The sequence below is a fragment of the Caballeronia jiangsuensis genome (assembly GCF_046030135.1).
Taxonomy (GTDB): domain Bacteria; phylum Pseudomonadota; class Gammaproteobacteria; order Burkholderiales; family Burkholderiaceae; genus Caballeronia; species Caballeronia jiangsuensis.
Genome location: NZ_JAQQDB010000038.1, coordinates 1 through 57,671 on the forward strand (window position 1 = coordinate 1; position 57,671 = coordinate 57,671).

General features: G+C 59.4%; 51 protein-coding genes and 4 pseudogenes (1 of these 55 running past the window's edge). 30 read left to right on the top strand and 25 right to left on the bottom strand.

Annotated elements, in window-relative coordinates; translation table 11 throughout:
- Positions 1-92: 92 nt before the first annotated feature.
- Complete coding sequence (locus PQR08_RS30000; protein ID WP_250487901.1) at positions 93-305, bottom strand: hypothetical protein; 213 nt, start codon at positions 303-305, stop codon at positions 93-95.
- 160 nt (positions 306-465) lie between these two features.
- Positions 466-870 carry a hypothetical protein gene (locus PQR08_RS30005; protein ID WP_250487900.1) on the bottom strand — a complete coding sequence of 135 codons (405 nt, stop codon included), beginning with the start codon at positions 868-870 and terminating at the stop codon, positions 466-468.
- Positions 871-1,517: 647 nt separating this feature from the next.
- Here PQR08_RS30005 and PQR08_RS30010 point away from each other — a divergent pair.
- Positions 1,518-2,010, top strand: a pseudogene (locus tag PQR08_RS30010) (IS6 family transposase); the annotation flags it as partial.
- A gap of 87 nt (positions 2,011-2,097) precedes the next feature.
- Here the strand turns inward: PQR08_RS30010 and PQR08_RS30015 are convergent.
- The 6 genes and pseudogenes from PQR08_RS30015 to PQR08_RS30040 form a co-directional block, all read right to left on the bottom strand.
- Positions 2,098-3,438 carry a sigma-54-dependent transcriptional regulator gene (locus PQR08_RS30015; RefSeq protein WP_250487899.1) on the bottom strand — a complete coding sequence of 447 codons (1,341 nt, stop codon included), beginning with the start codon at positions 3,436-3,438 and terminating at the stop codon, positions 2,098-2,100.
- Entirely contained in the window at positions 3,438-5,306 is a 1,869-nt protein-coding gene (locus PQR08_RS30020) for a sensor histidine kinase (RefSeq protein WP_250487898.1), read from the bottom strand. The genes PQR08_RS30015 and PQR08_RS30020 overlap by 1 nt, the downstream gene beginning before the upstream one ends.
- A gap of 195 nt (positions 5,307-5,501) precedes the next feature.
- Positions 5,502-5,664, bottom strand: a pseudogene (locus tag PQR08_RS30025) (IS6 family transposase); the annotation flags it as partial.
- A 367-nt stretch (positions 5,665-6,031) separates the two neighbouring features.
- Positions 6,032-6,847, bottom strand: coding sequence for an ABC transporter substrate-binding protein (locus tag PQR08_RS30030; RefSeq protein ID WP_238218480.1), 816 nt, complete (start codon positions 6,845-6,847; stop codon positions 6,032-6,034).
- 80 nt (positions 6,848-6,927) lie between these two features.
- Complete coding sequence (locus tag PQR08_RS30035) at positions 6,928-7,743, bottom strand: substrate-binding domain-containing protein (protein WP_238218481.1); 816 nt, start codon at positions 7,741-7,743, stop codon at positions 6,928-6,930.
- A gap of 401 nt (positions 7,744-8,144) precedes the next feature.
- The gene (locus PQR08_RS30040; protein WP_250487902.1) at positions 8,145-9,470 is read right to left on the bottom strand and encodes an MFS family transporter; all 1,326 of its coding nucleotides are present in this window, start codon (positions 9,468-9,470) and stop codon (positions 8,145-8,147) included.
- A gap of 545 nt (positions 9,471-10,015) precedes the next feature.
- Between PQR08_RS30040 and PQR08_RS30045 the strand changes: the two are divergent.
- Positions 10,016-10,144 (top strand): annotated as a pseudogene (locus PQR08_RS30045) (IS701 family transposase); the annotation flags it as partial.
- Positions 10,145-10,549: 405 nt separating this feature from the next.
- On the opposite strand, the gene PQR08_RS30050 reads toward PQR08_RS30045, so the two are convergent.
- Complete coding sequence (locus PQR08_RS30050; RefSeq protein WP_404979017.1) at positions 10,550-10,726, bottom strand: hypothetical protein; 177 nt, start codon at positions 10,724-10,726, stop codon at positions 10,550-10,552.
- A 270-nt stretch (positions 10,727-10,996) separates the two neighbouring features.
- Between PQR08_RS30050 and PQR08_RS30055 the strand changes: the two genes are divergently transcribed.
- The 7 genes from PQR08_RS30055 to PQR08_RS30085 all read left to right on the top strand — a co-directional run bounded on the left by PQR08_RS30055 (position 10,997) and on the right by PQR08_RS30085 (position 19,951).
- Positions 10,997-12,163, top strand: a complete 1,167-nt coding sequence (locus PQR08_RS30055; protein WP_408163352.1) for an IS30 family transposase — start codon at positions 10,997-10,999, stop codon at positions 12,161-12,163.
- Between the two features lie 687 nt (positions 12,164-12,850).
- Entirely contained in the window at positions 12,851-13,699 is an 849-nt protein-coding gene (locus PQR08_RS30060) for a DMT family transporter (RefSeq protein ID WP_250484774.1), read from the top strand.
- Positions 13,700-13,974: 275 nt separating this feature from the next.
- Positions 13,975-15,288: a preATP grasp domain-containing protein gene (locus tag PQR08_RS30065; RefSeq protein ID WP_250484775.1), complete on the top strand. Its 1,314-nt coding sequence runs from the start codon at positions 13,975-13,977 to the stop codon at positions 15,286-15,288.
- A 55-nt stretch (positions 15,289-15,343) separates the two neighbouring features.
- On the top strand, positions 15,344-16,531 hold the full coding sequence (locus PQR08_RS30070; protein ID WP_250484776.1) for a radical SAM protein: 1,188 nt from the start codon (positions 15,344-15,346) through the stop codon (positions 16,529-16,531).
- A gap of 90 nt (positions 16,532-16,621) precedes the next feature.
- Complete coding sequence (gene blsG / locus PQR08_RS30075) at positions 16,622-17,716, top strand: arginine 2,3-aminomutase (protein WP_284509049.1); 1,095 nt, start codon at positions 16,622-16,624, stop codon at positions 17,714-17,716.
- A gap of 123 nt (positions 17,717-17,839) precedes the next feature.
- Positions 17,840-18,709, top strand: a complete 870-nt coding sequence (locus PQR08_RS30080) for a TauD/TfdA family dioxygenase (protein ID WP_250484778.1) — start codon at positions 17,840-17,842, stop codon at positions 18,707-18,709.
- A gap of 42 nt (positions 18,710-18,751) precedes the next feature.
- Positions 18,752-19,951 carry an aminotransferase class I/II-fold pyridoxal phosphate-dependent enzyme gene (locus PQR08_RS30085; RefSeq protein ID WP_250484779.1) on the top strand — a complete coding sequence of 400 codons (1,200 nt, stop codon included), beginning with the start codon at positions 18,752-18,754 and terminating at the stop codon, positions 19,949-19,951.
- Between the two features lie 234 nt (positions 19,952-20,185).
- On the opposite strand, the gene PQR08_RS30090 is transcribed toward PQR08_RS30085, so the two are convergent.
- Entirely contained in the window at positions 20,186-20,905 is a 720-nt protein-coding gene (locus PQR08_RS30090; protein ID WP_250484780.1) for an IS6 family transposase, read from the bottom strand.
- 268 nt (positions 20,906-21,173) lie between these two features.
- Here PQR08_RS30090 and PQR08_RS30095 point away from each other — a divergent pair, with 268 nt between their 5' ends.
- Positions 21,174-21,572, top strand: coding sequence for a hypothetical protein (locus tag PQR08_RS30095; protein WP_250484781.1), 399 nt, complete (start codon positions 21,174-21,176; stop codon positions 21,570-21,572).
- Here the strand turns inward: PQR08_RS30095 and PQR08_RS30100 are convergent.
- On the bottom strand, positions 21,526-22,071 hold the full coding sequence (locus PQR08_RS30100; RefSeq protein WP_250484782.1) for a bacteriophage T4 gp5 trimerization domain-containing protein: 546 nt from the start codon (positions 22,069-22,071) through the stop codon (positions 21,526-21,528). The two genes, PQR08_RS30095 and PQR08_RS30100, sit on opposite strands and share 47 nt — an antisense overlap.
- 239 nt (positions 22,072-22,310) lie before the next feature.
- Between PQR08_RS30100 and PQR08_RS30105 the strand changes: the two genes are divergently transcribed.
- The 8 genes from PQR08_RS30105 (at position 22,311) to PQR08_RS30140 (ending at position 28,775) form a co-directional block, all read left to right on the top strand.
- On the top strand, positions 22,311-22,871 hold the full coding sequence (locus PQR08_RS30105) for a DUF6484 domain-containing protein (protein ID WP_238217827.1): 561 nt from the start codon (positions 22,311-22,313) through the stop codon (positions 22,869-22,871).
- A gap of 15 nt (positions 22,872-22,886) precedes the next feature.
- Positions 22,887-23,903 carry a DUF2169 family type VI secretion system accessory protein gene (locus PQR08_RS30110; protein ID WP_250484784.1) on the top strand — a complete coding sequence of 339 codons (1,017 nt, stop codon included), beginning with the start codon at positions 22,887-22,889 and terminating at the stop codon, positions 23,901-23,903.
- A gap of 13 nt (positions 23,904-23,916) precedes the next feature.
- A complete protein-coding gene (locus PQR08_RS30115) occupies positions 23,917-24,993 on the top strand; it encodes a hypothetical protein (protein ID WP_250484785.1) in 1,077 nt (358 codons plus the stop codon).
- Between the two features lie 14 nt (positions 24,994-25,007).
- The gene (locus PQR08_RS30120; RefSeq protein WP_238217833.1) at positions 25,008-25,397 is read left to right on the top strand and encodes a PAAR-like domain-containing protein; all 390 of its coding nucleotides are present in this window, start codon (positions 25,008-25,010) and stop codon (positions 25,395-25,397) included.
- On the top strand, positions 25,390-25,893 hold the full coding sequence (locus PQR08_RS30125; protein ID WP_238217836.1) for a hypothetical protein: 504 nt from the start codon (positions 25,390-25,392) through the stop codon (positions 25,891-25,893). Before PQR08_RS30120 ends, PQR08_RS30125 begins: the two co-directional genes overlap by 8 nt.
- A gap of 64 nt (positions 25,894-25,957) precedes the next feature.
- Positions 25,958-26,428 carry a hypothetical protein gene (locus tag PQR08_RS30130; RefSeq protein ID WP_250484786.1) on the top strand — a complete coding sequence of 157 codons (471 nt, stop codon included), beginning with the start codon at positions 25,958-25,960 and terminating at the stop codon, positions 26,426-26,428.
- 18 nt (positions 26,429-26,446) lie between these two features.
- Positions 26,447-27,460: a hypothetical protein gene (locus tag PQR08_RS30135; protein ID WP_238217840.1), complete on the top strand. Its 1,014-nt coding sequence runs from the start codon at positions 26,447-26,449 to the stop codon at positions 27,458-27,460.
- 37 nt (positions 27,461-27,497) lie between these two features.
- Positions 27,498-28,775 (top strand): TIGR02270 family protein, encoded by a 1,278-nt coding sequence (locus PQR08_RS30140; RefSeq protein WP_250484787.1) that lies wholly within the window; start codon positions 27,498-27,500, stop codon positions 28,773-28,775.
- On the opposite strand, the gene PQR08_RS30145 is transcribed toward PQR08_RS30140, so the two are convergent.
- On the bottom strand, positions 28,682-29,485 hold the full coding sequence (locus PQR08_RS30145; RefSeq protein WP_250484788.1) for an MFS transporter: 804 nt from the start codon (positions 29,483-29,485) through the stop codon (positions 28,682-28,684). The genes PQR08_RS30140 and PQR08_RS30145 overlap by 94 nt on opposite strands.
- Positions 29,486-29,504: 19 nt before the next feature.
- Between PQR08_RS30145 and PQR08_RS30150 the strand changes: the two genes are divergently transcribed.
- The 4 genes from PQR08_RS30150 to PQR08_RS30165 all read left to right on the top strand — a co-directional run bounded on the left by PQR08_RS30150 (position 29,505) and on the right by PQR08_RS30165 (position 31,629).
- Entirely contained in the window at positions 29,505-30,023 is a 519-nt protein-coding gene (locus PQR08_RS30150; RefSeq protein ID WP_250484789.1) for a Mov34/MPN/PAD-1 family protein, read from the top strand.
- A 528-nt stretch (positions 30,024-30,551) separates the two neighbouring features.
- Positions 30,552-30,908: a hypothetical protein gene (locus tag PQR08_RS30155; RefSeq protein ID WP_250484790.1), complete on the top strand. Its 357-nt coding sequence runs from the start codon at positions 30,552-30,554 to the stop codon at positions 30,906-30,908.
- Entirely contained in the window at positions 30,905-31,258 is a 354-nt protein-coding gene (locus PQR08_RS30160; RefSeq protein ID WP_250484791.1) for a hypothetical protein, read from the top strand. The genes PQR08_RS30155 and PQR08_RS30160 overlap by 4 nt, the downstream gene beginning before the upstream one ends.
- Positions 31,259-31,323: 65 nt before the next feature.
- Positions 31,324-31,629, top strand: a complete 306-nt coding sequence (locus tag PQR08_RS30165) for a PAAR-like domain-containing protein (RefSeq protein ID WP_250484824.1) — start codon at positions 31,324-31,326, stop codon at positions 31,627-31,629.
- Here PQR08_RS30165 and PQR08_RS30170 read toward each other — a convergent pair.
- The 7 genes from PQR08_RS30170 to PQR08_RS30200 all read right to left on the bottom strand — a co-directional run bounded on the left by PQR08_RS30170 (position 31,576) and on the right by PQR08_RS30200 (position 40,525).
- Positions 31,576-33,180 (bottom strand): esterase/lipase family protein, encoded by a 1,605-nt coding sequence (locus PQR08_RS30170; protein WP_250484792.1) that lies wholly within the window; start codon positions 33,178-33,180, stop codon positions 31,576-31,578. The genes PQR08_RS30165 and PQR08_RS30170 overlap by 54 nt on opposite strands.
- Positions 33,181-33,343: 163 nt before the next feature.
- Positions 33,344-36,691, bottom strand: a complete 3,348-nt coding sequence (locus tag PQR08_RS30175) for an SIR2 family protein (protein WP_250484793.1) — start codon at positions 36,689-36,691, stop codon at positions 33,344-33,346.
- Between the two features lie 23 nt (positions 36,692-36,714).
- Complete coding sequence (locus PQR08_RS30180; RefSeq protein ID WP_250484794.1) at positions 36,715-37,227, bottom strand: aspartyl/asparaginyl beta-hydroxylase domain-containing protein; 513 nt, start codon at positions 37,225-37,227, stop codon at positions 36,715-36,717.
- 10 nt (positions 37,228-37,237) lie between these two features.
- Positions 37,238-38,182 (bottom strand): glycosyltransferase family 9 protein, encoded by a 945-nt coding sequence (locus PQR08_RS30185; protein ID WP_250484795.1) that lies wholly within the window; start codon positions 38,180-38,182, stop codon positions 37,238-37,240.
- A complete protein-coding gene (locus tag PQR08_RS30190) occupies positions 38,179-39,060 on the bottom strand; it encodes a hypothetical protein (protein ID WP_238217856.1) in 882 nt (293 codons plus the stop codon). The genes PQR08_RS30185 and PQR08_RS30190 overlap by 4 nt, the downstream gene beginning before the upstream one ends.
- 12 nt (positions 39,061-39,072) lie before the next feature.
- Entirely contained in the window at positions 39,073-40,248 is a 1,176-nt protein-coding gene (gene grrM, locus PQR08_RS30195; protein ID WP_313761186.1) for a cyclophane-forming radical SAM/SPASM peptide maturase GrrM/OscB, read from the bottom strand.
- A 112-nt stretch (positions 40,249-40,360) separates the two neighbouring features.
- A complete protein-coding gene (locus PQR08_RS30200) occupies positions 40,361-40,525 on the bottom strand; it encodes a hypothetical protein (RefSeq protein WP_238217857.1) in 165 nt (54 codons plus the stop codon).
- A gap of 107 nt (positions 40,526-40,632) precedes the next feature.
- On the opposite strand from PQR08_RS30200, the gene PQR08_RS30205 reads away from it, so the two are divergent.
- The 6 genes and pseudogenes from PQR08_RS30205 to PQR08_RS30230 all read left to right on the top strand — a co-directional run.
- Complete coding sequence (locus tag PQR08_RS30205; RefSeq protein ID WP_238217858.1) at positions 40,633-41,529, top strand: hypothetical protein; 897 nt, start codon at positions 40,633-40,635, stop codon at positions 41,527-41,529.
- A 394-nt stretch (positions 41,530-41,923) separates the two neighbouring features.
- Entirely contained in the window at positions 41,924-42,262 is a 339-nt protein-coding gene (locus PQR08_RS30210) for a trypco2 family protein (protein ID WP_238217859.1), read from the top strand.
- Between the two features lie 6 nt (positions 42,263-42,268).
- On the top strand, positions 42,269-43,918 hold the full coding sequence (locus PQR08_RS30215) for a S1 family peptidase (protein WP_250484796.1): 1,650 nt from the start codon (positions 42,269-42,271) through the stop codon (positions 43,916-43,918).
- On the top strand, positions 43,911-45,005 hold the full coding sequence (locus PQR08_RS30220; RefSeq protein WP_238217861.1) for an AAA family ATPase: 1,095 nt from the start codon (positions 43,911-43,913) through the stop codon (positions 45,003-45,005). Before PQR08_RS30215 ends, PQR08_RS30220 begins: the two co-directional genes overlap by 8 nt.
- A gap of 337 nt (positions 45,006-45,342) precedes the next feature.
- Positions 45,343-49,257 carry a hypothetical protein gene (locus PQR08_RS30225; RefSeq protein ID WP_408163363.1) on the top strand — a complete coding sequence of 1,305 codons (3,915 nt, stop codon included), beginning with the start codon at positions 45,343-45,345 and terminating at the stop codon, positions 49,255-49,257.
- A 377-nt stretch (positions 49,258-49,634) separates the two neighbouring features.
- Positions 49,635-49,835, top strand: a pseudogene (locus PQR08_RS30230) (ABC transporter substrate-binding protein); the annotation flags it as partial.
- A gap of 2 nt (positions 49,836-49,837) precedes the next feature.
- Here the strand turns inward: PQR08_RS30230 and PQR08_RS30235 are convergent.
- Positions 49,838-50,935 carry a hypothetical protein gene (locus tag PQR08_RS30235; protein ID WP_250484798.1) on the bottom strand — a complete coding sequence of 366 codons (1,098 nt, stop codon included), beginning with the start codon at positions 50,933-50,935 and terminating at the stop codon, positions 49,838-49,840.
- A 125-nt stretch (positions 50,936-51,060) separates the two neighbouring features.
- Complete coding sequence (locus PQR08_RS30240; RefSeq protein WP_404978978.1) at positions 51,061-51,390, bottom strand: NAD(P)H-dependent oxidoreductase; 330 nt, start codon at positions 51,388-51,390, stop codon at positions 51,061-51,063.
- An 861-nt stretch (positions 51,391-52,251) separates the two neighbouring features.
- Between PQR08_RS30240 and PQR08_RS30245 the strand changes: the two genes are divergently transcribed.
- On the top strand, positions 52,252-52,494 hold the full coding sequence (locus PQR08_RS30245; protein ID WP_250484799.1) for a type 2 periplasmic-binding domain-containing protein: 243 nt from the start codon (positions 52,252-52,254) through the stop codon (positions 52,492-52,494).
- Between the two features lie 13 nt (positions 52,495-52,507).
- Here the strand turns inward: PQR08_RS30245 and PQR08_RS30250 are convergent, their stop codons facing one another.
- A complete protein-coding gene (locus PQR08_RS30250; RefSeq protein WP_250484800.1) occupies positions 52,508-54,274 on the bottom strand; it encodes an alpha/beta hydrolase in 1,767 nt (588 codons plus the stop codon).
- A gap of 294 nt (positions 54,275-54,568) precedes the next feature.
- Here PQR08_RS30250 and PQR08_RS30255 point away from each other — a divergent pair, with 294 nt between their 5' ends.
- Positions 54,569-55,510, top strand: a complete 942-nt coding sequence (locus tag PQR08_RS30255; protein WP_250484801.1) for a dienelactone hydrolase family protein — start codon at positions 54,569-54,571, stop codon at positions 55,508-55,510.
- A gap of 6 nt (positions 55,511-55,516) precedes the next feature.
- Here the strand turns inward: PQR08_RS30255 and PQR08_RS30260 are convergent, their stop codons facing one another.
- From PQR08_RS30260 to PQR08_RS30270, 3 genes are all read right to left on the bottom strand, one after another.
- Positions 55,517-56,386 (bottom strand): hypothetical protein, encoded by an 870-nt coding sequence (locus PQR08_RS30260; RefSeq protein ID WP_250484802.1) that lies wholly within the window; start codon positions 56,384-56,386, stop codon positions 55,517-55,519.
- Positions 56,387-56,431: 45 nt separating this feature from the next.
- Complete coding sequence (locus PQR08_RS30265; RefSeq protein ID WP_250484803.1) at positions 56,432-57,136, bottom strand: M15 family metallopeptidase domain-containing protein; 705 nt, start codon at positions 57,134-57,136, stop codon at positions 56,432-56,434.
- Positions 57,137-57,407: 271 nt separating this feature from the next.
- Positions 57,408-57,671, bottom strand: partial view of a hypothetical protein gene (locus PQR08_RS30270; protein ID WP_250484804.1) — the end only. The gene runs 264 nt beyond the window's last position; 264 of the gene's 528 nt are visible here — the last part of the coding sequence; its start codon lies off the right edge, out of view; its stop codon occupies positions 57,408-57,410.

Here is a 57,671-nt window from a genome sequence, read left to right on the forward strand (position 1 = left end):
GGAATGTCAGCGCTTTTTAGTAATGTCGGGTTCGAGCTCATTAGAAATGTCCGGTTTTGCCCCTTGAAGGCGCACGCTGAGCGCAAGCGTCTTCAAGGGCCTCCACCATGGGCATACCGCGCGTCGCCGTCAGGGCCAAGAATGACGGTGCATCCGCCGTAGATCGTGAAGCGCGGCCCGCGTCCACCGGGTTCGACTTCGCAAGTCTGGATCACTTCGCTGACGAGATCGAAGATCACTTGTCCGTTCGGGCCGATGCGTCGCGCGGTGCGAATCGACTCGACCTGCACAGGCGCCGCGTGCATGCGGCGCCCGCTCACTTCGCTCGTGCAGGGTGGTTATTCACCCACGCCAGTTCCGGCTCGAGCTGCGACGCCTCAAGCTTACTTACATGATTCGCGTTGTACTGGTCGCTGCCTCGCGGATATTCCGCCCAACATTTCACCGCATAACACGCCGCTTTCGTCAGCTTGTCTGCTTCGGCTTTGTCGCCATTTGGCCTTGTCCGCATCGCCTTCTTTTCTTCCGGATGCAACTGCCGGTTGTACAAATCCGCTCCGAGCGCCCCATTGCCCCGCTCATCGCGCCGCCAGCATCGCCAACCGCTCCGCCTGCCAGCGCACCCGCCGCACCCGCCGCACCCGCCGCGATGTTCCCTGCCAGTGCGTTTCCACCGGCGGCGACGAGCGCATCCGATGCAAGGTCGCCCGCAACCGTCGCCGCGACTGCCCCGCCGATGTTACCGCTGCCCATCGCCGCCGCGGCCGCAGCAATTTCTGCATGCATGCCGAGGCGACCCGCGCCGTCCTTGCCCCACGTCTCGTCGTCCTTGGCCGCCAAGTCATCGGCAACGGTACCGGCTATCTGCATCCCCACCCTGCACTGTGGCCTGCTGGATCGCCATCTGCTCACGCATCTTGTCCGCATCGAACCGGTCCTCCACTGAGCCGTTTGCGTGCGCCGCATCCCGGCTCAAGCCCGCCGTGCTGTCGTGATCCGTGCTTGCGTCCGCCCGTACCGTGATCGTGCCTGGACTCACCGCCGCGAAGGTCGTGCCCGATGCACGCTAACTCGTGCCCGATGCACCCGCGCCGGTCGGCCCCATCCCCGGGATCGATTGCGCGCCCTTGCCCGAGTTCGCGCTTTCGCTCGCGTTGATCGTCTGCGCCGAACTATCCGCATGATTCTTGCAGGTCCGTGTGGTAGAAGGTCTGCGTCGACAGGCTGTTCTTCTCTTCGCTTGCCTTGCTCACGATCGCGCCGCCGTCCAGTTGCGTATGCCGCCCACCTGCACGTCGAAGCCGCCGCCAGCCGCGGATCGTGCGCTTCGTGCGCCGCCGCCGTGCCGCGATTCACGCTCGCGGCCGTATCGCCCACCACGCCGCCCAGCGCCATCGTTACGCCATACTGGCTGGCACGCTGTGTCTCGGCGACTTGTTGCGCATCGGTGCCCGCATCGATATTGATGTTGCTTCCCAGAACGGTCAGATGGTCACCCGCAGACAGGTCGGAGCCCTTCATTTCGGCGCCGCGAGCGGCCAGTTGGTAAGCGCTGGTGAATGGACGAGACGTACATTCGCGTCAAGGGCGAATGGCTTTATCTCTACCGGGCCGTCGACAAGACAACACCGTCGACTTTCTGCTACGCGCTCATCAGGACAAGACTGCGGCCGGGTTTACTTTGCGAGATCGATCGCCAGGAATGACGTGCCTGAGACCGTGACCATCGACAAAAGCGGCGCCAATCTCGCCGCACTCGAACCCATCAACGATGATCGTGAAACGCCCATCAGGATCCGTCAGTCCAAATACCTCAATAACCTAATCGAACAGGACCATCGGGCGATCAAGCGACGAACGCGGCCCATGCCGGGCTTCAAGACCTTTCGCTGTGCGCGGATCCTTCTGGGCGGCATTGCGGTTATGCACATGATCGCGAAAGGGCTAATGAAGTGCGCTCACGCAACCCATCCGTCCGCCGCTGATCAATTCTACAACCTCGCAATATAAGCACTACTTTGCATAGCGATCTCCTTCGCCTCTCGATCCCTACTGCGACAAAGCCCCAGCGACCGTCGTACCACATCATTGTCACCATTATTCCTTCGCTGGTTCGATTCGATGTTTGCGCAACTTGTCGTACAACGTCCTCCGCGACAACTGCAAGGCCTCCGCTGTCTTCACTACAACCCCCTGATTCTGTCTGAGTGCGGCTTCGATAAGTTGGCGCTCGAACCCATCGACCTGAGCTTGCAAACTCGCCGCGCTCGCTGCGGGATCAGCCTTCTCAACCACGCCGATTGCTTCCTCGGCGTCCTCCGCAATGTCAAGTACAAGGCGATCTGCGAAATTGCGTAGCTCCCGCACGTTACCGCGCCACTCGGCTTCCATCCATTTTCGCAACTGTCCCGGGGTCCACACCGGTTGATCAAGACCGAAGCGCGCGCTAGCCATTCGCGTGAAGTGCTGCAACAGCAGCGGGATGTCCTCCTTTCGGTCACGCAGCGCCGGCAAGTCGATCGTGACGACATTGAGCCGGTAGTAAAGGTCGCTTCTGAACTTGCCTTCGTCGCTCAATTTGCGCAGGGACTCCTTGGTGGCCGCGACGACGCGGAATGTTACGGGCACGGGTTCGTTGCTGCCGAGGCGCTCGACTTTCCTCTCTTGCAAAACGCGGAGAAACTTGACTTGCATGGCCAGCGGCATGGCCTCTATCTCATCCAGAAATAGCGTGCCCTGGTGGGCGTGCTCGATCTTTCCGATGCGACGTTTCTGAGCGCCAGTGAACGAGCCGGCCTCGTGTCCGAAGACTTCGCTGTCGAATACTGTTTCGGGGATTGCGCCGCAATTAATGGCGACAAAAGGTCCCTTTCGTTGACTGGAGGCGTGAAGATCTCGGGCGACGACTTCCTTCCCAGTGCCGGTCTCGCCGTTGATGAGGACGTCAACGTCGACGTCCGCCAATGCCGCCACCCGTCGCCGCGCACGCTCGATTGCCGCCGAATGTCCCAGGAGCAGGCTCCCTTCTTCTTGTCGCAATGCGTCGCGCAACCGGCGATTTTCCATAACCAGATGCCGCTTTTCGAGGGCCCGACGAACCACCTCAATAAGCCGGTCGGCGGAGAACGGCTTCTCGATGAAATCGTATGCGCCCTCCCGTATTGCCTGGACAACGAGGGCAACGTCCGCGAAACCGGTGACCAATACTATTGGCAGTTCGACGTCATGCTGGCGCACCGCCGCCAGCATCGAGAACCCGTCCTGACCAGGCAGGCGTACGTCCGACACGATGGTCCCGATTTCCGGATCACTGATGCGATGGACCGCTTCTTCGACCGACGTGCAGACGTCCAGCGGAATCTGCTCAAGTCGGAAGGCCTGCGCCACTGCTCGGCTGACGGAGGGGTCATCCTCAACCAAAAGCACTTTCAACTCCATCAGGTGGTCTCCTCGTCGCGATCACTCGGCGCCAACGGCAAAGTCAATGTGAACACCGCTCCTCCTTCGCTATGGTTTTGCGCGCGCAGCTCGCCACGCATCCCCTGGACGATTGAAGCCGAAATCGCTAACCCCAAGCCGAGTCCTGCCCCGGGCGTTTTGGTCGAGAAAAACGGCTCGAAGAGTCGTTGAAGTGCGGGCGCGGTTATTCCAGTGCCTGTGTCCCGGACGCGTAGGATCACGTGCTGAGGCTCCAGCGAAAAGCACACGCTAACGCGTCTGAGCGGTGAGCTCTTCGTGGCGTCAATGGCGTTCCTCAACAGATTGATCAGCACCTGCTCGAGACGGACGTCGTTTCCTAGCACCCAGATAGGACGAACCGGCGGCACGACGTCGAACTCGATGCCTGCGCTTTCTCCCTCACGCCGCACGAGGGTGACCGCGTCCGAAACAACACGGTCGACAAGCACTGGATCGAATGTCTCCGCACTTTTCTGGGCAAACCCCTTAAGCTGGCTAACGATGGAACCGGCCTTGCGGCACAGGCTGCCGATCTCGATCATGTTATCCGTGGCTTCGCCCACCTCTTGGGCACTCAACAGCTTCTGTGCGTTCTCCGACAGGATGCGCATCGCAGTTAGTGGCTGCGCGATTTCATGCGCGATGCCCGCCGACATCTGCCCGAGAACTGCAAGTTTTCCAGCTTGGATGGCCTGATCTTGGGTCGCGCGCAGCACGCGCTCTGCCTCGCTCAATTCGCTCAGTTTGCGTTCCATGCTGGCATTAGCGTCTACGAGCACCTGCGTGCGATCGGCGATGCGCATTTCGAGCTCGTCGTTGATGCGCTGCAGCTCGACCCTTGCAGCTTGTCGCTCCTGCATCCGTCTGCGCCGTAGCCAAAGTGTGTAGGTCAGCAGGGTGACGAGTGCCGAGGCCGAGCCAGTAGCAATGGCAACGTTACGGGCCCCGGCAAACGTCGCCTCTGTCTTGCTGAACGTAAGGAGCTTCCAGGACAACGGGCCCACGTCGCTGGTCTGCATCAACAAAGGTGACGTCCCGTTGTCGCCGGCAATATATACCAGGTCTTTGGGCGGGGCCGACGCAGATGCACTGCTCCCGAGCGGCTTTGAAGCACGCATGGGCAGTCTCGCGAGGGCGGCATCGCCGTACTGACGCGTCTGAAGTAGTGCCTTCTGAACATCGGGCGCAAGAGGGCGGAGCGTGCGATAGCGCCACATGCTATTGCTACTGAGGAACACGACGCCGTCGGCGTCGGCCAGCGCGACCTCGTCGGCGCCATCGCTCCACGCTTTCTCTAAGTCGCCCAAGTTGATTTTGACGACGACGACGCCGATTGGTACTGCCGCAGCCTTGCTCGTTGTCGACTGGCCGGCGTCGTGCGCGTAAAGCGGATAGGACAAAAAGTAGCCCGGCTCCGCCGTGGTCGTGCCCACGCCGTAGAAGCGCCCGGCCCTGCCTTGCATGGCGTCGATAAAATAAGGCCTGAAGGAATAGTCATGCCCGACGAAGCTTCCCGGCTCGGTGGAATTGCTCGAGGCGAGCGCCCGGCCTCGGTGGTCAAGAAGGTACACCACTAAAGGCTCTGTCTTTTCCTGGACTCGTTTTAGGTAGGCGTTGACCGACTGTGTTCGCGCACCGTCGCCTGGATGCTCGAGCAGGTCGACCAAACTTCCTTGCTGACTTAATACATATGGCATCGACTCGTACTTCTCGAGTGTCTGACCGGTCACGGCTGTCAAGAAGTCCAACCGCTGACGGCTTGTTCGAGTTAATTGCCCGAGACCGGTCTCGAGAACCTGCTTGTAGGTCACAAGTGCAATCGCCGCGATCAGGGCGATGACAATCAAGCTAATTAAAGTCCGACGGCGCGAAGCGCGCTGCCCGTCCTCCCTCAGGCCTGATTCCCCGGGTGATCTAGCAAACTTTGAATGGATCTGGTGCAAATAGGTAAACCTGCTGAGATGTTTCGTATAGGAAAGAAACGTTATCGAGCCACGAGCGACCCGCAGGTGTAGCAAACCGGTTCCAGCGTTTCACGAACTCGGGCGTATAACGCCTCACCCAGCGCAGGATCGTCGTGTGAGCCAGCGACAAACCCCGTTCGGCCATCATCTCGACCACATCGCGCAGGCTGAGCTTGTAGCGCAGGTACACGCGAACACACAGAACGATGATCTCCCCATCAAAGTGGCGTCCACCGAACAACTCCTACAGACTCTTCAGCTTGCTCATCGCCGGTCATAAGTTCGTTGTGCTCCCACAACTCTAACCGATTCCCCGACCCTACTTGCACCAGAGCCGAATACTGTCACGTCCGTTCGATAAGGTTTCCTTCCTATACGAAACATCTCAGCCGGTTTAAGTATGTGCACTAGACCCATCAATGCGACGCCAGCCCGACGTTACTACAGCCCCTGGATTCGAGCGCGCTCACTGGCTGCACGCATCGGAAGGGCCCCGCCGATGGACAGCCGAATAAAATTGGCCGTCTCCCCACCGCGCTGCCAGAAACCTGTCCATTGCGGTACGAGGATGAGTCGAACGATGAAGCATCCGCGCAGAAGGCTAGCTCCTAGTATTTGACTGGCGCGGCCACCGTTGCATCACGCTGGTTGCTGCGTTCGAGCGCGTGAGCCACGAAACCGGAAGCCTTGACGTCCTCCACAAACTCTTTTAGGAACTGCAACGCGCTCACGGAGCCTTTCGGCGTTCCAATTGCCTGCTCGATCACCATGAACCGACCGTCCATAACCCTAACATCCGTCCGACCGGAAGCGAAGGCGATCAGTTGCTGGCGAACGCCGGCCGCGACCTCGAGCTTTTGGTCGCGGAAGACGTCGATCACAGTTGGCGAAGTCGGAGCACGAACGAGTTGCGCATTTTTGATCGTCCGGGTGAGGTAGAGATCGTACGCGCTCCCTCTCCCTACGGCGATCCGTACGCCCTCGCGGTCAACATCGCTGATCGCTCGCAAGCGCGAGTCCGCCGGGACAAGGTAAGTACCTTCAATCACGACATATGGCGCGGTGAACGCGATGTCGTTCGCGCGTCCGGGATCGATTGCCAAGAATGCGATGTCCCAAACGCCAGCCTTTGCGGCATCTGCGACCTTACCGGCTGCCTCGAACGGTATGAACTCAACAGGCACTCCCAGGCGGCGTGCCAGCTCTCGGGAGAGATCAACTGAGATGCCCTGCGGCTCGCCAGACGTGATGTCCTTTTGGGCCAAGACCGGGTTACCAAAGTTGATGGCTGCTCGCAGCTTGCCTTCCGGCGCAATCTCGCGAACCAACTGAGGGGATATGGCCTGTGCCCATGAAGAGCTGGCTAAAACGAGAAGCGCCCAGATTTGTAGAATTCTCAATATCATCATCAAGCGGCTGTTCATTTTGCTGTTGTCCCCATTAAGCGGTACAAGCCTCACCAGGCTCGCTGAGTGGGATCGCCTAGAAAGACGCATGGTGCAAGTCACTGAGGGCGAGTCGAAGCTTCCCCTTTGCGCTCTTGGTTATTTCCTACTGGTTCCATGCCTGCCCTCCGGATCGCCGCTGCAGCCTTGCTGGAAGAGAGAAAGGCAATCAAACGTTTCGCGTCATCGACCTGAGTTGAATCGTTGACAATCGCACCGGTGAATTCCTGGACCAGTTGATATTCGCTCGGAAGGGCGCCCACGAAGTCGACACCAGGCAGATGTACAAGTTCGCTTACTGGTCCGAGGGCCAAGTCGGACTCGCCGGCTGCCAACATTTTGGTGGACTCGACGCCTCGAGCCACCACCTTCACATGCACCTCGTCGGCGACGCCGAGCTTGGGGAGCACGGTGTTTTTGATGTACATGCCACTGGTGCTACCCGGCATCGTGATCAAACGCGCCCCTAAAAGGCTCTTCCTAAGTGCGGCCTCGTCAGATACGTCGATCATCGAGCTGCCAGCACGGACCGCTGCACCAAGGGGAGTCGTCGCCAAACCAACTTCGGTTTCCTTGAGGATCCGGCCCGTCGCACTCAGCTCGCCCAGTCCTTCCTTCGAAAGGATCACCACGTCAGCGTGTGCGCCTAGTTCAAGCTGCGCCTTGATCGTGCTTGGGCCCGTACCCTGAGACGCACCGGTCATTGTTACAACCTTGATGCCTGTTGTTCGCTCGAACTCCGGTAGCACCTCTTGGTACGGGAGGCCGAAGCCTCCCGACATCAAAACGGTGATTTCCGCACGCGCTAGACTCGAAAACGCAACAGTTGCAGCCACAAGAGCGATTACAAGGCGCTTAGGTAGACGATTCGTCATTGTCTTCCTCCACAAGTCGTATTTTTTGATGAAACAGTTCGCAACACTTCAACTCTGAAACTTCCACGCAGGGGCGGGCTCGCGAAAATGCCGTTGACAGAAATCCGCAAGGCCAACTCCTCGGGTTGGCCCCTATCCGTTTAAGCGAAGATGTCTCGCGCGAAGACCGTTGCAGCCGCTTCGTTGTCGGCCCAATCGCGTCGCTCAAGCTGAGGTCGCTCTCGTCGCGAGCTCTATAGCAGGCTGAGCACACATACACAAGAACCCCTGCCGTTCAGTCATGGTCACTGGTGGTAAGCGTGATAACTTGCGGAGCCTCCGTCAAGCCGCTCAGTGGAGCGACCGGATTCACTCCAACGCGCGGGCTAGAACTTCAACGATGCCCGGTGCTAAGGCGTTTTCTACGCGTTCCAAGTACCATCAAGATAGCTCTTCTTTCTGGAATCGGGCAGCATCAAAGAAGCCACGAATCCTACCCCGACCAAGCTAGCGACGTACCACGGGAACCATGCCTCGTGGCCCGCCGCCTTGAGTGACAACGCCACGTACTCGGCCGTGCCGCCGAAGAGAGCATTCCCAACGGCGTAAGTGAAGCCAACGCCCAAGCAGCGCACCGTACTCGGGAACACCTCGGCTTTGACCACGCCGCTGATCGACGTGTAAAACGAAGCAATAACAAGCGCCCCAAGCGCGAGGGCGAAAGCCGAGAAAGGACTGGACGCTTGACCAAGCGCGGAGAGCAACGGCACTGAAGCCAAGGTGCCAAGACCACTAAATAGCAGCATGTTGTTGCGGCGACCAATGCGATCCGACAGCGCGCCGAATATCGGCTGCAGAAGCATGAAGACGACGAGCACGCCCGTCATGACCATGCTTACCGTCTTAGGTGCCATATGGGCCGTATTCACGAGGTATTTCTGCATGTAAGTCGTGAACGTGTAGAAGTACAAGGAGCCGCCCATCGTTAGTCCCATCACGACCAATACAGAGCGCTTGTGCTTCAACAAAGCGGAAAGCGATCCCGCCTCCTTGCTATGCATCGCCTCTTCCGAGCCCGTTTCGACCAGCGACCGGCGCAGATACATTGCCACTACGGCTGTCGCGGCGCCGATGATGAATGGGATGCGCCAGCCCCAGTCCTTAATATCGTCCGCCGAGAGCAACGCCTGCAAAAGTACGAGCACCAGCAATGCCAGCAGTTGTCCGCCAATCAGGGTCACGTACTGGAACGACGAATAGAAGCCTCGCTTGCCCTTGCCAGCGACTTCGCTCATGTAAGTGGCCGCTGTGCCGTATTCACCCCCAACCGACAAGCCTTGGACCAACCGGGCCACAAGAAGGAGTGCGGGGGCCCACGCGCCAATGCTAGCGTAGGTAGGAAGCAAAGCGATCATGAGCGACCCACTGCACATCATCAGCACTGAAATAAGCATCGAGTTCTTGCGTCCATGTCGGTCAGCAATCCGGCCGAACAACCACCCGCCGAGGGGCCGCATGAAGAAGCCTACCGCGAAAATTCCCGCTGCGGCCATTAGTTGGCTGGTGCGATCGCCAGTTGGAAAAAACGCGGCCGCAAAGTAGATCGAGGTGAACGCATAGGCATAAAAGTCGTACCACTCAACCAAGTTTCCCGATGATGCACCGACTATCGCCTTTATACGCTGGGCCCGGCTGCGTTGACTTGTATCCAAATCGTGTTTATTAGTTAGTGATGCTATCGAATTCATGGTGTCTCCAGTAAGACTCGTATCGAATGGACCGGACAGCAATGCGCCTTGGGTCAATGCAACGATCAAAAATGTGCAATGCGGCGATGACAATGCAGGAGCGGTGCCAGTTGCGATCAAAGTAAGGGAAAACCACGAAATTTTTGGAGTGTTTCCCACTTAATACCTTCTGGGCCGCGCCTCAATCCCGCATTTCTCGCAGTCGCTCGTTAAATCCACGGGAGGGAGCCTGTTTCGGGTTCGCGAAGGGTGCGGAAATCCGCTCGTCGGGAATTAAAGTGTGCGGAACTCCGCTCATGCTGACTCGATGTGTGCGAAATTCCGCACGAGCCTCGATTCAGAGAAGGCGTGGGCCTCGAGACAAGGCGGAACGAAGTCCGGCTCTTCGAAGACAGCGCATCAATGCACTTGCGCCCCGTAAGGCCGTTGTCCGCTGGAGATAGAGAGGTTGACCACCCGTGGCGCTCAATCTCGAGCACTAATATTACTGTGTCGTAAAATACATGGCATTATAGGAGCTTCTTCATCGTTTGCATGAGGAGGCTATGGACTGGGATACATCGTTCGACGAGTACCTGGAACACCGATGCGAAACGATTGGACACAGTGATCGCCGCGCCGGTCTGGTGGGCTATTGTCAGGGGTTGATGCTGCCGATTGCCCGTAAAAGTGTGTCATCGGCGGTTCCTAGATGAAAAGCCCTTGCCCGAAAACATTGCATGAGAAGTCAGATCTCATCCGCTACTACTCCAAGCACTTCCACGAAATCGTGACGGCGCACGCGAAAGATTAAGGCGTTCCCGGCTCCGCGAATGCTGCTTCAGTGACGCCTAAGCGCAGAGATCTCGTGAGTCAGTTGGTCGATGCCATAACGCGGTAGTGCAATTTCCGTCCAACTCATCAACCTTGCGCCGTTACTCCTTCAAGCCTTGGTCCCTTCCCGTGGACTCAGAAAAACAGCTTCCTTACGAGGGAACGTAACTGCTCTGGCGGAGGTCGTCGACGTCGGCATACGGTGCTAATAACTCACGATCCGGAGATCGAACTCATGCCTTACTTGACCATGAAAAAACCGGCATCTAAAGCGTCCATTCTCGACAATGCAACACCGTACGATAACGGTCAAGATCTTCGAACGTTTTACCAGATGCTTCCCAATAGGTATTTACAGATGTTACCCCAGTAAAGCCATTTATCAACATCCCATTGCACATGTCATTCCACCTATCTCTATCCGGAATAAAAGACCAGCAGATCCTCGGGAGTAGGTTGCGGCAAAATTAAAATGCTGCATGTAGGTTGTCGAAAGCTTCCGCGGCTTGGCAATTGAGCGAATTCGATCAAGTCGATGAATGGATGAAACATGAAGGGTGATGAAATCGTGACTCTAGGCAGCTATAGAGGGCAAGCGTGATTTCCTACCACCACCGACGCACGCGCCAAACCTGCATGAAATTAAGCCAGCGGCGGATTCAACCCGTCAACGCAACACCTCTGTTCCAATAAGGATCAGAGGAAAAAGGCGAATGAAACGACAGAGAAAGCCGTGGTTGAACAGCAAGGACAGTCAACAGATTTGGCGGCGATGGAGCGAAGGTGAGTCGCTAAGCGAGATCGCGCGCGGACTGCAGCGCGAAGTCAGCTCGATCCATCGGGTGGTCAGTGAACATGGCGGGATTGTTCCTCGGGCGCGCAGTCGCAGTACTCGCGTGCTGGCGCTGCGCGAGCGTGACGAGATCTCTCGCGGTCTGAGCGCGGGCGAGTCGATACGACAGATTGCGCAGCGCTTGCAAAGGGCTGCCTCGACGATCAGTCGCGAGGTGCAGCGCAATGGCGGGGTGCTCAAGTATCGGGCGCACGAGGCCGATGCAACCGCCTGGAAGCGTGCACTGCGGCCCAAACAATGCGCGTTGGCGGGAAATGCTCGTTTGCGGCGATTGGTCGCCAGCAAGCTGCGCTTAGAATGGTCGCCTGCGCAAATCGCCGGCTGGCTCAAGCGCGCCTTCCGAGTCAACGAGGACATGCACCTGTCGCACGAAACAATTTATCGAAGCTTGTTCATCCAAGCTCGCGGCGTGCTGAAAAAAGAGTTGGTGGCCCATCTGCGAAGCCATCAGACGATGCGGCGTTCGAAAAACGCGTCATCGAGCGGGCAAGGCCGAGGCGGTATTGTCGGGGCAGTCTCGATCAGCGAGCGGCCCGCGCAGGCAGAGGACCGCGCCGTGCCGGGGCATTGGGAGGGCGACTTGCTGGCGGGCTCGAACAATACCTACATTGCCACACTGGTGGAGAGGCATTCGCGTTATACGATGCTGATAAAGCTATCGGGCAAGGACACTGAGAGCGTGGTCTCGGCGCTGATCAAACAGGTGAACAAGCTGCCACGGGAGTTGCGCCGATCAATCACCTGGGATCGCGGCACGGAGATGGCAAGTCACAGGGCCTTTTCGATCGCCACCGATGTCCAGGTATATTTCTGCGATCCTCGCAGCCTTTGGCAAAGAGGGAGCAATGAGAACACGAACGGACTGCTGCGTCAGTACTTTCCGAAGGGAGTCCCGGTTGACGGCTACTCGCAAGCCGAATTGAACAGGATTACTAAACGTTTAAACGATAGGCCGCGCAAGACATTGCAATTTATGACCCCCGCTGAGAATCTAGCGGAAACATTGGGTGTTGCGTTGACCGGTTGAATCCGCCCCTGCTTCCATTCACTGCCTGCCCGATTGATGGACGCTTGCCATTGATCACCGCAGGGGGCCAATCCGTTTGCGGCATTGGCCATCCTGTAACACTCCTGACTGTCTTCAGCCTTCCTGATGTCGATGTTCGGCAGCGTGTCAGTGATCTCGCTGATGTGATTGCGTATGTTTGTGTGCCCGACCTTGAGCTCGCAGATGTGCTCCGAACGCACTCATAGTATCGGCCCGTTGTACGTCTCGCGGCGCGGCAACAGAACACTTGTGCGTCTTGCGTTTGCCGATCTGCAGGCTGTAAGTCGTTGTGGTGGTCTCGCCGACGAGAGCAGTGTTCACACTTTCCGTCACCATCGTGCTGATATTTGCACTGCAAGAAATCTTTTCCTACAGTCTCACTTGGATTTCGCTTTTTTCCCGATGTTCTTGACGTTTAGTTTAACTTCTGCCAACATTTTCATTACCAAGATGCCTTTTTGACAGCGTGGGCCGACTCGGCCCCTTCCTGACTGCAGGATGACGTAGCGGCGAGGCATCACGCCTGGCGCCGGCGCGTCGATTGCCCCAGCACACCGTTCCTAGACGTTCCATCATGTAAGACTGACTGAGATGAAACAATCAAGACGGAGAGAATAGTTGTCCTCAATAATATCAATGCACGACAAGCATCGGAACATCATAGTCATGATCGCGTCCATGTTCTGTTTCGCGCTCGTTGACGTGATAGCGAAGTACCTGATCGGCGACTACCCACCCAATGAAATCTCATTTTTTCGTCTCATGATTGGTCTGGTTCCTGCGTTCGGTTACCTGCGAGCTGGAAAATGCGAAATTTCGCGTTCGATGTTCGCGACGAAGCGCACGGGGGGGCACGTGGTTTGCGCTGTGCTTGCATTGGCCTCTATGGCGCTATTCTTTGGCGGTCTGCCCTACATCCAACTTGCGAAAGCAGTCGCGCTCAACTATACAGAAGCGATTTTCGTAATACTTTTGGCGGCGCCCCTATTACGCGAACGACTACGCGCAAAGGAGCTCGGGGTAGCTTTAGTCGCATTCACGGGTGTCTTGCTTATTCTTCAGCCGACCACGTCGGGATTTTCGTGGTACGGCCCGACACTAATCTTGGCGAGCGCTTTACTCGGAGCCGGGTGGGTGATCCAAATCAAGAGGTTAAGCCAGACAGATGATTCCGCTCTGATCGTGTTCTATTTCACATTATACGGGGCTGTGATCAGCGGAGCGTCACTGACGTGGGGCTGGAAGACTCCCGATATCGTCGACCTCAGTCTACTCTGTTCGATTGGTGTTCTGGGAAGCATCGGACAGATATTGATGGCAACCGCTTTAAAAAGCGGCGGAGCTGCTGAGCTTGCGCCCTTCAATTACACCACAGTCTTATGGGCTACTTTGTTTGGCTATCTGCTTTGGGACGAAAATGTCGGAAGCATCGCCGCGGTCGGGATAGCTCTTGTCATTCTGGGCTCGCTATATTTGGCGCTTGAGAACAAACCGAATATCCCAGACCCTCGGTAAACGACCAACGTATCGCACAGGCTGGCGCTTTCGCAGGGTCGTAACACGAACGATTGCACGGCGCCTGCTGCACGGCGTTCGCAAGACCGCCCAGTTGAAGTCCAATACGTTGGCGACAAACCCATAGCCTTAGAAGCTCTGAGAAATGATTCATAAATTAAGGATAACTAATCTACTAAACTGAATTTCCCTTCTCCGACCTTTTGTGCCCGACGCCATACATTGAGCAATCCATCCAGAAGACCATACGCACCCCAATTAGCAAGACTGAGGACATGCCAAAGATTCTTATAGCGAACGTCGATAATGAGGGAATGATAGGTGATCAACGCAACCTGACCCCGGCCTATTGTTTTTTTACCGCAATGCTTGCAAGCCGGCATGTGTGGTTCGCTGAGCCAGGTGACATTGTGATTTTGCCTAAAACACTCTCCCCAAGGATGCTTAAGTACGTCTCGGCCGTTCTCGGTTTTCCCGCCGACACGATAACCTTTTTAGTCCCGCCTTCCGACCAAAATGTGCCGCCGCCGCTTGGTATCCGTCAGTTGCTATCCGCTAGCCTCCTCGATAGCTTGCGGGAAACGATGAATTCGAGCGCGGATTGGGAGCTGTTTCCCTATATCTATGACCGTAGCATCTCGTGCCTCGCGAGTGAACTCGGTCTATCACACAAGGCCAGTGACTTCCTTGCCGATGGTGGTGCCGAGTTACTGAACGACAAAATGGTCTTTCGTCCGCTCGCGGGCGGAGTTGGAGTGAAACTTGCGCCCGGTCGCGTCAACTCAAGCACGTTTGAGCTTAGAGATTCGCTGAAGAACCTTATGTTTCATACAGGTGCCGTCATCGTGAAACAAGACCGCAACTCGGGTGCCGATGGCAATATTGTAGTAACGACGAGACATGACATGAAGACCGCTCAAGGGGCGTCGGCTGTCTTCCCTGTTTCGGCAGAAGGAATTGATGCCGTCGCTGACCAGATCTGGGAACGCCTGGCTTATCACGAAAAAACGAATCTGGTCGTCGAGGCATACTACGAAGTCGAGCGTGTCCTTTACGCTGAGTTCGAACTTCCCAAAGACCGTTCGAGAGTCGCCTTCTCGAACTGGGGCGAAGTGCGTCTTGACCCCGGATACAAAGGTCTGATCCTCCCTCCCGAAATCGGCTCGAATAAGGGCGCAGAGTTCATCTCGGGGGCTGCCGAACTGGCGCGCGCCGCACTCGCCCTTGGCTTCCATGGGCTTATCGACATCGACGGCATCGTGACGACGGACGGAACCGTCATCTTCAACGAAGTGAACGGCCGCGCTGGTGGCTGTTCCCATGTTTGCCATCTCGCCCGTAGGTTGGCCGGTGGCCGGGCGAACGACCGCGTGACGGCGACAAACAATCGAGTTCGAGCTTCCGACCTTCAAGTAGTTTTCGATGTGCTGTCGGGAAGTGACCTCGCGTTCGACGAGACCACCGGTACAGGGGTAGTGATCGCTTCCGAGGATCTCGAACACTGCGGCGTGCTCGAAACACTTTCGATCGGCGAGTCGAAACAGCACGCGCTCGAACTTGAACGAAAGTTCATTGACTTAATTCAATAGCGCACGCTGCCTTCCTCGTAATTCCAACTTATATCGCATGATGCGAGGGCTAACCATGGCTGGAGCAAAAGAAGGGGATTTCGCTGAACTAGTATCGCCATTTCTAAAAAGGAAATTGGCAGATATCGAATTGAAGTACGGGCGCGGGAGCGCGGAATGGAACGTCATCGCCCTCCAATATCTAAGAAGCCCACTGGAAAACAATGTCGCAAGTAGCGACCGACGCCGTCACTATGAATCTGAGTTGCAGATTTACCACCAAGGCGAACCTCTGCACGGGGTCGAGCGCCTCTACAAACGAACCCTCTTGATCGAACCAACGACTGCGTGTGCGTCACACTGTCGATGGTGTTTGCGAGGCCAGTATCCCATCAAGACTCTGACGAAAGACGATGTGAAGGTGATCGCCAGGTACGTTGGCGAGTCGCCTGACTGCGTCGACGTCGACGAAGTGCTGATTACGGGCGGTGATCCCTTCATGCACCCGAGACTCCTGCGCACGACAGTCGAGGCGTTGGGGACGTATGCGCCCAACGTGAAGACGATACGGATCGGCACTCGGATGCCGTTTCAATCGCCTGAGCGGATCAATGACGAACTGCTATCTATATTGGTAGCTGCAACGCAACGGATTGAGGTTGCGATAAACGTCAATCATCCTCTCGAGTTTTGGGACGAATCTACCGCTTCGTTGAGGCGCCTGCTCGCTGTCGGGGCTCGAATCTACAACCAAAATCCTCTTCTGAAAGGGGTGAACGATCATAGCTCTACTCTCATTGAGCTGTATGACTCCCTTAGGAACTTGGAAATCGAGTCGCACTATCTTTTCCACGCGATACCAATGGCCGGCATGAGCCACCATAGGACGTCGATTGCGAAGGGCTTGCATCTTGCTCAGCGATTGTGCTCGTCAGGAACCTTTTCCGGCAGGTCAAAGCCACGCTTCGCGCTCTTGACAGATATCGGCAAAGTCGTTCTGTATGAAGGCTCGATATTGAAACGCCGGCCGTCTGACAACTCAGTCCTCGTACAAACCGGATACCGGCCTGAGGACCGTACGCGCTGGAATCCTTCATGGTCTTTGCCAAACAGTGTTGAAGTCGATGACCACGGCTTTATGACTGTTTGGTATCGAGACGGCAACGACGATACGTTTGACTTGACCGATTACTGGGGGCAACCGCCGGCGCGCGAACCCTCAACGTTCGGAGACGCGAACGTTCTGCCGCTCGCAGTCGCCTGAGGCGCGAGCAATCGCACTCTCTTTCTACTAATCCAAAGCACAGGTACCTTTCTAGGACTCGACATGGACGCCCGAACGAATCGGCAGGATATGCAGAGCAGCACGGAGTGGCTTGACTGGAAGTTCCACATGAAGAACCTCATTCGCACGCAGGCCGACTTGGAACCATGGATTCAAGTTTCGGAACGCGAAAAGAAGGGTATTGAGCTGACGAAGGGATTGTACGAGTGGATGGTCACGCCTTACTACGCCTCCTTGATGGATCCAGCAGATGAGAACTGTCCGATCCGCCTACAAAGCATCCCGCATCCCAGCGAAACGGCGTCGCCGCCGAATGCAGCCGTTGATCCGGTCGGTGACATGAAATACTCCAAAACAAGGCGGGTTGTTCACAAATACCCGAATCGTATCGTACTTCTTGTTTCTGACACTTGCCCGGTTTACTGTCGCCATTGCACGCGAAAGTTTCACACGACTGCAACGGAGGGTACATACTACAACGAAAGCTTCGACTTGTCCTATGAGCCTGACTTCGCATATATCCGTGAACACAATGAGATCAACGACGTACTCCTCACCGGAGGCGATCCGCTCACACTCACCGATTCGAAGCTGGAGTCAATCATCTCGCAGTTGAAGGCAATTGAGCATGTGAAGGTGATCCGGATCGGGTCTCGATACCCAGTTTTTCTCCCGCAGCGTATCACGCAAGGTCTTTGTGACCTACTCGCGAAGTTTCACCCGATCTGGTTCAGCACGCATTTCAATCATCCTCGCGAGATCACGCCAGAAGCCGCTAGCGCGGTTGACCGACTCATTCGAAGCGGTATTCCGGTGCAAAATCAAACGGTATTGTTGAAGGGTGTCAATGACGATGTTGAAACTATGCGAGCGCTCAACCGCCAGCTGCTAGAGATCCGTGTCCGCCCATACTATCTCTATCACGCCGACAACGTCACCGGCGTCTCGCACTTCCGGACATCTGTCTCTGTGGGGCTCGACATTTTAGAGAAACTGACTGGGTACGAAACGGGATTCAGTTTACCCCAATACGTCATTACAACGGACCTCGGAAAGATCCCGGTTAATAACACCTACTATGCAGAGTCTAACGGCAATCAACTGATCCGCAACTTTCGCGGCGATCGCGCTGACATCACGCGGTACCTTGCGTTGGAGGAGTGACCGCTATGTTGCACACATGGGTTCCGCGTTCCGATCGCACGCACTATGCGTTGAATTGGCCATCGCGCGTACGCAGGGACGCACGTCTCTCTTTCACGCTCACAGCCGACAGCTAAACTTTTTATGCAAACCGCTCACAGCCTTGAAGAATCTTCGAATATCGTTACGACGATCGACTGTAACGGACGCTCTGATGCACAGATCAAGTTAAGCATTCAGCGCGCCACGGAGAACCGTGCTCCCCTAATGAAGCTCATCGGACTCGATCTGGATCGCATTGAACGTCCTACGCCTTCGCATTGGATCGACAATTGCGCAACACCGAATGACGCGCGTTTTGAACAACTTTCTAATATGCTGGGCAACGTTTTCGGCTATTCGGATCTACAGAATGGTCGTCTTGTTCAAGAAGTCTTTCCGATTCGAGGAGATGCAAGAAAACAAGTCGGCAGCGGCGCCATTAAACTGGAACTGCACACGGAGGATCCTATCCTCGAATATCGAGCCGACTACCTCGGGTTCATGTGCGTATCGAACCGAGATCGCATTCCCACGACCGTAGCGGTGCCAGACTTCGCACTCCTATCCGAGACAACCCGTCTAACCCTTTGCGATACGAAGTTCACAATTTTCTCGGACCGTCCAACTCCGACGCCCTTCAAGCCAGCAAAGCTGGTGACAAGTGTGTTGCTCAGGGCTCCAGGCGGCCGACTTCGTATGATTTATGACCCAGTTTATATCGACTACGCTGCTATGGATGCCGGGCAATCGGCCGCCTTCCGCGAATTGCAAGAACTTATAGACAGCGCGATGACCGAGTTTCTATTGAAGGAAGGGGACGTGGGATTTGTGGACAACTATCAGGTTGCTCACGGCCGCCCCCAATACGTGCCGCGCTACGATGGTACTGACCGATGGTTAAAGCGAACTCAGATATCGTCGAACCTCGTACGCTTCAGCGCGATCGCAGTTGGCGAGAATGTTCTGCCCTGACAACAACGAGTCGAGGGATGGCCGCATTTCCAAGGCGGAACAATGCCGGACCCTACACCTGATCAAATGGAAATTAAACTCAATCGTTTCCTAGCTCCTCGCGTCAGCGGGTTGGAGGCATCCGCTTCGGTCGCTGCAGCCAATCAACTCCTGACTGCGGTTCCCGGAAAGTTTCTACAGACGTCAATGCACGACGGCGAACCTGATATTGGTCCACCCGATCATGTCGTGAGGGCCACTATCGGTGCGTTGCAACGGGGCAAAACAAAGTACGACCACCTCAACGGGCTAATTCAACTTAGAGAGGCAATCTGCGACAAGCTCTTTACTGATCACTCGCTTGATGCTTCCCCGGACGAATTGCTAGTGTCAAACGGCTCAAGTCAATCCATTTACCAGTTTATCCAATGCTTCGTCTCGCCGGGTGATCAGGTTTTGGTCCCGAATCCCGCATGGCCTTCCTACGTTCAATTCGTGAGACTCGCTGGAGGCGAACCGGTCGGTTATTCCATGATCGACGGCTTCAGTGTAGCTGAAATCGAGGCGGCGATAACGCCGTCGACGCGGCTCCTGATCATCAACAGTCCGCACAATCCAACAGGATCCGTTATCGCGAAAGACGACCTCACCCGATTGGGCGAGTTGGCGGAGCTTCACGACTTCCTGGTGCTTTGCGATGACGCATACGAGGTGTTCGTAAACAGCCCATCCGATCGCGCGAGTCTTGCGAGTGCAGCGCCGTGTGCGAAAGATCGGATTGTTACTGCACGGTCCTTTTCGAAAACCTACGGAATGACAGGCTATCGCATCGGCTACCTCCACGGGTCGCGTGATATCGTCGATCGGTGCGCTGCTATGCAAACCCACCTTTCCGACAATGTATGCACTTTTGCTCAATATGGCGCGCTCGCTGCGCTCGAACTTGGAGCGGCAGAAGAGGAGACGCGGCGGTCGATATTTCTTGCGAGACTTGCCACCGCCTATTCTTTGATCGAAGGCACTCTTCCTTGCCTTCGACCGCGCGGCGCCTTCTATCTGTTTCCTTCCATTGAGTCCGCCTTAGCAAGGATGAGCCTAAGTGAAAGCGAGTTTGTATCGCTGTTGGCCCGAGATACTGGCGTTACTGTCCAGCCAGGCCGGCACTTTGGCATGGAAGGTTTCATTCGCATCTCGGTCGCAGCCACTGACGTCGAAGAGACGCGTCGTGGCGTTGGTAAGATCCTAGACTTTATCGGGCGTTAGGCAGTTATGGGCGGTCCTGGATTTTCTAGTCCCCTATGGTGATCGCCGCCGGACGCGGCGAACCGTTGAACATGACTATTCGAGTTCGTCGGACAGCGGCGTCTAGTGGGCTTGCAGTTCCCGGGGTGCCAGAACCTCTGGGAACGGCAGGTACGCGGCGCGTTCTGGGGTGGGACTGCCGAATCTGGTGCAAATAGGTAAACCGTCTGAGATGTTTCGTATAGGAAGGATACCTTATCGAGCGGACATGACAGTATTCCGTATGGCGGACGCGGCGGCGCCGTTGCGGCCGAGCTTCGAGAGATCGAATCGATCCTTGCGAATGCGATGCGCCAACCCGACGCCTGAAATCGTTGTTGCGGCAATCCTGAACCGTTTGAAGCCGAGCATCACGTTCGTTCTCGATTTGATGGGGCGATGGTCCTGTTCGATCAGGTTGTTCGGATATTTCGAGGACCGGACCATCGTGTCTTCAGGCAGCAGACCATCGGCCTTCATCTCGCGAAACGCACGGTGCGAGGCAGCAAAAACATCGAGCGTGATGGTCTCCGGCGACTGGCCTTGGTGCCTGATGGCCTTTCTGAAAAAAGCTTTGGCCGCGGCCACATCGCGCTTTGCCCTGAGCATGAAGTCCACCTTCTGGCCAGCCCGATCCACCGCCCGGTACAGGTAGACCCACCTGTCACGAATCTTCAGGTAGGTCTCGTCGACACGCCACGAGCGACCCGCAACTGTAGCAAAGGGGTTCCAGCGTTTGACGAACTCGGGCATATAACGCCTCTCCCAGCGCTGGATCGTCGTGTGAGCTAGCGACAAACCTCGTTCGGCCATCATCTCGACCAGATCGCGCAGGCTGAGCTTGTAGCGCAGGAACCAGCGAACACACAGAACGATGATCTCCCGATCAAAATGGCGTCCGCCGAACAATTCCTCCAGACTCTTCAGCTTGCTCATCGCGGGTCATAAGTTCGTTGTGCTACTACAACTCGAACCGTTTCCCCGACCCTATTTGCACGAGAGCCTGACAGATTTCCCGCTATCAAGCCAGTGACAGCCGATACGGTGTATTGAGCTACGTCCGGCTTGACAGCTTGAGCTATGGCATCAGCCACAAATCCTGCAACCGTAGCAGCATAGTCTGCTGCCGAGAGTCGCGCAGAATACGGTGAAGGGATCGTTGCAGCAGCAGCCGTCGCCGCACCGAATCGCCCCGCATTCGTAGATGTCGTCGACGCCGCATCTGCAACCGTATTGCGCATGTTCGCGGCGTGGCTTTTCCCATGGGCATCGCAATGGTTCTGCCGCTCGCGCCGCGAACGCGCGTTTCGTCGCGTTCCGTCTGGGCCGCGCGCTGCCGACGGGCGTGATCGCCGGGCTCGTGTTTTGTCCGTGGATCGAACTGGTGAAGTATCGCGCGTATCTGCCTCACGGGGTCGACACCGCGCTGCATGCAGCGTTCTCCGCCCTGATTCGCGTGGCCGATCACGCGGGCAGCAGCGGCTTTGCGCTCGTCATGCCGTTCGCGCTCGCGGCGGCCGTGGCGGCGATGATCGCCGCGTCGCGTCCCGGCGCGTTCAACACGCTCTACGGCTGTGCGCGGGGTCGGTTACGGGCGCCGTGATGAGTCTGGGCGCGCTCGTGACCATCGATCTCGACGCGAAATCGACATGGGCGTCGAGCCCGACGTCGGTGCTGCTGTATCTGTGCGTGGCGTCACTGGCGTCGCTTCCGGGTGCGATCTGACGCGTGCCGTCCTTCTTCATGGTGATGCTCGCGTCGCCGGTCGTCAGCGTGATCGACTCGTCGGCGCTCATCGTGAGGTGCTTTCCGACCGTCAACGTATCGTCTTCGGTGATGGATGTCGTGCGGGCCTTCCCAGCGGCGCTCGTCTGCGCGCCGTCGATGGACTCACTCGCGTCCCCGGCGACCGACACGGTCTGGCCGCCGCTCACACTCAGCGACTGATCGCCGCCCACGGTCGTCGACTGGTTCCCGCCGACACTGACGGTCTGATCGGATTTCACCGTCACCGTCTGACTCGACCCGACGCTCACCGTCTGGCTCGCGCCGACGGGTTCGGTGTGATACGCGCCGATGGTCACGGCCCGATACGCGCCCACGGTCACCGCCTGGAACGCGCCGATGGTCAGGACACGCGCTGGACGTGGAGTGCATCGATCTTCGGATAGAAATCCGTCGTAGCCATGTGATCCCCCGTGCCGGTCGGCGTTCGCATGCAATGCATGGGTTAAACGAACGGCGCCAGCGGCTTTTGAATTTCAAAATCGCGCGCCGAGCCACGTCTTATCTACGAAGCGCCATGCCCTACCGCCCTCATCCATCGACCACGAGGTTACTCATGGGCCACAGAGAACCCTCCGTCCAGACAAGCGACATCCATGATGCCGAAGATCTGCTCGCGCAGCCCTCGCCGCGACAGGCCGATGCCTTCGCGCTGCTGCTGCGCCATCGCCCATCGGCAGGGCGTGCGAGCGCGCTGCCGGGGATCGTGGTGGGCACGCTTGCCGCCATCGCGGACGCGGGACGCACGCCGCTCGTGCTGTTTCCGGGGCCGCACGGCAACACGGCGCTCGCCGCGCGCTCGGTGGTGGACCTTGACGGCGGGCATGTCGGCAAGGAAGTGGCGCTCTCGTTCGAGAACGGCGACGCGACGCGCCCCATCGTGATGGGACTGTTCCACGACGAATCGAACCGGCCGTTGCCGGCCGCAGGACATGTGGAAATCGACGCCGACGGCCCGCGCATGATCGTCGCGGCGCGCGAGCAGCTCGTCCTGCGCTGCGGCGAGGCCAGCATCACGCTGACGCGCGCGGGCAAGGTCATCATCGAGGGCAGCTATATATCGAGCCAGTCCGAAGGACTGAACCGCATCAAGGGCGGTTCGGTCCAGCTAAACTGATAGGGAGTCCAATACATGTGGAGTGTGGCCAATCCCACGCCGTTCGCCGCCGATTATCAATGGGGCATGGACAAGAACGGCAACCGGATCTGGATGATCGTCGTCAAGGCGACGTTCGATATCCAGTCCGATGGCCGCTGCCGTCTCGCCGTGAAGAACGAACCCGTGCGGCAGGTGGCGCAGCCCTATGGCGAATTCGGCCAGAGCAGCTTGCAATACGAAACCGACCTGCTGGGCGTCAAGCCGACCACCGACATTCTCGTGATGGGCGACGCCATCGCGCCGCGCGGCCGCGCCGTGACCGCGCTGGAGGTCTCCTTGCGCGCCGCCGCGATTCACAAGCGCCTGCGCGTCACGGGCGACCGCGTCTGGCTGCGGGGCGTGCTCGGGCTCGGCATGTCCAGTCCCGCGCCCTTCGAGCGGATGCCGGTCACCTACGAAAGAGCGTACGGCGGCTGGGACCGGTCGGCGTCGAAGTCCGAGGATCATCGGCTCGACGATCGCAATCATGTCGGCACCGGCTTCGCGGTCCGCGTCGAAAACTGCGACGGCATGCGTCTGCCAAACATTGAATTCGCCGATCAGCTGATCAAGGACTGGAAAGACCGCCCGGCGCCCGCGGGCCTGAATGCCGTCGATTGCGCGTGGTCGCCGCGCCGCCAGCTCGCGGGCACCTATGACGAGCGCTGGCGCCGCGAGCGCTTCCCGCTCTGGGCCGAAGATTTCGATCCGCACTACTACAACTGCGCGCCGATGGACCAGCAGCCGCGGGACTACTTGAGCGGCGGAGAGCGCATCGAGGTCACGGGCATGTCGGAATCCGGGACCGTCGCATTCGATATTCCGAAGATCGGGTTCGGTTTTCGCACGCGCTTCGGCCGCGAGCGCGTCGATCACGAAGGCCGGCTCTGCACCGTGATCGTCGAGCCGAATGTGCCGCGTGTCGTGCTCGCCTGGCAAACGTCGATCGTGTGCAACCGGCGCGCCGACGAGCTCGACGAAACGCTGGTCATCGAGAAAGCGCACGCGTGATGAGGACGCCATCGTGAACGCATCCGTCAAGACGAGCGCATGGACGCACAGCGGCCCCGACGACATTTGCGTCGTGGGGCTCGGGGCGCGCACGGCGGTGGGCGCAAGCGCGCCGGCCAGCGCGGCCGCCGTGCGCGGCGGCGTGTCGGGGGTGTCGCTGCACAAGCAGTTCAAGGATGAAGACGGCGAGCCCGTGACCTTCGCGGCCGATCCCGTGATCGACCCCGACGCGCCCATCGCGCAGCGCATGGCCGAGATGCTGCGAGCCGCCGGGGAAGAAGCGCTCGGCGATGCGGCGGCCGATTCGTCCGCCTGCCCCGACTGCTGTGTCCTCGCGCTGCCGGAGCCGCGCGCGGGCTTGCCGTCGGAAATCGGATCGTTGCTCGCGGCCGAACAGGCACGGCATCTCGGGCTTTCGCCGGATTCGGTGCGCACCATCGCGCGCGGCCATGCCGGCGGGCTGATGGCCATGCAAGCCGCGGCGCGATGGCTCGCGCGAGGCGACGTGCAAAGCGTGCTCGTGCTCGGCGTCGATTCATACCGGGACGCGGGGACGTTGCGCTCGCTGGAAATTCGCCGGCGGCTCAAGTGCAGCCACGTACGCGGCGGATTCACGCCCGGCGAAGCCGCCGGCGCCGTTCTGCTCACGCGACGCTCCGTGGCGGAACGTGCGGACCTCGTGATTTTTTCGCGCATCCGGGCCGTCGCCACCGCCGTCGAGCCGCATCCGCTGCGCGCGACCGAACCGTGCGTCGGCGAAGGGCTGACGGCGGCGATCGCGGCCGCGACGGCGAACCTGCGGCTGCCGGCGGAAGAGATCGCCCTCACCTATTGCGACCTGAACGGCGAACGCTTCCGAAACGAGGAGTTCATGTTCGCGCAACTCCGCACGCAGGAAGCGTTCATCGACGCCAACGACTATGTGTCGCCAGCCGATTGCTGGGGCGATGTCGGCGCGGCCTCCGGGCCGTTGTATGTGGCGCTCGCCGCCGCGACGAGATTACGCGGCTATGCCAGGGGTGACCACGCGATGCTCTGGACCGGCTCCGACGCCGGCTATCGCGCGGCGCTTACGCTGAAACTCGGCTAGAGGAGCGCAAGGAGATGATCAGCGTGGGGGTTAATCCGCCGAATACGCCTGTCACGGAAGGCAGCCTGGATATGTCGCCCGCGGACTTGCCCAACGTCTGCAAGATGCCCGGCCCCCCCGCGCCTTTCGTACCGACGCCGCTTCCCAACCTCGGCCGCTCGGCCGACCGGCTGGACGACGCGACCTCGACCGTGAAAATCGAGGGCAAGAAGGTGGCCATCAAAGGATCGTTTTACATGAGCCAGCCGTCGCCGGACGTGGCGAGCAAGGGCACGGGGGGCGGCATCGTTTCCTCCGCGACCCAGGGCGTCTGCGAGTTCATCTCGCCGGGCTCGATGGATGTGAAATTCGAAGGCAAGAACGTTCAGTTGCTGGGTGACACGATGGGCAACAACGGTGGTTAAGGGACAAACCAACTCCGGGACGGGTAAGACCAAGCAGGCGCCGCTGAAGCCGCCGTGGCTGAAGTGCGGGGAAGTGGGCACTTATTCGAAGCTGAACGAGAAGCGGGCCAGGCGCAAGTTCGAGCGCGACCATGTGCCGTCTCACGCCGCCATGAACAAGGCTGCGCAAAGCTCGTCGAGGATGCGAGACGCCAGCGACGTCGAACGCGCCTGTGTCAAATCGAGGCTCAAGGCGCGGGCGTTGACCATCTCGATCCCCAGGACCCTCCATCGTGGCCACAGCCGCACTTGCGGGAGCCGCAATACGAAGAACCAGATCAAGACCGATTCAAAGGATCTCGACAGCGCAGCCAACAGGGACCTCGGACGCATACAACGCCGGCTGGACAGCACCAATTCACCTTGCGCCGCGGCCTATCGCGCAGCGGCAAAGAAGGTGAGAGCTCAGAATCACAAGAAACTGATCAACGACGTCATCGACGAATGCCTTGCTTAAGCCATCCGATGGGCGGAACATCGCAAGACATCGCTAGACGGACCTGGAACCACGAGAGGGACACATGGACTTCGAAGCTTGGATGGATTTTTTCGGTACGAGCCAGGATGATCTTTCGCTGAACGCGGCGCTGGCGGCCGCTGGTGTCAGGAAGGTGCCGAAGCTTGACGAGGAGAGCACGAGCGTCCAGTTCGCGCTCAAAGGCCACGGACTCGAACTGATCATGACCGACGAAGCCACGTTGAAAGCGCTCGACGATCAGGATGTCGGCGAAGGACCGCTGATCCTGAGCGGCGTTCTCGCCAAGTTCGGCGCGTCCGAGCGCGATCCGTATCGGGGCAGCCTGCCATTTGGCATTGCAGCCGACATGTCCCAGGATTCGCTTCGAAAACTTCTCGGCAAACCCACGGAAACCGAGACAAAGCCCCCTTCCGATGTATGGATCGGAAAGCAGCGCGAGATTTCAGTTCGTTATGCCAAGGATTGTCAATCGCTCACCCGACTTTCTGTCCGGCTGCCCGGCGTCGAGTTCTAGCCGCCGCTTGCGCCAGCCATGTCTCCCCAAGACCTCCTCTCCCTACTCGGTGCGCGCAACACCGATCCCGCGGTCGAATCCGCGCTCGTATACTTTCGCGTGCGCAACCGGCCCGAAGTCGAGATCGACGAAGACGACTCGGACGGTCCCGTCGTCGGGACGCAGTCGTGGGTCAAGAACTCGCGTGCGGGCATCGAATTCGGTTTCGACGACGAAGCCGCCTGGCGCGGGCTCGACGAAACGCAGTTCGGGCAGGGACCGATGGTGCTGACCGAGATCTACCTGTACGGCAGCCACCAGGGCGTGCGCCCTTACCAGGACGCGTTGCCGTTCGGCCTCACGCTCCTCGACGACCGCGCGACCGTCAGGAAGCGCATGGCGTCCTACGAAGCCACGCGCCACTCCTATATTCGCGACACCTGGGACGTGGCCGAAATCCGTATCACGGTGAGCTACACCGACGACGAATCGGCGATCGCCTTCGTGCTGTGCGCGTTGCGCGAGCCGCCCTTGCCGCCCCTCGACTATGCGATCGCGCCGGCGCCCGCCATCGATACGCTGATCGGACTGCTGGCCGCGTCGCTGGACGACCCGGCGGTCGAGAGCGCGCTCGATCCGCTTGGACTGCAGGATCGCATCGATCGGATCGAGGAAACCGGCGAAGCGGACTTGCTCACTCCCTACGGACTGCTGGTGAACTTCGCGATGCCTCCGAAGAAGCGCAAGCAATGGCGGCAAGACGCGCTGCTCGCGGGCATGACCTTCCATCAGGAGCGCGAGCTGGACGCGCGGCGATGGCCCGGTGACATGCCCTACGGCGTGACCTTCGACGATTCGCCCGAAACCGTCGCCGACAAGCTGGCACGCGCGCCAGACGCGCAGGAAGACGAGGATTTCAGCGGCTATGCGGTCTGGAACGAGCCGTCCCTCACGTTTCACGTCCTGTACAGCACGATGGACAACCGCGTCATGCGGGTCAGCATGTTTGCGCCCGGCCTCTGGAAAGAGCCCGTCGAAGACGACGACGCATGAGCGCGTCGCGAACGCCCCGAAGCGCAGGAGCTGCCGAATGACCGAGATCGAGGAAAGCCGTCCCGTCAACATCGACGTCGTGTCTCAGCACGTCGACGACGCGGCGTCTCTGCGCGCGATGCGCAGCGTGCTCGTGCGCGCGCCGCACGTAAAGCTCAAGGACCTCGCCCGCGCCGATGAACGGCTTGCCGCGCACCTCGACGGCCTGTCGATCGCGGGCGAAATCGGCGCGTCGCTCAGCCGCGCGGCGCTCGGCGCGGCGGGCGTCGGCGCATTGTTCGTCGCCTGCATCGTCGCGATCGAGTGTCGCGACGGCGCACTGCTCCGTCAATTGCTGTCGCTGCTGGAGCGCGTGCCCGCGGCCGCCCGCGCGCTGTCGTCGGCCTTCGGATGGGTGTCCGCGTCACGGTTGCGAGGCGTGGTGGCGCATCTGCTCGCGAGCGAGTCGCCGCAGATCCGCTGGCTCGGGCTCGCCGCGTGCGCGCAGCATCGCGTCGATCCGGGCGCGCCGCTCGCGCAGGCGCTCGATCACGAGGACGCGCGGCTGCGCACGCGAGCCTTGCGCGCGGCGGGCGAACTCGGCCGCATCGACCTGCTCGGCAACTGTCTCGCACATCTCGGCGACGACGTTCCGGCCGCGGCCTTCGCCGCCGCTCGCTCGTCGGTGCTGCTGGGCGATCGGGGAAAGGCGCTTGCCGTTTTGCGCGAATGCTCGCTGGAGGCGGCGTCATGCCGGCTCGACGCGCTCATCGTCGCGCTCTTCGCCGCCGATGTACCGGCTGCGCGAGGCCTCGTCGAAGCATTAGCCGACAACGGCGCGGATGCCCGCACGAAGATTCGGGCGGCAGGCTGGTCCGGCGACATCCAGGCCGTCCCGTGGCTCCTCAGGCAGATGGAAAATCCGGCGCGGGCGCGTCTCGCGGGCGAGGCCTTCAGCTTCATCACCGGCGTGGATCTGGCGTGGCTCGATCTTCACCGTGACGCACCAGACGATTTCGATGCGCCCGGCCCCAACGACGATCCCGCCGATGACAACGTGGCGCTCGACGAGGACGACGATCTGCGCTGGCCGGACGTGGCCAAGGTGAGCGGATGGTGGAAAGAGAACCAGAGCCGGTTTGCCTGCGGCACGCGGGTTTTCGTGGGCGAAGCGCCTGCCGCGGCGCAATGCGTCCAAGTGCTGAGAAAGAACACGCAACGCCAGCGCATCGCGGCGGCGCTCTATCTGTGTACGCTGCAACCCGGCACGGTGATGTTCAATTGCGCGGCGCCGTCGAAACGGCAGGCGCGGCTGCTGGCGCACATGGCGCCCTGATGACGCAACGGCCGCACCACTGCCATACAGCGGTGCGGCCGAAAACGCGACGCAATTCGAATCAACGCACTTCCGTACTGCGCACGTCCCAGCCGCACTTCACGCCGCCGCCGAGCGCGCCCGTGTCGTCCTGCGGCTTGTATTCGAATCGGCGGACATCCGCGCGGAACGACGAACGCCACGTCGCCACGACCGCGCCGCCCGTCGCCCGCTTCATTTCGCGGAATATCTCGGGCTCGGGGATGCAACGGCGAATCAGCAGCACGACGAGCGCGGGGACAACGCCGACCCAGAACGCCGAGCGCCATGCGATGGACGCAGGCAGACACGAGCAGCAGGCCCGTGATGACGGCCGCGAGCGCCCAGCCCACGGAGAAGCCACTTTGCACGAGCCCGAGCGCCTTGCCCCGATGCGCGAGGTTGATTCCTTCCGCCATCAACGCCGCGCCGACAACCCCCTCCGCACCGAAGCCGAGTCCCTGTAACGCGCGCACGATCAGCGACTGATGATAGGCGTTGGTGAATCCCGCGATGATGATGCTGAACGCCGTGGACCAGATGATGGGACCCGTCAGCACGCGCGCGCGGCCGTGACGATCGCTCAGGATGCCCGAAGTCCACCCGCCGAGCGCGGCCGCAAGCAGAGACGACGTTGCGATCAGCCTTGCTTCGGCCTTCGAGAAATGCCACGCTGCCATCAGCGCGGGCAACAGAAACGACAGCACCTGATTGTCGAAGCTATCGATAGCTTATCGGCTGCCCGGTGCGTGTTGGTCGCTTGAATTCAGCGAGCCAGCGCTGCAGGCGATGCTCGACCACGCGCAGTATTCGCGGCTAAGCAAGGAGTCCGTCGGGCAACTGTTCGTGCGGAACCTGAAGCGCGACGCGCACCTGATCGAAGCGGCCACCATCCTGACCCCGACACGTGACGCTTCCGCCAGAGTCACGTTTAGCACGGCTCGGGCAATGGATAAGCGTGAATCGTTCTACTCTAAACGGCTTCACTGCATCGGTCTGTGGCATACACATCCGGAGCCGTCGCCTGTCCCCTCCGCCGATGACTGCGCGCTCGCCCGCGAACATGCTCTTGCCGCGCGCCCGCATTTGGGAGGCATCGTATTCGTGATCGTCGGCACCGCCCCCCGCCTGAAGGTCTTCGCGTCTGGGTTGACGACGGAAGTGCCCTGCGTGAGGCTACCGGCAATGGCGAGTAGTGCTCAGACCTATGACAGGTATCGAGGCGTCTAATCTTGTTCGCGGCGTGACGAACCGGCGATGGCGCAGCGTGCCGCCGGTCGGGCGCCGCGTCTCAGACGTGAAAGAGGTGATCGTGGGCGAGATGCCGGAAGCCTGGCGCCGCGCGCGACGGGTTCCAGGCAAAACGTACTACGCCAGTCTCGACGAAGCGGTGCGGGCCTGTCGCGAACGGAGGCGCGCATGACGGCGATGTGCGTGCTCGCGAGCGGTCTCGTCACTCCACTTGGCTGCAACGCGCAGGCGACGCTGGCGGCGCGGTGCGCGCGGGCGTGAGCGCGGTGCGCGCGCTGCCGTGGCAGGACCCGCAGACGGCCGATCCGCTTAAAGGCGCGCGCGTATCGATGCCGCACAGGTGGTTCGGCGTCGGCATGCTCGCCGACATGATCACGCCAGCCATCAGTGAGTGTCTCGCCGCCGCTGGCGACGAACGCCCGGACGGCGATGCCGCTCTTTCTCGGCGCGTCCGCGCCGTCGCAGCGTGGCCGCCCCGAACGGCTGAGCTAGAAGTTGCTCGACTAGGTGCACGCCCGACTCGGGATCGCCGCGAATCGGCACTCCGCGCTGATCGCGCGCGATCAGGCCTCGTGCGCCGACGGACTGATTGCTGCGCGCGAGCTGTTGCGCACCGGGCAGGCTCGTTATGCCATCGTCGCGGGCGTGGACAGTTCTCCGCATCCACGGATGTTGAAGCACTACATCGATCAGCGGCGTCTCATGAACAGCGGCAACTCCAACGGGTTTTTTCCGTCCGAGGCGGGCTGCGCCATGTTGCTCGCGCTCGACGACCCCAGCGGCCGGGCCGCGCGGCGATCCTCGGCATCGGCTGCGCGATCAAGCCCATTGAGAGCACCGAGCCGTTCCGGCCGCGGGGGATGACCCGGGCGGTGCGGCAGGCGCTGGATTCCGCCGGGCTGACCATGCGCGAAGTCGCCGTGCGGCTGTCCGATCTCTCGGGCAAGCACTACAAGTTCAAGGAAGCGACTTTTGCCGCCGGACGCTTGAACAGGGTCGCGCGCGATGCGTCGCTCGAACTGTGGCATCCGATCGAATATCTGAGCGAAATCGGCGCGGCGATCCTGCCATGCCTGCCCGCGCCGGCGCTGCACGCGAGACAACACAGTTATGGGGTCGGGCGTGTTTCGCAGTGCCATGTCGGTAGCGATGCGGGCGAGCGCGCCGCCATCGTGCTGCGCTACGAAGGATGTGTCGAAGAGGACGAGCTATGATCAATGTCTACGCCAATGTCCGCTAGGTCTCGGCGTCCAAGGACTCGAACCAGACCTTGAGCGCGATGTCCGATGTGTGCCTGTCGTCGCCCTCGCCGCCGGCGGGGCCGATTCCCGTGCCCTATCCGAACTTCTCGAAAGCTTCGGATACCGACGAAGGCGCGCGCACCGTGCAGACCGACGGCGCGGAAGTCGGCATCAAGGACAAGTCGACCTACAAGACCAGCAAGAGCGACGAGGCCGCGACGAAAAGCCCGAGCTTGGGCGTAGTGACTCGCCACATCGGGAACACGATGTATTTCTTTCGCATGAGTCCCTCAGGCCCACGGGCTCGCGATGAACTTCAACGCCCCTTTGAACTCGATGCCTGAGCCGCCCTCGACCGCGATGCGAGCGACGAGCGGCGACAGCGTTCCGGGATGCGCAGGTTGCAGTATCAATGGTGTCTTCGTGGAAGTGTCGCAGGTGGCCGTCTGCTCGCTCTCCCACCAGTACGACGCAGTCCAGGGCACATGACTCGTATCGAGTTCGACGATTACCGCATCAGCGTAAATGCTGCTACCTTCGAAACGATCCACATTGGCATCGCGTCCGCTGATCTGGAAGTCCGGCGTGCGTACGACCAGTTGCACGCGATACGCCACAGTGGGGTTCTTCGGATCGCGCTTTCCCCAGTTCGCCATGAAAATCGTGGAAAGCGCCTTCTCGAGCGGCGGTGTCTGGCCTCGCCGCGCCCGCAGGTCGCTATGCTCGAACACGGACGACGAGTCTTCTTCCGCGATCCGGCGCGTTAGGAACCAGCGCTTGTTACGCAGGGAGATGATCACATCGACCGGATACTTCGCATCGAGCGTGCCCGCCGCATCGGCATTGGCAAGAGCGCCGGCCGGCATGACGACATCTTCGATTTCGAGCCAGACATCGACCCGATAGTCACCGAAGAGGAACCGCTGAAGATTCTGATAGCCCTCCTCGCTGTTGACTATGCCGAAGTAGCCCGAGTGGCTGCGATATACGAACGCCTTGGCGCAGGGCGTATCGACCTGAGTTCCGTTCTCGTCGACCGTAAAACCCTTCAGATCGGCATTCTGGATTCGGACCAGCCCGTCGCTTCCCTTTCCGACGAAGGTGCGCGACAGGCCCATGCCTACCTCGTAGTCGAGACGGTTCGTACCGATCAGCGTGAAGATATTCGCGGGATCGAGCGCGGTGGCGGGACAGCGGGCAACGTCGTCGGTCTGCGTCTGATAGGTCGGCACCAGAGACAGGTACGTGCCCATGTTGGCGCGGTTGAACGTGTCGATCTGATGTCTCGTGAAGAAGCTCGGCACATTGAAGCCGCCGAAATCGATGCCGTTATGCGGCGTCGCGTAGGTGAAGAGTTTCTTAACGGTAGTTCTGACCTTCATTGGATCGCATTGCGGGTTCTGCAGGAAAGTCCGCGCGACGAGTCCGCCCATGGAATGCGCGACGAGAAGGCAGCGGAAGTCTTTAGCGCTCGCGTAAGCTCCATTTGTCTTCAGGACGAGATCACGCAAGCGTGCGATGAGTTCGCTCAGTTTCCTCGCGAACTCATCGATGGGTGGCACGACGCCGGTGCCGAGAAGTGTCGAAGCGGGATCGTAGTAATGAAATATCACGATCGAGCGGCGCGGCATCGCTTCGTCGAATGTCGGGCTCGACAGATCCATTCCTTCGCTGACCGCGTTCACGTAGTCATGATCCGCAACGAGCCGCACCACGGGCGACTCGAATACGAAGCGCGCAGCTTCCGTCACGCCGGGCCGCGCCCGATAGACCGTCGATCCCGAATTGAAGCCGCAAAACGGATCCGCTGTGGTTTCGTCGATGTCCGACTTGTTCATCGCAAAGCCGCGGATGTAGATGATCGGGTGATACGAATCGGGATTTGCCGTGGGCATGGGCGCTCCTTGGTTATCGTGGCCGCGTAATATCGAGGCGCAGCTATGTCCGACCACTCGTCCTATCGGACTTCCTCAATTGTTCGACGCGTATGACGCGAGCCTTGCGCCCGATTTGAACAGTCGTTGCATCAGGGCTCTCCTCCCGGGCACACCGCACCGGCTAAGGCTTCAGTTGCCGAAGAATCTGATCAACCAATACGCGCCAGTCACTGGCGAAATTCAATGCTTCCGATGCGATGGCAAAGCGCGTCGCCAACTCGCCATCCTTCCAGATCCCTCCCGCATAAAAGGCGATCAACAGCGCCGCGGTCACTCTGGTCCGATCCTCGGCAGAATCCTGATGCGCAGTGTTGATGTTCGCCATATCCTTCACGAGCCTCTGCTGCGCCTTGGTGAGTTTCGGAGTCCATTTCGATCTGGGCATTGCCGCTTTCTGCAATAGGGCCCAGCGTGCCACCTGAGCGTAGTTTCCGTGGATGTTCGAAAGCGCTGCCTTCTTGAGGTGGTTCAACAGTGCAGCTCTCGTCTCGATGGTCCGATCATGTGACTGTATGAGGCCCCAGGCCCAGATCGCCGCGTGAGACACGGCGTACGATTCGTGTTTCAAAAGCGCTTCGATTCTATTCAGGGGCAGGCTTTGCGCGAAGACGCGCTTGCGTGCGGGATCACTCTCGTACCACTCGATCGACAACACGCCCGCGCAGATCAAAAGCCCTATGGCGAGGCTGCGTTCGGCCTGATCCGCGCCGAGAAGATCCGCAATCTCCTTTGCGCCCTCTTCTCCTTTCCAGTGATCCATAGGCTTGCGATACACGGCGATCGACATGCATGTATCGATGGCATGCGCAATCAACGACTCGCGCTTCCAGTGGCTGCCCTGATACTGCGTCCATGCGGCGTCGAGCAGCCGCTCGCCATAATCGCCACGAGCGAGCGCCTGCCAGTCATAGTCCGAGCGGCAGCCGCGCGCAAAGAACACGATGAGTCCCAACGCCGCGTCGATGGTGTGGTCCAATGCAGTCGCACCGTCGATCAGGCATTGCGTCAGAAGCTCGACTGGAGCAGGCATGCGCGCCGGAGAAGCGAGCCATGCCGACTTACCTTCGAAATCCTCGTCACGCGAAGCCCGGCGTTGTAGAGCCTGACCGACGCTGACCAGCGCACCGATGAGCGGTTCGGCTTTACGATCAGCGAGCACTGCAGCCATTGCAATGACGTCGCGCCAGGCATCCTCGCTCAGGTAGTGCGCCAGAACCGTAAAGAGGTCCGCGTCCGGCGCATACTCGGAAAGACAGCGATTCGCGGCCGCCTCGGCGGCGAAGAAGCTTTGGAACGTCTCGTGCGGAAACTGGTATTCGATCGTCTCCCCCGCCTCGTATTCGATCTGCTCGCGCAGCAGGCTCGTGCGCGAAACGACCTTTCTTATGAACTCGGTGGAATTCGGCTCCGTCGGAAAGCGGGCTTGCTGCAACGCTCCGCGAGCTCCGTCCAGGAGCTCGACGAGTTGCGCCTCGGTACCGCCCAGACGGCGTGTCTTCATCAGGTCGAAGGCGAGACAAGTGAGCTGGGGCATCACTTCCTTACGGTCGAGCGACGGCCGTTGAGGCGCGCCGCCCTCGAGAAGAACGCGTACCGCGCGATCGTAAAGGCCTACTCGATTGCTGCCGATGTCGGGCTTGTCTGGCTGCCAGACAAGCAGCAGCATCGTCAGCAGCAAGGGGGTTTCGGCGAGCCTTCGTAACGAGATGTTCTCCCGGATCGTAAGGGCAAGTTGGCTTGCGTCTTGTGCTATCTCTTCTTCCGTTCCGCCCTGACGACGCCGCCAGCGAGCACACAATTTGCCGATTGCCTCGTCGCTCAGCGTGGCGAGCTGGAAGGGTTTGAAATAGCGGAAGCCCAGTGCAACCTCATCGTACTGCGCCTGCCGCGTCGTGACGACGATACGCACGCTCGCATGGTCGCGTACGAAATCATCGAGTTGCTCGGCGAATAACTGACGATCTTCCTTGCCGTTGAGAAGATCGAGCGCATCGAAGAGAAGAAGCAGTCTGCCGTCGTCGAAATGTCTCGAGATGGCGTCGAATAGTCCGCGCATTGTTCTGGCTTCGAGATTGTCCAGGAAGTGACGCAACACGTCGACAAGCGAGCCGTTCCTGCTCGGCGTCAACCCTCTCAGCGGCACCAGTACGGGAATTCGATCCTCCTCGGGCGTCCGCTCTTCGACGATGAGCTGGCGTGACGGATCGGCGTAATCCACGGCGAGCCGCTTCAACACCATCGATTTACCGGAGCCCGGAAGCCCGACAAGAATGAGCCGCTGACATGCCTCGAGCGCTTGTCCGAGTCCGATTGCAATCCGATTCTTTTCGTCCGACTCGGCGGGATAATCGACGACATCGGGCGGGACATAGATATCTTTCACATCCGACCGGAAGCGCGACCGCCGCGCAAAGGCCTGCCCCTCGAACCCTTCGAAGTTCCAGGTCTGATACTGATGAACCACATAAGTGCGATAGCGTTCGAGCAACGATTCATCCTGCGGTTGCAACTGTGCTCGTCGTGGCGGTTCGGGCGGCGGGATTGGCACACTGGCTTGATCCAATGACAAGTCACTGAAAAGCGAAAGTAGAAAGCGAGCGAGTTCGTCGCTATCATGCCTCTCGCCAAATCCGACCGGATGCACGAAGCCGTGCCACGCTTCATCACCTCGATAAACGTCCACGTCAGAGTTCTTCACCAGCGCGTAATGCATCGTCGCCGCATCGCCGAGGCCTCTGCTCCAGTGAATCAGTTCGGTAAAGTTCGGATCCGAAAACGTTCCGGCCGTTCCGACGAACAACAGTAGTCTATTGAATGCGAGAATCTTTTGAACATCCTTGCGGAAGGTGTCGACCTCGATACGCGTGTAGTTCGTAATATCGAAAACCACCGAGTCCGCTTCGTGGTAGTGCCCATGCAGATGCAGCACGCCTTGGCTGGAGCCGGTGCGACGCAGCCAGTCGCCGATCCTCCGTGGGGGCTGCCCCGAAAAGGTGATGCTGGACAGGCCCGTGATGTGCTCGAGCAGATTGTCATAGTTGAGCGTGCAGAGAGGAATTCCCGCGCGTTGAATCGTCCGGACGGCTTCTTTGAGTGGCTCATCCTCGGGAGTCAGTTCGTCGAACAGCGTGCGAAGCCAGGCCCGAAAAAGGACTCCGTCTCTTCGTTTCAGAAGTCTTTGAACTGTCGTCGCCACCTCAAGGTGCGCGCCCGGGGCATCGAGGTTTCGCAGTAGCCGCTCTATTTCCTGCAGGGCGGCAACTTTATGATCGCGGCAATATTCGATACCGTTCTGAATCAATGCCTTCCACAGCAAGGCCTTCTGGGGTGCCCGGCGGGTCAGTCCGACGGACAAACCCGCACCCGTGACGATGACGAGTTCTCCATTCTGCGCGGCCATTCTGATCGCTCTGATCGCACGTTGCCTGTCGGGATCTTCTTCCCGCTCCGGCTCGCCGACATGTCCCATTTCCGCCTCCGAATACTTCTTCGCTATCGGGCCGCCCGATCATGCGAATCACGAGCGAAGTCAACGATCAACACGACGCGCATCTCGTCGGTCTCGTTCCATGCTTCATGCACGCAGTGATCGTCGAATACGAGGCATCGCCCTTCCTCCCAGCCCTGTTCCTGATCGCCGACGCGAAGACGACAATTTCCGACGGGAATACTGAGCCCCAGATGACATCGAAGCATCAGGCCTTCGTAACCGGAATGCGCGGCGATATGGCTATGCGGTCCAAGTGCGGAGAAACCGGCGCCGAGCCTCGCCGGCACGCATGATTCGAGCAGCGCGACCGTGCGCGCGCACAGCGTGGCAGCGGGTTCGATACGCGTACCCTCGTGAACATCGAAGAGTCCACATACCCGCCATGTACCCGAATAGATCGATGTCTCATGCCACGCCCGGGCATAGTGGGCGACACCGAGGAACTCGTCACGCACCATGCGCCAGTTGCGCTCCAGCGCGTGCGTGAACGTGAACGCGGACGGGTCCATGAACATGCGCGTGTCCTCAGTGGCGAAACGGCGCCGCCCGCGTGCGCGTACTGCGGGCACCGAGCAGGCGGGCGGCAGCATCCAGCACGATATCCGCGCGTACCACGCCCGCGGCCCGTGAGAGCCAGATCGTTTCATTACGCGTGAAACGGCAACCCCACATCGAGGGCGACGTGGAACGAAAAGCGGCGACCGTCGGCACGCGCGCGAGATCGGCTACATGCAGCATGCACGAGTCGCATCCGATGAATAGATCGCTCCGTGCCACTGCGTCCGCCGCGGATTCGAATGCGTGCCCCCCGAGCAGCGACGCGCCCGCGCCAGCCGACAAACGCCGCCATCTCTGCCTGTTCGAGCAGACCAGCGACACGTCGACATTCGGCAGTCTGACGCGAAGCGCGCGTACCACGAAAGCCGCGTTTGCCCGGTTCCAATCCTTCGCGCGCGCGGTTTCGATATGCATGGTGACGAACAATCGACCTTGCCGTGGCTCGGTGATGCGTCGCGCCGAATGGAAAACCGGCGCTCCGGCATACGCGCCGATGTCCGAACAGCGCGTGAGGCACTCAGCCGCCTTGAAATAAGCATCGAATGCGTTCAGTCCACGCACGTCGAGCGTAACGTCGAAAGGCGCGAAGAAACCCACCGATCGCGATCCGCTCAGGTCCGCGAGCAACTCGTTGGTCGATGACGAATGCCAGCTGTTCAGACACACGAAGGTCTCACAGGCGGGCAGCGCCCGAGCGAGAGCGGCCGCATCGAACCGGCGCGTGCCGCTCTCACGGTTCATGCGCACGTGTACACGCCCTTTGAATTCGATGTCGCGATAGAGTGCGTTCGTGATTCGCGTGTCGGATGCGAGGATCACGTCGCCGCGATACCCGATCGACAAAGCACGCAAGGTCGGCCACATCATCAATGCGTCGCCGATGCCATTCGCCGCGAACACGGCCACCGTCATGCCTGCCTCCGCAACCGCAGGGAAGCATCGCCGTCATCCGGCTCCTGGCGGAATCGGAGTCGGTCCCAGTCGAACTCGCCGAACCAGACGATGGACCAGTCATCCGCCGTCGTGCCGAGCGTGCTGCCCTCGTGCATGATGTTCTCTGTCGGCGCCATATAGGCTTCGCCCGGACGCACCTCGACGCGATAGATCGGCGTCCGCGGAAATAGCTCGAAAAATCGCCAGACGAGCTCGCGCTGGTCCCATTCGAGCCGCTCGGCGTCTTCCTGCCCGGACGACGCGAGAATCAGACTCGCCATTTCCGCGGCTTCGTGCGGCATGAAAATGAAGTAACGCGACTCGGTTCCGACATTCGCGGAGATGCGATTGCGCCCACGCATTCTTTGCGATGAAGGCAGATTGTCGAAGTTATCGATGTGCAATCCCACCAGAGAGTCGATCTCCCGATCGATCGTCGCGCATGAGGCGTCCGGCGTGTTGCGCGCGACACCGAAGAATATGGGCCGGGTCGAAGTCCGAGGGCATTCCGGCGCATCGTAAATTTGGCGGAGTACATCCAGCCTGTGTTCCTCGCGCGAACACTGCTCGACATCCTTGGGGCCGCCTTCGAAATACCATTCGAGAAAGCTCAGGATCGGCGCATGCGCGTATTCAGGAATGGACATGAGCCCGATGCAGTTGCCTCTAACGCGGCGCGCCCCGCCGCGAATGAATTTGCCGAGCGTCTCCTGATCGATCGGCTTCCAGTCATCGCGCGGCATCAGGACCGGATAGTCCGCCTTGTCGCTAAGGCGCTCGACACGGACACCTTCACAGACGGACAACCGCTCTGCAAGTTGTTCGACGAGATCATCGGAAGCACGCAGATGGATCATGTTGGCGCTTCCTCAATCGGTCAGCACGTAATCATTCCACCAGCCATGCCGGCTCGCGCGTTCGATGAGATCGGGATCGCTTTCGATCGCCTCCACGACGACATCGAATACCGCCTTGCGGGCATAGTCGCAAAAGTCCGTACGCGCGCAGTCGAAGGTTCCATGTTCCGCCAACTTGTTCGAGGGCGCGCCGCCGCCACATACGCCGAAGTACTCGCACTCCTGCGCGCAACGCTCCACGCCCGCTTCGATCTCCGCGGCGACGCGCCTGTATCGCGCCTGAGTCTCCAGCGTCGAGAAAGGGACGTCTCGCGCATTGCCAAACTGCAGCCGGCCGTATGGTTCGCAAGTCTGGTCGAGAAGCTCCGGAGAGAACGTCGAGAAATTGCCGAAATGGTCGAACGACACGATATGGAACGGCGTGGCCTCGCTGCTGATCTGCTCGAAGTCCGCGCGATAGACGGAACGCAGTGCGTGGTTGAACTCGCGGAACGCGACGCGGCCGTCGTCGCATGAACGCTTCAGCAGATCACGGAGAAAATCTTTATAGGCGTCGAAATCGGATCGTGATCTGATGTACGAGATCAGATTGACGCCCTCGATCTCTTCGACGTTCAGGCCGACTACCGGAATGCGCATATCGACGAACGCATCGTAGAAAGCGTGCGAATGCGCCAGCGTGTGCGACGAAACCACCGATATCGCAGACACGGAAATGCCGTGCGCGAGAAAGCGGTTAAGTCCAGCATTCGCAGCGTCGAACGTTCCCGCGCCCTTGCGCGTAACCCGATTGCGGTCGTGAATGAACTTGGGACCGTCGATGCTGATTCCGACGTTGAGCCGGTGACGGACGAACACCTCGCAGTGAGCATCGGTGGCAAGCGTGCCATTGGTTTGAATCGAGTGATGGACGCGGCATCCCGATGCTTCGAGCTTCGAGAACTCGTCGAACGCTTCCGCGAAGAAAGCCGCGGGAAGGACGAGCGGCTCACCGGCATGCCAGCAAACCGTCACCTTGTCACCCAGCAGTCCGCTCTCGTCGAGCCAGTCTCGAATGGCGCGAACGGTGTCGATACTCATCGGCTCATGGACGTCCCGATCCACGAGATAGCAATATCGGCAGTCGATGTTGCAAAAGGAGGTCGGCTGGATGACCACCAAGCTCGTTTGCAAGGCACTCCGACTCACTTGCGCACCTCGATAACATTTTTTCGGCTATGCAGTGGCGATTCGCGATGGCTGCGCATCGTCGATAGCGAGTTCCGCTGGCGGGCTCGCAAGAGCCGCCGTTCGATACGGTTCAGTTAGGACCGTTGCGCCAGGGCGGGCCCTTGGTCCATTGTGTCCAGGCGGGCCACGCGACGCTGCTGATGCGGGATTGCTCCATCGACATGTCGCGCTGCTGCGCGATAACCTTGTCGTGAAGTTGTTTGAGGCGATCGCGGAACGTGTTCGAATTATTCATACGATACCTCTGTGTATTAATGAACAACTACGCAACGCTGAGTGTATGAAATGGACCGTCAAATGCAAGGTGAATGTGTTGAACCCGTTATCTTCGATACTCTCCAAATGAATCTCGGAAACAAATTCTTCACGATTCGAACGTGGGTTCGCGGCGAGCCGCTTCCCGGCTTCGTTTCCGGCGACGCAACCGCTGCGTGGATCGACGGCGCGAGCGTCGCGGCGTACCACGGCGAAGAAATCGAGCCTCGCATGTTCGCGCGCATCGAGATTGCCGACCGCCACTCCGTCGACGGCATCGCCGCCGCGCTGACTATATGGAGCAATCCTGAATTCGACGTCTCGGAGAATCTGTGGACTGAGATGCGCGACGCCATCGACGCGTATGCCGCGGGGCGACGCGCAAGCGTCATCGTCATGCACGCGTCCGAAGCGTCGACCAAAGGACGCATGTTCACGACCGGTTTTTCTCCGACGCATGAGTATGCACACTACGAGCTGAACGTCGCGTCGCTCAGGGAGCGGGTTCGGCAAGCGAACGAGAGGTTGAGTCAGCGAAGCGCCATCAGCGAAGTGCATTTTTCGATGCATGATCTCGCCAATGTCGATCACCGGCGCGTGATCGAAATCATTGCCGCGCATGATCTCGTGTCCGGCGCGGAAATGCGTCAGTTCGAGCGGCAAAGGTCGCTGAACCCACCGTACGATTTGCATTGCTCAACGGTCGTGTTGGCCGAACAGGAAATTGCCGGCGTGCTGCTGACGCGCATTCAAGGCGAGTGGGCCGACGAAAGTCTTCGCGCCGTCGCGCCGGCTTTCATGCGATGGTCCGGGCGCATCAACGCATTGATGCTTCATCGCACACTCGATGGCCTGGTTGCGCGCGGCGTATCACGTATTCGCCTCGTTCTGAACGCACGGCAGGCAATCGAGACCGGCAATCTCGCCGAGCGGTGCGACGGACGACGAATCGACGTCACCACGCGATACGAACGGGGGCTCTGAACGCGCGGCGGCTTTGCGAGCATTATTAAACGTCATATGATTCACCGCTTCACTGCAAGCGATTGCCCACCATTCAGTTCCTGCCTGATCTCCCAACGAGGTTTCATTTTTCGGACCTCTATTTCGTCCTTTGTCGGGAAGGCGAATCGTCGCCTGTCGAGCTACAGCCTGCTTCGAAGTAACAAGAGGCACGCGCATTCGAAAAATCGTCCCGAACGCAGGTGCGATCTTTCGGCTCGTCAACATGGCCGATATCAGCTTGACCTGTGACTTGAATTCCAGATTCCCTGAACTAGATTAAAGATCCTGAGCCGCCTGATTCGCTATCCGAATTGAGTAGTCGGGCTTTGTGCACTACGAAAATCATCCGGTCAAAATTTCGAGGGCGAGAACCATGGACGGCGATCAAACGACTCTGAGCGGCGCGGTCGCGCTTGCCGACGCGATCGAAGATCTGCGTGCCGAACTTATGGATGCGCTCGCCCGCGGCAAGAACAGCGATCTGCGCTTCCGGCTCAAGCCGATCGAGCTCGAAATGACAATCGGCATCACCAAAAAAGGTGAAGGTAAAGGAGGCGTCAAGTTTTGGGTGGTCGAACTTGGCGCGTCCGGATCCTATGAAAACGCGGCAACGCATCGACTGAAGCTCGTCCTAGAACCCGTCATGGGCCCCGACAATGCCGAAGCGATGATTAGCGATTCCACCGAGCAGAACCCTTTGAAAAATGGGTGAGCGGACATGTCCATTCTGCCGTTCAACCGCGTCACCGAGATCTTCAGCGCGCCCACCGGGCCGTACGGAAGCGGCCTCCTGCTGGGCGACGGGTACATCCTCACCGCACGCCATGTGCTCGTGTCAGAGAAGAATTCACGGTCCATTCTAAAGGCGAAGATTTTTGTGCGCACGGTGGAGATGCGCAACAACAAGATTCAGATGGCCGCCGCCGAACCCGAATGGCCCAGCCGGAAGGAACTCGCCGAGTTCGACCCCGCGCGCGATTGCGATCTGGCGCTGATACGCATTCGAGCCGAGTCGATCAGCGCCAGCAGCTCGCGCCTGTGGCAGCGGCCGTTGATGCGTCTGCTCGGCCGGGGGGTGGAATCCGATGGCGATCCCCGGTCCGTCACGCGCGTCAGTGCAGTCGGGTTTCCGGTGTTCCGCGATGCCGGCGAGCGAGGACGCGACACGAAGCAACTCACCGGAATCTGTCAGACCGGCGATTATCTGACGAGCGATGTTATCGGCATTCAGGAAGCGCGGCTCGACAGGCTTCACGAAGACCCTCGCCTCGCAGCGGCGCTGGACTGGTCCGGCATGTCTGGCTCCGCGGTGTTCATCGACGAGGAGGAAACGGAGGACAGCGTTCCTGAATTGATCGGCTTGCTGACTATATCCGGTCTCAAATGGCCCTACGAGTTCAAGGCAATGCGCCTGGATCCGCTGCTGCGCGATCTGCAAACCAAGGCACTCCTGATGCGCGCGGTGTCTCGCGACAGCAATCGCGCGCAGCGTGATATCGCGACAGCACTCGGTGATGGCGACGCCGTTGCGCAGGGCGCGGTGCTCGAGCCGCCCGCGATCCTCGACCGAGTCTGCCTGCTCGACCGCAGCAGACAGGAAGCCGATGTCATTCGCCGCTACGCTGATGCGAAACGCGGGCTCGCCAATGTTCCGTCGGAACCGGCTCGGCCCAAGCCGTTGGTGCTCGTTCTGCCGGGCGCGGACCGTCCCGAGCACGCGCCCGATTTGCTGGTCGAGCGGCTGCGCAAGCACACAATGAAGAAGATCAGCTGGCCTGGCGACACTGTGGCTGCCTCGAACATCGTCTGGGCCTCTCCGGCGGATTCAGTGGAGGAAGCGACGCGTTACATGCGCGGGCAGCTCTGGAATGCGATGCAGCAGCCTTGGGACGAAGAACCGCAGAGCGAAGATGAGTTCGTCAAACGGTGTATCGAGTTATGGTCAGACGACACGCGCCCGCGCCTGTTCTGGTCCTCCGATCTAACGCAGTCCGATCTCGGCCGGCATAGTGCCGCGCTGCTCGAGAACTGGGCGCAATTCTGGTTGCGACTCGTCCCGCGCGATGATCGCGTGCCCGTTCACCTGTTGTTCGTCAAGGGCGATCAGAAAAAGGCGTCCGCATGGATCAAGCAAGCCACGAAGGGGGCTGACTGCGGTTGCATTCATGCGCTGTCGGAGCTCTCCGAATGCGCCATTTCCGACCTGGAAAACTGGCTGTCGACATTGCGTGACACCTTGCCGCGCGAGCAGCACAACTACATCACCTCACTCGCAACACATCTGCACGACGAGTTCAGAAGTCCGTTCTTCCTGCGCGATGTCCGCAACATGGTGCTGAAGCTCGCCAAGGAGATTCGCTATGTCTGAAGCACTCGTCGGCCCCCTGCACGAACCGCTCTTTACCGGCAGCAGCGAACGCAAGCCGGAACCTACTCTGCCCGAGCCGCTGGAGCCGAGGCTACGCGAGAACGGTCACTATGTCCCGGACACCGCACTCATTTACGCGGTGGACGTTGCGTTGATGCTGGGTCAGCCGCTGCTTCTGACCGGTGAGCCGGGCACCGGCAAGACCACGCTGGCCGCGGCGCTTGCGCACGAACGCTTCGACGACCGCTTTCTGGAGATGCAGGTCAAGTCCGATTCGACCCGCGAAGACTTGCTCTATCACATCGATCAGGTCGGCATCTTCCGGGACTCGCAAGCGGGACGCACACGCCGCAAGCTGCTCGAATATCTCACGTTCCGCCCGCTTGGCGAGGCGATTTTGCGAGCGTGTCCGGCGGACGTCGAACTCATCAGCCGCAGCGGCGCGGCCTTGCGCGGCGACGAGCAGATTCTCGAAGAAATCTTCGGGCCGCTCGACGGGAGAGTGCCGACTGTGGCTGACCTGCTGCCTTCGCATCGCGGCAAGAACTCGGAGCGCGTCGTCGTGTTGATCGACGAAATCGACAAGGCGCCTCGCGACACGCCCAACGATCTGCTTGAGGAATTCGACCGCATGTCATTCGCGATTCCGGAATTCAACCTGAGCGTGAAGCTGCCCAGAAACGCACCGCGTCCGGTCGTGATCGTCACGAGCAACAGTGAGAAGAGCCTGCCGGAGGCATTCCTGCGTCGTTGTGCGTATCACCACATCGCATTTCCCGGCGACCGCGAACTGCGAGCGATCATCGCGAGTCGCCTCAGTCCCAAACGGATCGACGACGAATCGCTTGGCCAATTGCTCAAGCTGTTCGCCGATCTGCGTACGAACATGCAGCGACGCCCGGGCACGGCCGAGCTGCTGCAATGGCTGAGCATGATCGAGCATTTGCAGCCGAGGGAGTCGTTCGTCTCGCAGGAAACGCTCGAGCATTTGATTCCGGTGCTGGCGAAGAATGAAGTCGACAGTCTCGCCGCAAGGCGGACCATCACGGACTGGATCAGGGAGCGCAAAGTTGGACGGCCCGATTGAATCGTCCGCCTCGCTATCCGAGCGAATCGCCAACGCGGACGCAGGCGAACTAATCCGCTTTCTGCGCGCCAGCGAGTTTCGCATCGGCGTCGCGGAAGCCTTACGCGTCGCAGACCTGCTGAGCCTGCTCGCCGAAAGCGGTCGCACGCCGCAAAGTCTTGAGGAAGTCGCGCGCTGGTTCGGACCCATTCTGTGCACGACGCCACGTCATCAGGCGATTCTCGAGGAGCGCCTGAGGGTGTTCTTTGAACAGCCTCAGGTGACGATGCCATCGCCGAAACAGCCCGCTGCGATAATACCCGCACAATCGAACCTCTTGTGGCCGCATTGGGCGACGATGGCGGCAATTGCGCTCGGACTGTTCATTGCGCTCATCATCTACTCCGGACCGCCACAAGACAATCACCGCCTGGGGGCGCCGCGCACAGAGGTTGCACGCGGGGACACCTCCTTCGCCACGCCCGTGCCTCCGGACAGTGTTGCGATGCGCCTCACCCAGTCCGCGCCAATCGTCGTGATCCCGCTGCTGTTGTGGCTGCTCTTTCTGCGATCGCGGCCGAAGCAGGAGGCTGCGCTCGAGCGGCGGCCGGAATCCGGCGGCGAACGCATCGAACTGAACACCTCCGGAGAAAAGCTGCGCCTGTTCGACAGCGAGGATCTCGTCAGGCGCGCCGGTGCGAGCGCGCAGGCAAAGCAGGACGCGACGCAACTGTCCAGTCGTCTGCGGCACGCGCTGCAGGGCATGCGAACCTACCGCGTCACGCGCAGCAACACGCCGGACGTGTGTGCGAGCGTGCGCGCGACGGCAAAAGCCGGTGGCTTTCCACGTCTCCTTTTCGGTAATCGGGCACGTTTGCCCGATTACCCCGTCCTGGTAGAAACGCGCTCGGGCCGCGATCACCTCCCGGAAATCGCCATGGCGATCGGAGAGCGCCTGACGAAAGAAGGCGTCCCCTACTCGCTCTATCGTTTCGACACGGACCCGCTCCTGCTGCGCACCGATTCGAAGGTCCCGATGCCGGTGTCACTGGCCGATCTGGCTTCCCGTTACGACAAGGACGTGCTGATCCTGCTGGCCGACGTCGACTGCCTGCTCGATCCGATGTCCGGCCTGCCCCGCACCTGGGTCTACGAGCTGGAAGACTGGCGCCGGGTGGTGGTGATGACGCCCCTCTCGCCGCGCCGCTGGTCCTGGCGCGAACGCCGCGTCGCGATGGCGGGTATACGCGTTCTGCATGCGTCTCCCGCGGGCGTGATCGCGCTCGGCGAAATGCTGCGCGCGAATGTCGCAGGCGTGAATCCGCTGTTGTTGCGTCCTCCCGCGCGCCTCGGCATATTGTCGAGGGACGGTGGTCGCGCGCCCTGCTGGCATTCCGACAACGCGCCCGCCGGCGACGATCGCGATGCCGTCATGCAGGCCATTCAGATGGATCTGTCGCCGCGCTTGTTCGAACTCCTGTGCGTTCTCGCACTCTTTCCCGAACTGCGTCCGGACCTGACCTTGCACGTCGCGGCGACCTTGCGCGGCGCAGACGGCCGTTCCGCCTTCGACGAAGCGGATTACGCGACACTGTGCGCGTTGCCGTGGTTTCGCGTCGGGCGCATTCCGCAATGGCTGCGCTGCGACCTGGTGGGCACGCTGTCCCCTGTCGAACTCGACCGGGCCCGCGAGATGTACAACCACTGGCTCAAGCCCGCGTCGAAACGGCCGTCGGGAGACGGCAAAACCGTGGAGATCGTCCGGCCGGGAAAGACGCAAATCGTCAGCGCACGGCGCGACGGCATATTTCTGCATTTCCTCAAGGGCGACGACCTGACCGACATCGAACTCGTGCTAAAGCGGGAGTTGCTGGATTCGCTCAAGCCGGAGGCGTATCGCGAGGAACTGCAGCGCAAACGCGCGAGGAACATCGCGCTCGCGACGTCGGCGTTGCTCTGGCTAGGCGTGGCATGGTTCGACCAGTTGACCGGCGGAATCGGATTCAGGAACTGGCGCGTGCTTTGGAACGCGATGTCGGTGATCCTCCTGCTCGGAATCATCGGTGGCATCGGGCATTCGCTCAGAAGGCCCTCGCCGGGTCGTTTCGGCATTGCACCCCCGGTCGCGCTCATCTTCGCCACGCTCGCCATGCTCGGCATTTGGGTAGGTCAAATGCCGAATTCGCCGCTGCTCGTCTTGGTCGCCCTGTGCGGACTGATGCTCCCGTGCCTGGCGATGGCGCTGGCGCCGTCACTCTCCGACGATCTGATGCCCCTCTCCGCCGAGATTTCGTGGGATCGAGGCGTCACCATGCCCGCCTTTCTGCTGATCGGGTTGGGGCTCGGCGGGGCCGTCTGGGTCATCGGCTACCGTCAGTTTCCGTATGTCGATCCGTACGTGCAGCCGTTTCTCGCTTTATATGGCTTCGGAATCGCCCTCTTGCAGGGTCCGGCCTGCGACGTGAGCACTCGAACGATGCTGCTGCATACGGTGCCCGGCGCGCTCATGGGCTACGCGCCCGCAATACTGGTCACCATGATCCCCGACGCGGGCTTCGGCACGGCGTCTTCGGTAGCCCTGCTGTTCGGCGCGATCGGCGCACATGCTGGAAGCGTCTACGGCATATCCAGCGTGAGGCAGGCGGACATTCGTCCCGCGCTCGGTGTATGCGCGGCCGCGGCGGCTCTGGGCTCGGCGCTCATTGTTGCGGCGCGCCTCGTGTCGCCGTCGGGAAGCTGGACCGATCTCGGCTACTTCGCCATTCTGCCGCTGTCGATCGTGTTGCCGGTGCTGACGCTGTGCATGCCTTTCGCGATGCAGCGCCCCGGTCGGTTGCCCTCTTTCCATACGCTGGTCGCCGTCATAGGCGCGGCGCTCGGTGCGCTTACCTCGCTCGTCCTTGTGAAGCTGGTCGGGCCGCTCGCGATTCGCACCGGCCTCGTCGAGGCGCACACCATGCACCTCGCGGTCCTGCCGCTCGCGCTGCTGGTTGCCTTCGTCAATGTCCCGTTTGCGCGCGCATCCATGCTGATCGGATCGACTAGTTGGCGAGCCGTCGTGGAAGGACTGCGAATGTTCGATTCCACGCGATACAGCCGTCTACAGGGCTATCTCGTAATCGCCTTGTGGATCGTGTGCCTGCGCTTCGACTTCGGCGCCGCCGGCGTGCTCCAGCTGAAATGGCTGGCGCTGCCGATCGCCGTCTACCTCGCCAGCCAGGAACGGCGCGGCACCATTACTGTGCTGATCGTCGGCGTCGCCCCGCTCTTCTTCACGACGAGTTCGCCGCTGTTACGCGCGGACCCCGCTCTCGCCGGCTGCTGCATCGCGGCGTACCTGTTCGTCGCCCGGCCCTGGTGCCGCAACATGGTGATCGGTCTTCCGCACTGCCGTTTTTCGCATCTGCTGCTGTGGTTATTGATGTTCGGCGTGAGTATCGTCGTCAAAGACAAGTCACACGCTCCGTCGGTCAGTTTCACGATGCCGACGCTAATCTTCTGGACGGCCGTGGCGCTCGGCCTGACGCAGGTTCGCCGCACAGTTGTGGTGTCGGCTCTGGTGGCTGCGCCAGTCGTCGCCTTGATCGTTGCGCTCCTGCGCGAAGGCATGTTGCCGATGGACTGGTTTCGGCCGGTCGTGTGGTTCAACACGTTGACCGGCGGCGCCGCCGCACGGGCGCAGATTGATTTCTCACCGCCGGCATGGCTCGATTTTCTGCAGACCTCGCTCGGATCGGTGTCGCCGTTGACTACGTTGCTGGCCTACGCGATCTCTCGACGTCTTTGCAACGCCTATATCCCCGGCAGAAGCAAGGAGGCTTCCCCCTTGTTCACGATGCTCGGCCTTCTAATGTTTCTCGCCCTGTCGACGAACGGAACCGATCTCTTCGTCGATCTGACGATCGCGTCCAATACGTCGATGGGCTATCACGGCTTCCTGCTCATCATGATCTCGGCCGTCCTTATGCTGGGCCGCATCGCAACGTCCGCCCGTGTTCTCACGTGCGCGACCGCCTCGTTGTGCTGGTTCCTCTACATGGTCGGCGCAGGGATTCGGTCGCCGGCAGCGGTGATCACGTCGATCATCGGCAGCGCGAGTTGCTTGTTCGTGGCGTACGCCTTTCGGCACTGGCTGATGCACGAGGGCGCCGACTTCGGCAATGCCCTCGCGCAGGCTGCGGAGCGCGAAACGCATCGACTCGCCGAGCGCGCGCGAAACCGGGAAAGCGTCCTCGGTCCGAAGGGCGCTGCGCCATCGCGCATGCATGGCTGACGTTGGCGGCGAGGCATCCCCTGCATATGCTCAATGAACCGTCGCCCCACCAGGCGCATCGGCGAATGAGCCAACCCGAGCGTAACCTCACCGGTCTACCGGCTCGACGCTCCAATGAGACGGTCCTCGAGCGAATCCAAAGCTCTCAGGGACGCGTGCACTTCGTACCGATACGGCGCGACTCATCAAGACAAAAGGGCCGAAGGATGGAGGTTCGACGAAATAGTTTGAGTCCTCTTGCCAAGAGTAGCAGCGACCCGATTGCGATTTAAGTTTAAGCCAGCGATCTTCTCGGTCGGTTTGGGACGCTACGACGTTGTAAAGCCCGGCATGCGTACTCCCCGTACAAATCGCTCCACCACGTCGCCTTGCAGGATCCATCCGCCAAGCGGTGGTACACCATCACCTCCAGTACGTCTTCGGCGAAGGGTTGCTCAATAATGCCAAGCAAGTCTTCGCAGAAAAAATGCGTCGAGCACGTTGGAAAAAGTCACCACTCCCTGTCGGAAAAGGAGTTCTCTGGATGCATGAATAACGCTGCAGCGTCGAAAGCTGATGTGCTGCTGATTTTGAATTTCAGTCAGTTCCCGCCCGTCTGTGTGGCCTGGAGTCCCTCAAGTGCCTGAAGCTGGGCCCCGACTGCGGTCAGGCGGGTGTTAAGCTGAATGAGCATCTTATCGGAGTTAAGAAGCGCGTCGATCGCCTTGTCATCTGCCCCCTTCGGCGCATTGCTCCTGACTGTGGTTGTTCGTAGGTCTATCGCCGAAGAAAGGTCTTGCTCAGTTCGCTTCAGCACCGCGTACTTTGAATTGATGCTGCTACCCGTCCCCTCTCTGAGCGCCGTCTGGAGGCCAAGCATGAATGAGCAGTCGTCGTGATACTCCATGACGTCGAGCAACGCAGTTTGCATGGGGTAATCGCTCAACGTCGTAGAGGAATTGCCCGACAATTTAGTCCTGATATCACTCGCTTTTGCGGTGCGAATTTCATCGATCTTTACGGCGATTGCCGGCGCGAGGAGCTTCTGATAGACCTCCTCGTTGATCAAAGAGCGTGTGGCGTTGGAGAAGAGACCCAGAGCGGAAAGGATGCTTTTTCCCATGGGCCCGCCGACCACCGCTGCCGTACCGGTGAAGACGTTAGTCAGGGTGCCAAGGGCGATATTCCAGGATGCCTCATTGCCAAAAATCGTCGCCTTGTGCGCTTCACAAGCCGCGCGTGACTTGGACATGAGATCTGTGACGATGAAGTTCCGCTGCACAAGGCAGGATTGCCTGTAGATTTCTTGCAACTCCTTTGCACCGGCACTTGAAGCAGCAACTGGCGCCGAAGCGGCCGTCGGCGTTGAAGAGCGGACCGGCCCGGAAGTTATCCCGGCGTCCAGAGGCGTGGCTTGCGCCGACGACGGATCACCGAAGCATTGCGGACTGAGATAGTTCATTTGGACTAGTGCGACAACCAAGCTATCGTACTCGCTGTCAATCGGCTCACCCTTGGTGACAAGGGGCGCGGGCCGGTAATCCTTGTACGCCCTATTTTGAACGGAGGCTGGACAGGCGCACAGTAGCGGTGGTACAGCGACGGCTAGAAGCAGCCAGCCGAGACGTCGATAGGGGCTCACACTGCCCGGCCGGGTGCTGACGCCTTCAAGAGAATCTTCTTTTTCTGTCGTCGTCATGTGAGCCACCTTTTTCTGATTCTTCATAAGCGACTACGGCGCACCGGTTAGTCAATCGTAGGTTTACGAATATAAAAATCAAGCATTCAATGGTCTTACGAACCGAGCGCTTGGCCTAAGCGCACCTAGACGCTTCTATTGCGTCGATATGGTTCTGCGCGGAATGTACTGCTTGGGCGGCTGCCCCAAACCTCTGCGAGCACGATCTCCACGCCCGTGGTACCGATGAACCGAAGCACCGCTTTGAGATAGGTGCCGATGAAGTCCATCGACGTGGATGGGCCGGGGATGTACGCTCCGGCATGGGCAAGAACCAGCACCGCCTTTTTGCCCCTCAGCAATCCGTCGGGGCCATTCGCGGTATAACGAAACGTCTTTCCTTCTCTCGCTGCTCCCGCAAGGGAACTCCATCGCCGCGGAGGATTCAGCCTTGAGCGAATATCTATAACTGCCATCGAATTCTGCCCAGTTCCGGCCAGTGCAGGTGGTGGTTTTGCGGCGGAAGTATATGACCTTTGGCGATGCCAATCTCATGGGCGCAAGTCGCGCATCGATAGATGCCAGCATTCGCCGCAGGGATGCCCGGCTCATACAGTTCGTCGTATGCTGTTCTTTCGTTCTTTTTCAAAGCAGTGGGGCTTGTATTGCCCCACCTTTGAGCCTCCAAACCGCAAACTTTCAGTTTAACTGATGGACGGCAGGGGGAAGCGTACGCGAGCTGCAAGCGTTGTCTCAGACTCGAGTGTGAACTCAGCTTTTTTATCCCAACGCGCATGGCTGCCGAGACGCGCCCAATTGTCATTTCGAAGAAATAGAACGCAGGAATTTCAACTCTCTCGCTGTTCTTCAAAAAATGCGTCGAGTCCGAATAACGCGCGCACCATCTTCAGCGAATCACGCCACGACTACCTGCGCAGACAACGATTCGAATGCATCGATGACGGCTAGTTCGAGCTTTTCGTCGTAGCGAAGTTCATCCCACTGGCTGTCTCGCCGGCCTACGCGTTCCACTTCGCTCTCTCCGTCTCCATCACTTCGTTCTCACTCGTCCCGATCCCTTCTTGTTCAATTTCACGCGTCGTATTGCTTGATCTCGATTGCCCGATGAGTTTATGTACGTGAACGCATCCACCGTCGAAGGTTCTCCGTCCCTGAACAAGATGTCAAGTTGTTGCGCCCCGGTTCTGCGGCGATCTCTTGCTTCCAGAAGTTCAGGACCGTGATCGCCGCGCTTGCGAATCGCATAGAACGCGCCTGCGCGAGACCATGGATGCCAATGTCGGCTTGCGCGCGAGGGCACGACGCTGAACATCGTCATGAGGGTGGATACACTCACCGCGAAGGAAGTCGCCACGAGCGGCGCCGCGCTTACGATTCTCTCCGAACTGGCGGTGCGCGAAGAGCAGAAGAACGGACGGCTGTCGGCGGCGCGCATCGGACGTCCGGCAATCAAGCGGACGATCGCGCTCGGGCTTCACGTGGAAGCGGCCGCTGTCGCAGGCCGCGCGCTTTGTCGGTGCGCGGGTGCGGGAAGTGGCGACTACGCTGCTGGCGGGTGACACACGCCCTTCGTCAGCCCGGGGGAAGAAGCTCTGCTTCCTGCGTGCAGTCCTTGTACATCTGAGCGGACGGTTCGAACGTATCGGGCTCACAGAGATCGTCGGGAGTCAACGGGTTCGGCGCATAGGCCTCCGTCAGCTTCCACAGCAGCGCGCCCATCGGCATTCGATAAATATCGCTGTGCGCCCCTCCGCCCGTACCCGGGCTGTTATACGTCGTCACGACTGCACTCGTATCGATGTAGAGCAGTTTGCCATCGCGACGCGGGAGCGTAACGGGACACGTGCCTTTATCGTCGGCAAAGCAGAGATCGAACGGAAGGTGTTTCGAATGGGAATCCGATGTCGCCGGCGCGTTGTATTCGACCGTCTTCATGCATTCGAATGTGCTCGCAGAAGCGTCGTCGCCGCACTTCTTTTTCCACGTCGAAGCTGCACCGGACGGGCTGTACCAGAACGGAAGACTCGTCGCGCCATCCCCGCTCGCAGCTGTCATCACAATCTGCGTCCACATCTTTTGGAAGTCGCGATATGGCGCGCCTTCCCAGCTTTTCTCCGGATCGAATCGGTTGATGCTCACGGCGCCTTGCAGGGCGACCACCAGATCGACACGCGGATCGGGGATGGGCTCCTTCGCGTCTTTGTCCTGAGCGAGAAGCGGACCGCTAAACAGTGCACGCATGGCCGCGCGCGCGCCAAAGCTATGTCCGATGAGCACCACTTTGGGTGCCATTGTCGAACTTACCTGCTTCAGCAATTGTGGAATCGTCCGATTGACGACGACGTTGAGCCACACAAGTCCAACTTCATCCGCATCATCCGCTTTGTTCGGATAGCTGAATACATTAGAGAAACTATTTGTCCACATCGACGGCCACGTCACGCCAACGACGAGAGGCCGAAAAAGCGCCTTACCCTCACCTTCTTCCTGCCGGGCTGCTTCGATCATGTTTCCGATGATGTCATTAAAGTTTCTAATGGCCTCGTCCTGAGAGGTATTCCATCCCATCACGATGATGACGACATGCGAGTAGCGCTCCTCTCTTAGATGCGATGCCATTCCGCACTCGAGCTTTTTCAAGGCGTCCAGCCCGTTTATGTAGACGTAGTTGCGAGGGGCCGCGCTCTGATACTGGTTCTTGAGAATCTCGACGTTTCCCGATCTAACCGCCGTTTCGGACTTCCTGGTGCGCGCGGTACAGACGCCCGGAACGCGCGTGACTTGTTCAGGTTGATAGAGCGGACAACGGCGCCACGCGATGCCATGGCGGTCCAACACCGTATCCTTGCTCAGCTTCTGAACCATCTTGAATTCCCACTTCGCATTGACATCAACCGGATCCTGAGCTTCGAAGGAATTGTAGAGAAAGCACTGATCGATCAGTGTGGTCGTGACGTCTTTCGCGGCCGGCCTGTCGTATTTGATGATGTGCGAAATGAACAGCGACTTGCGGTCCCGATTCTGGAATTCGTCTATCGTTTGTCGGGTGTTATGAGCCAGAAAGACGCCATCGCGTTCGCCTTCGAGATATTTTGCGTTCGAAACCACGAGTTTCTTGCCCGCGCCATTGATATCATTTCGCGGGCTCTTCTCCAGCGCGAGAACATAACCGGGATAATGCAATGCTTCGCCTTTCGGATAGTAGAGAACGGTATGAAACTGCAGCGAGTTCTCCGAGTCTATCGAGAACGCCTTCTCCTGTTGATGCAGCGCCGTAGGAAGGTTGCTGCATGCGGCCAGTTCGATAGTTGCGAGTATGCACAGGACAGAAGCGCGCATGGTTTTGACATCCTCCGAAGATTAATCATTGTCCCGGGCAGCGCGTCCGCGCCGTTATTTGAAGCTGGCCATTCAGCAGTACTAAAACGAGTCGGGCAGATCGAATCTCAATACAGCCGCATCAAGCCATTAAGACCCGTTAATTAACCGCTGCAATACCCCAATACCTATGATGAATAGGATACCTCATCCAAAGTCACTTCGAGTTCAATCGGTAGAAACACGATGTGATTCATTTTATATAGATATCCTATTGTTTCAAGGAAAGAGAATCTGATCTTTGCGGAGACGATCATGGTGCACGAAAGCAGACGAGCGTTCATGAAAATTGCAGCGAGCAGCACGATTGCAGCCGCGAGTCAGACGCGAGCGACGTCCTCATGCGCTGCGCCTTTCACCCCCGATCCAAGAATGAAGGACTTGGGCTTTCGCGCGTATAACTTCAACCACGGCGCCTATGAACACGCCGTCTACGTGAAAGGCACGGGTCATGTCGTCATCGTGATGCACGAACTGCCGGGATTCGACAAGAGCACGGTGAATTTCCTCGACAGACTAGTCGAGCACGGTTTCTGTGTGCACGCGCCGCTGCTCTTCGGCCCAATGTTATCGAGTGATTCGGTCGGCAACTACATTGGCTTGTGCATCAGCAGAGAATTCGCATATCTTAAATCGAACCGCTCTGCACCCGTTTGTGACTGGCTCCGCGCGCTCGCTCGCTGCCTCAGCGAGCAGAACGATAACGCACGCATTGGCGTAATCGGAATGTGTCTCACTGGCGCATTTGTCATTCCGATGGTGATCGAACCGGGAACGCACGCCGGCGTGATCTCGCAGCCGGCGATTCCTATCTCGTTTCGGTACGTGCTGAGCAAGGCAACACAGGGTGAAGGTCCGTGGATGCAGGAGATGAATATCTCCGATGAGGATATCGAAACCGCAGCGCGGCGATGCGCGCGCGATGGCGTGCCGATCCTTGTGCAACGCTTTACCAATGATCTCATAAGCACGCACGAGCGTGTCGAGCGTATAAGAAAGATATTCGGCAGCACGGCCACCCTATATGAGTACGACGATCCTGGGTCGGACGATTTTCCGCACGCTGTTCTCACCACCGAGTTCGACGACGCCTGCGAGTACGATGTGGTGGATCATGAACGCCCGAACCCCACGCGGATTGCACTACAGAGAGTCGTCGCCTTTTTGCACGAGAACCTCGACGCGCGATCAAGCTGACCCGCCTCAAACGGGCACGAAATCGCGCCTATCTTTCTTATAGCGATGTCGGCCCAGCGTTCCCTCGTCTTTGAGGCGCTTGATTTCCTTCTTGATGGTAAGCAGCCGCTCGTGATATCGAGGCTCACCCAGCTTTACCAATTCCGATGCGGGATCGGCCGCTTTCAACGCGTTGAAAATTTCGGCGTCGTGTGCGCGTCCTTGATGACGAATGTCCGCGACAAGCAAGCACACGATGTCATCCGCGCCATCGAGTTTGTAATGCGACGCGTAACCGGACATGGCCTTCTTGAAGTTATCGATCCCTACGTCGATCTGTAGCGCACGATGCGCTGCATCGTTCTGCACCCAATGAATAAAGCGTGCCGCCTGGATAATTTCCGTATCCTCTATTTCGGCTAACGAAGGATTCAGATAGTCGATAATCCCCGCTGTTGAGTGATCATTTTCAAGCTCGGTCGACGAATTGCCGCGCACGCGATGAATGCGTGTACCCACGATCTCCAGGTCAGGAAAATATTCTTTCGCGAGAACGGGAAGTTCCTTCAGCAAGCGGCGCAGATAAATCACGAAATCGCCATTGGGAACGTGCGCGGCGAACTGCAGGAACGAAAATGTGAAATGCGCGCGATCATAGGTATTCAGCGTGTGGAATAGCGCGCCTTCGGCCATCGCAGTAGGATGAATAAAGTCTGCCCAGAATTTGTATTTTTCACGATACTCGGCTCGGTCGTATCGCTGACCGGCGTTGCCGCTCACGTTCATCAGGCCCTTGCCTCCCGCATAAGGCACGCGCTTGCCGATAAAGAATCGGTTGCCGTCGATGGACCCATAGTACTTCGCGCCCTCTTCCAGTGAAAAACTCACAACCTTCATCGCTGTGCTCCTCTTTATCGCGTCACTAGAATCTGCTCGCGTTCTTCAGGCATCGAGAACGACGTGACCCGGAGATTTAATCTCCAATTGCTCCGTCAGGGCCAGTATCGATTGATCGACCACCTTGTACTCTCCGCGGAACGCTTTCTGAGCGATGTCTTCCACATGCGCAAGTGCATCATCCAGCGTTGCGCCAGCGAGGCCCAGCGACGTGAGTGCAGCGCGTGTCAAAACGCCGATCGCGCCGTCGAGATTGCCGATTTCATGGCCGCATCGGATCAGGGCCGCCTGCAATTGCGCCTCTTTCTGAGCGCTTCCGAACTGATCGACGCGTACGCCGATTGCGAGGATCGCGGACGCTGCCCCGGCTGCATAGGGACTTTTGAAGTTGCTGCCTGCCCGGTTGCGATAATAATCAATGACAACCTGATGGCTTCCTCTGCATTCGAAGTGCCACGCTTCGTCGAGACTCGAGTTCGGCTGCGAGATGATCGGCACGACGTTATGCTTCTTCGCCAACACCCAAAAGTCGTCCAGACTCATCTTGAGCGCCGGCAGCGAGAGATCCATTGCGCGGCCCCCTTCGTGAAAGCTGCCACCGGGTGGCGGACTGAATGCTCGCTTCTTCTTGTTGACATAGTCGAGATGCGCCTGCATCTGCATGTCGTATGTGCGAAAGAGATCAGAGAGAACGAGCCGTCCTGTAAGCGCGGATAAGTCCGCGGCAATACCAGCCATTGCTGTTGTCATGTCAGGCGTTCCCTTGGGAATTCTTGTAGATGGAAGGGATATCGACATCGAGTAGCGGAGTCTTCATTGAACCTCCAACTGCATGAGTGACTTGAGCACACTTCCACGCTCTATTTCCTGACGGATTCGTTTCCCATTTCTTTCATGCGATGACAGTCAAAAGCATAGGCGACGGAAAGTCGAACGTCATCTAGTGTTTTACGCGTGCATTAAAGGCATCCGAACGAATCGACCGTAGTAACAACTTACTCGATTGTCGCTGCCCATGAAACTAACGAGTCGAAGCGAGAATGGGTGTACACCGATCATGTTGATGGAGCCGTAGCGGAGTTCTTCCGCGCGCTGGGCGCGGCGCCGGTTTAGGCGGAGACGGACCGAGGGCGGGAGCGCACGCGGCCTTCACTGTTTCCTCGATAAAGATCTCGGCTTGTGCCAGATTGCACCGGTTGTGAATCACCTGAATATTAGTGTACTCGGACGTAACGCGAATCTTAGCGGGCGGGGATTCTCGCAACTTATCGACGTATTCCTTAAT

Coding starts and splice junctions, on each gene's coding strand:
- PQR08_RS30000 (WP_250487901.1), bottom strand. CDS start 305: ATGCACGCGGCGCCTGTGCAGGTCGAGTCGATTCGCACCGCGCGACGC.
- PQR08_RS30005 (WP_250487900.1), bottom strand. CDS start 870: ATGCAGATAGCCGGTACCGTTGCCGATGACTTGGCGGCCAAGGACGAC.
- PQR08_RS30015 (WP_250487899.1), bottom strand. CDS start 3,438: ATGGAGTTGAAAGTGCTTTTGGTTGAGGATGACCCCTCCGTCAGCCGA.
- PQR08_RS30030 (WP_238218480.1), bottom strand. CDS start 6,847: ATGAACAGCCGCTTGATGATGATATTGAGAATTCTACAAATCTGGGCG.
- PQR08_RS30035 (WP_238218481.1), bottom strand. CDS start 7,743: ATGACGAATCGTCTACCTAAGCGCCTTGTAATCGCTCTTGTGGCTGCA.
- PQR08_RS30040 (WP_250487902.1), bottom strand. CDS start 9,470: ATGAATTCGATAGCATCACTAACTAATAAACACGATTTGGATACAAGT.
- PQR08_RS30055 (WP_408163352.1), top strand. CDS start 10,997: ATGAAACGACAGAGAAAGCCGTGGTTGAACAGCAAGGACAGTCAACAG.
- PQR08_RS30060 (WP_250484774.1), top strand. CDS start 12,851: ATGATCGCGTCCATGTTCTGTTTCGCGCTCGTTGACGTGATAGCGAAG.
- PQR08_RS30065 (WP_250484775.1), top strand. CDS start 13,975: ATGCCAAAGATTCTTATAGCGAACGTCGATAATGAGGGAATGATAGGT.
- PQR08_RS30070 (WP_250484776.1), top strand. CDS start 15,344: ATGGCTGGAGCAAAAGAAGGGGATTTCGCTGAACTAGTATCGCCATTT.
- blsG (WP_284509049.1), top strand. CDS start 16,622: ATGCAGAGCAGCACGGAGTGGCTTGACTGGAAGTTCCACATGAAGAAC.
- PQR08_RS30080 (WP_250484778.1), top strand. CDS start 17,840: ATGCAAACCGCTCACAGCCTTGAAGAATCTTCGAATATCGTTACGACG.
- PQR08_RS30085 (WP_250484779.1), top strand. CDS start 18,752: ATGCCGGACCCTACACCTGATCAAATGGAAATTAAACTCAATCGTTTC.
- PQR08_RS30090 (WP_250484780.1), bottom strand. CDS start 20,905: ATGAGCAAGCTGAAGAGTCTGGAGGAATTGTTCGGCGGACGCCATTTT.
- PQR08_RS30095 (WP_250484781.1), top strand. CDS start 21,174: ATGTCGTCGACGCCGCATCTGCAACCGTATTGCGCATGTTCGCGGCGT.
- PQR08_RS30105 (WP_238217827.1), top strand. CDS start 22,311: ATGGGCCACAGAGAACCCTCCGTCCAGACAAGCGACATCCATGATGCC.
- PQR08_RS30110 (WP_250484784.1), top strand. CDS start 22,887: ATGTGGAGTGTGGCCAATCCCACGCCGTTCGCCGCCGATTATCAATGG.
- PQR08_RS30120 (WP_238217833.1), top strand. CDS start 25,008: ATGATCAGCGTGGGGGTTAATCCGCCGAATACGCCTGTCACGGAAGGC.
- PQR08_RS30130 (WP_250484786.1), top strand. CDS start 25,958: ATGGACTTCGAAGCTTGGATGGATTTTTTCGGTACGAGCCAGGATGAT.
- PQR08_RS30135 (WP_238217840.1), top strand. CDS start 26,447: ATGTCTCCCCAAGACCTCCTCTCCCTACTCGGTGCGCGCAACACCGAT.
- PQR08_RS30140 (WP_250484787.1), top strand. CDS start 27,498: ATGACCGAGATCGAGGAAAGCCGTCCCGTCAACATCGACGTCGTGTCT.
- PQR08_RS30160 (WP_250484791.1), top strand. CDS start 30,905: ATGACCCGGGCGGTGCGGCAGGCGCTGGATTCCGCCGGGCTGACCATG.
- PQR08_RS30165 (WP_250484824.1), top strand. CDS start 31,324: ATGTCCGATGTGTGCCTGTCGTCGCCCTCGCCGCCGGCGGGGCCGATT.
- PQR08_RS30170 (WP_250484792.1), bottom strand. CDS start 33,180: ATGCCCACGGCAAATCCCGATTCGTATCACCCGATCATCTACATCCGC.
- PQR08_RS30175 (WP_250484793.1), bottom strand. CDS start 36,691: ATGGGACATGTCGGCGAGCCGGAGCGGGAAGAAGATCCCGACAGGCAA.
- PQR08_RS30180 (WP_250484794.1), bottom strand. CDS start 37,227: ATGTTCATGGACCCGTCCGCGTTCACGTTCACGCACGCGCTGGAGCGC.
- PQR08_RS30185 (WP_250484795.1), bottom strand. CDS start 38,182: ATGACGGTGGCCGTGTTCGCGGCGAATGGCATCGGCGACGCATTGATG.
- PQR08_RS30190 (WP_238217856.1), bottom strand. CDS start 39,060: ATGATCCATCTGCGTGCTTCCGATGATCTCGTCGAACAACTTGCAGAG.
- PQR08_RS30200 (WP_238217857.1), bottom strand. CDS start 40,525: ATGAATAATTCGAACACGTTCCGCGATCGCCTCAAACAACTTCACGAC.
- PQR08_RS30205 (WP_238217858.1), top strand. CDS start 40,633: ATGAATCTCGGAAACAAATTCTTCACGATTCGAACGTGGGTTCGCGGC.
- PQR08_RS30210 (WP_238217859.1), top strand. CDS start 41,924: ATGGACGGCGATCAAACGACTCTGAGCGGCGCGGTCGCGCTTGCCGAC.
- PQR08_RS30215 (WP_250484796.1), top strand. CDS start 42,269: ATGTCCATTCTGCCGTTCAACCGCGTCACCGAGATCTTCAGCGCGCCC.
- PQR08_RS30220 (WP_238217861.1), top strand. CDS start 43,911: ATGTCTGAAGCACTCGTCGGCCCCCTGCACGAACCGCTCTTTACCGGC.
- PQR08_RS30225 (WP_408163363.1), top strand. CDS start 45,343: ATGGCGGCAATTGCGCTCGGACTGTTCATTGCGCTCATCATCTACTCC.
- PQR08_RS30235 (WP_250484798.1), bottom strand. CDS start 50,935: ATGACGACGACAGAAAAAGAAGATTCTCTTGAAGGCGTCAGCACCCGG.
- PQR08_RS30240 (WP_404978978.1), bottom strand. CDS start 51,390: ATGGCAGTTATAGATATTCGCTCAAGGCTGAATCCTCCGCGGCGATGG.
- PQR08_RS30245 (WP_250484799.1), top strand. CDS start 52,252: ATGAGGGTGGATACACTCACCGCGAAGGAAGTCGCCACGAGCGGCGCC.
- PQR08_RS30250 (WP_250484800.1), bottom strand. CDS start 54,274: ATGCGCGCTTCTGTCCTGTGCATACTCGCAACTATCGAACTGGCCGCA.
- PQR08_RS30255 (WP_250484801.1), top strand. CDS start 54,569: ATGGTGCACGAAAGCAGACGAGCGTTCATGAAAATTGCAGCGAGCAGC.
- PQR08_RS30260 (WP_250484802.1), bottom strand. CDS start 56,386: ATGAAGGTTGTGAGTTTTTCACTGGAAGAGGGCGCGAAGTACTATGGG.
- PQR08_RS30265 (WP_250484803.1), bottom strand. CDS start 57,136: ATGACAACAGCAATGGCTGGTATTGCCGCGGACTTATCCGCGCTTACA.